Here is a 56,260-nt window from a genome sequence, read left to right on the forward strand (position 1 = left end):
GGTCACGGGTTGATTCGCGACACGCTGGATCCGAGTCGCCAACGCGGCGCGCAACGTGACCGGCGGCACGCCTTCGTGAGCCTCGGGGCCGGGCGCCACGACCGTCGGCCCGGCGACGCCCGCACAGAACGCCGGCGGAGCCCCCGTGGTGACGGAGAGGTCGGGCATCACGACGTGGGATCTCGGCACGCTCCCCGAGGTCGTGGACACGAAGGTGGCCGGTGGAGTGGTCCGCGGGTATCCCGCCCTGGTCGATGACAAGGACTCGGTGTCGCTGCGGATCGAGGCGACTGCAGAGCGGGCGGCAAGGCTCACGCACGGCGGCGTCCGGCGCCTCCTGCTCCTTGCCGTGCCGTCCCCGACGGCCTACGTCCTGGACCATCTCACGTCGGCGGAGAAGCTCGCCCTGGCGACCTCGCCCTACCCGTCGGCGAAAGCCCTGATCGAGGATGCCCGGGTCGCGGTCGCGGATGCCGTGATGGCCCGCACGGCGCCGGTCGTGCGCAGCGGGGCGCAGTTCGACCGGGTCCGCGACGCGCTGTCCCAGGCGATCGTCGACGAGCTCTTCCAGGCGGTGTCGCTGGCCGCGCGGATCCTCACCCTCGCGCGTGAGGTCGAACGAGGGATCAAGGCTCAGAACTCCCTCACGCTCCTCACTGCGCTCGGCGACATCAAGGCGCAGCTCGCGGGGCTCGTGTATCCCGGTTTCGTCGCGCGCACCGGCCTGTCGCGCCTTGCACACCTCCCCCGTTACCTCCAGGGCGCACAGGACCGCCTGGCGACGCTGGCGGACAATCCGGGGCGCGACCGCCAGCGGATGACGGAGTACGAACGCGCCGCCGCGGGGTACCTCGACGCCGGGGGCACCTTCCCCCTCGCGCCCGACGCGCCCGCCGCCCTGGCACGTACCCGCTGGCTCCTCGAGGAGTTCCGCGTGAGCCTCTACGCGCAGCAGCGCGGCACGGCCGAGCCCGTCTCGGCCCAGCGCATCGCGAAGGCCCTGTCGGGGCGCGACTGACCCGCCGCGGCGAAGCGCACCGCGCCGTCAGCTGGCGGCGAGGAGCGCCCGGTAGAAGTCGATGCCCGTCAGCCACGATGCGATGCGGATGCGCTCGTCGTGGGAATGGAGGGCATCGCGTTCGGAGCGCGTCAGGTGGAACGGCGTGAAGCGGTAGACGTGCTCACTGAGGGCGGTGAACCAGCGGCTGTCGCTCGCGCCCAGCTGGATGTACGGCGTCGTGACGACCTCCGCCCCCACCGCGACGGAGACAGCGGTCGCGATCCGTCGCCACGGCTCCCCGCGCCACGGGGAGACCGGGGAGGGGTCGGAGGCGTGCCGCACCTCGATCTCGACCGCGTCGTCGGCGATCACCCGCCGCACGCGTTCGGTGACACCGGCGACCGTGTCGCCCGTCAGGAGGCGGATGTTGACGGCCGCACGCGCCGTCGCCGCCAGCACGTTCTCCCCCGGGGCACCGGAGAGCTCGGTGACGACGGCCGTCGTGCGCACCATCGCGTTCAGCTCCGGCCCGAGCCGGGGGAAGATCCGCGCCATCACCGGGCCGAGCACGCCCATGCGGGCGAACACCGTGCGCAGGGGTGGCCGGGTGTGAGGCGCGAGGGTTGCGAACATGGCGCGGATGGGCGCGGTGATGCGCGGGGGGAACGGCCGGCGGTGGAGGCGGTGGATCGCCCGGGCGAGTCGAGCCGTCGCCGGCAGAGCGGGCGGGGTCGAGGCGTGTCCCCCGGCCTCGTACACCGTGAGGAGCAGCGTCATCACTCCCCGCTCCGCGACGCCCACCATCGCCGTGGGCACCGTGACGCCGGGGACGGCGCCCTCGACGACGGCTCCGCCCTCGTCCAGCACCAGGCCCGGGCGGACGCCCCGGGAGCCGAGCAGCGCGACAATCGCCTGCGCGCCGCCTCCCGCCGTCTCCTCGTTGTGCCCGAACGCCAGGTACACGTCATGCGCGGGGGTGAAGCCGGACGCGACGAGGCCCTCGACCGCCTCGAGGATGGCCACGAGCGACCCCTTGTCGTCGATCGCCCCTCGGGCATGGATCTCCGCCGCATCCCCCTCTCCGACGATGACGGCCTCGAACGGTGCGTGCTGCCAGTCCTTCTCGACCACGGGCACGACGTCGATGTGAGCCATCAGCACCAACGGGTCGGCCTCGCTCCGGCCGCCCCAGCGGTACAAGAGCGAGTGCCCCGCGACCACCTCGCGTTCCAGGTGCGCGTGGAGGAGGGGATAGAGGCGTTCCACGGTCGTCGAGAACACGTCGAAGGCCGCCCAATCGATCACGTCCTCGTCGGCATGGGAGATCGTCGGGATCCGCAGCAGCTCGCGGAAGCGGTCGACGGCGGCATCGGGACGGGGGGCTTCCATTCCTCGAGCCTACGTCGCCCTCGCGTCTCCGAGCGGCGGAGCCGAGCGGGTCACTAGGCTCGGATCATGACCGGACTTCGATGGGGCATCCTCGCCACGGGCGGCATCGCCCACGCCTTCACCTCCGACCTTCGCACCGCGGGCCTGACGGTCACGGCGGTGGGCTCGCGTCGCCCGGAGGCGGCGAGCGCGTTCGCGGAGGAGTTCGCGATCCCGCACGCTCACGGTTCGTACGAAGACCTGGTGGCAGACCCCGACGTGGACATCGTCTACGTCGCGACGCCGCACGGCCGTCATCTCGAAGACGCGGCCCTGGCTCTTCAGGCGGGCAAGCACGTGCTGATCGAGAAGGCCGTCACCCTCGATGCCGACGAGGCCACCGCGCTCCGTGACATCGCCGCCGGTGCCGGGCTCCTCGCGATGGAGGCGATGTGGACCCGCTACCTCCCGCACATGGTGCGACTGCGGAAGATCCTTGCCGAAGGCACGCTGGGCGAGGTGCGCACCGTTTTCGCTGATCACACCCAGCGCATCAGCTCCGACCCGTCCCACCGTCTGAACGCACTCGAGCTGGGCGGCGGCGCGCTCCTGGACCTCGGGATCTACCCGATGTCGTTCATCTGGGACGTGCTGGGGGCTCCCACCTCTCTCCGCGCGAGCGGACGACTGGGCGAGACCGGCGCGGACACCGAGGTCGCCGTCTCCCTCACCCACGCGTCGGGCGCCGTCTCGTCGTTCGTCACCTCCTCCCGCGCGGCGGGACCCAACACCGCACACATCGTGGGCACCGAGGCGCGGATCGAGATCGACCGGGTCTGGTACACCCCGACCTCGTTCCGGGTCATCGGCCATGACGGCACCGTCCGCGAGGAGTACCGGTCCGAGGTCGAGGGCCGCGGCATGCAGTTCCAGGCTCTCTACGCCGAGAAGCTGCTCGCCGAGGGACGCACCGACAGCGACGTCCTCCCCTTCTCCGAGAGCGTCGCGATCATGGCGAGCCTCGACGAGGTCCGCTCGCAGATCGGCGTCGTCTACCCAGAGAAGCGGTGACCCGCGGGCGGACGGGACGTCGGCCGGCGCGGGTCGAGAAGAGCCGATCAGGGGCGGATCCGGCCGCCGGGCCGGTACAGTGTCGTTCGTGGTAGGCCGGAACCCTCCGCCCGGTTCGCAGTCGTCGCTCCGGGAAGCGAACAGGACTCGTGTCGTCGAGTCCCTCAAGAGGCATGGCCGCCTGACGCAGATCGAGCTGGCCGGGAGCACGGGACTGTCGCCCGCGACCGTCTCCAACATCGTCAAGGAGCTGACCTCCGCCGGGGTCCTCCACACCTCTTTCACCTCGCGCAGCGGACGACGGGCCACCCTCGTCTCGCTCGCCCGGCGTGTGGGCCTCGTGGCCGGGGCGCACTTCAGCACGCGGCAACTGCACCTCGCGATCGCCGACGCCACGCGGGCCACCGTCGCCGAGACCGTGGTGCCCCTCGCCCCCGGTCACCGCCACGACGCGGAGCTGGACCGGCTGACGCTCCTTCTCGGCGACATGATCGAGTCTCTCGGGGGCCAGCTCACCGATCTGCTGGCCATCGGGGTCGCCCTCCCCGCCCCCATCGACCCGCGCACCGGCATGGTCTCCACTCCGGGCCTCCTGCCCGGATGGGAGGGCGTCGATGTCGCGGCGAGCCTGTCCGCCCGCGTCGGTCGTCCCGTCTTCGTCGACAGCGAAGCCAACCTCGGCGGTCTCGCCGAAGCCCGCGAGACCGCCAACCGCGGCGTCAGCTCATCGGTGTTCGTCCGCGTCGGCCACACGATCAGCGCCGGCCTCATCGTCGATGGCGACTTGTTCCGCGGCGTGAGCGGCAAAACGGGGCAGATCGGCCACGTCACGATCGACGAGAACGGCCCGGTCTGCCGATGCAGCAACCGGGGCTGCCTCGAGATGTACGCTGCCGCCCCGGCCCTGCTCGCTTTGTTCCCCGAGAGCGAGGGAATGCAGCGTCTCACCGACCTCCTCGCCGCTTCCGACGCCGGCGTCAGCAGTGCGCAACGCGTCATCGCCGACGCCGGCCGCCACATCGGCATCGCGGTGGCGAGCCTGTGCAACCTGTTCGATCCCGAGCGGATCATCGTCGGCGGCGAGCTGGCCCAGGCCGGCGAGATCCTCATGGCCCCGATGCGGCACGCGCTGGAACGGTCGGCTCTCGTGGCGGCGGGGGGCCTGCCCGAGATCGTCGCCGCGTCCTTCGGCGAATGGGGAGAGACGCGAGGAGCCATCGCGTTGGCCCTGGACCACGTGAGTGTCGACGCCGATGTCGTCACCCGCCTCGCGTGAGCCCCACCGACACCCGAGGAGATCACGCCACGTGCACCGTCGCACCCTCGCCGTCCTCCTGATCGCGGCGCTGACCTCGACATCCCTCGTCGCCTGCGGCGCACCCGGAGGCGGTCCGGAGATCGCGCTGCTGCTGCCCGACAAGAAGACCGCGCGGTACGAGACCTTCGACCGTCCGGTGTTCGAGGAGCGGGTCGCCGAGCGGGGCGACTACGACGTGCTCTATGCCAACGCCGACCAGGACGCGGCCAAGCAACAGCAGCAAGCGGAGTCGGCACTCGCTGCGGGGGTCAAGGTGCTCGTGCTCGACCCGGTCGACGCGAAAGCGGCCACCACGATCGTCAACGCCGCCCGGGCACAGGGTGTGCCGGTGGTCTCGTACGACCGACTCGTGGACGGTGGCGGCTTGGCCTACTACGTCTCCTTCGACAACGTCCGCGTCGGCGAGCTACAGGCCCAGGCCCTGACGCAGGCGCTGGAAGACCAAGGAGATCCCGACGGCGGCGTGCTGATGGTCAACGGATCGCCCACCGACAGCAATGCCGCTCTCTTCCGCGAGGGTGCGCTCCGAGTGCTCGCCGAGAACGATGTGCGCGTGCTCGCCGAGTACGCGACACCGGACTGGAGCCCCGACAAGGCGCAGGACTGGGTGGCCGGTCAGATCAGCCAGTACGGCGACCGGATCGCCGCGGTCTACGCCGCCAACGACGGCACCGCCAGCGGAGCGATCGCTGCTCTGCGCGCCGCGGACGTGACGCCGCTGCCGATCGTCACCGGCCAGGATGCCGAGCTCACCGCGGTGCAGCGCATCCTCACGGGAGATCAGTACATGACGGTGTACAAGGCCCTGCGTCCGCAGGCCCAGCGCGCCGCCGATGTCGCGGTCGACCTCGTCGAGGGACGCGAGGTCGTCGGCGACACCGAGGTCGACGGCATCCCGGCGACGCTGCTGGTTCCGGTCGCGGTGACCGCGGACGACATCATGTCGACTATCGTGGCGGACGGCTTCTGGTCCGTCGCAGACATCTGCACCCGCGAGTACGAGGCCGCGTGCACCGCCGCCGGCATCCGTGAGGACGACACCCCGTGACCACCCCCTCCCCGACCCGCACCGGTCGACACCGAGAGCGTGTGCTGACGATGCGCGGCATCGGCAAGCACTTCGGGGCGGTCAAGGCGCTCACCGACGTCGACTTCTGGGTCAACGAGGGTGAAGTGGTAGCCCTCATCGGCGACAACGGGGCCGGCAAGTCCACCCTCGTCAAGGTGCTCGCCGGCGTCCACCCACCCGACAGCGGCACGATCGAGTTCGACGGGGAGCCCGTGCACATCGGAAGCCCCGCCGATGCGCAGGACCTCGGAATCGCGACGGTGTTCCAGGATCTCGCGCTCTGCGACAACCTCGATGTCGTGGCGAACCTGTGGCTCGGCCGGGAACTGGTCACCGACGGCTCCCTCGACGAAGTGGACATGGAGCAGCGCACCTGGACGCTGCTCCGCGAGATCGCCGCGAAGATCCCCTCCGTCCGCACGCCCGTCGCGGCGCTGTCGGGCGGGCAGCGACAGACGGTGGCGATCGCCCGATCGCTGATCGGCGAGCCGCGCGTCGTGATCCTCGACGAGCCGACCGCGGCGCTGGGGGTCGCCCAGACGGCCGAAGTGCTCAACCTCATCGAGCGATTGCGCGAACGCGGTCACGGCGTCGTGCTGATCAGCCACAACATGGCCGACGTGCTCGCTGTCGCCGACCGGATCGTGGTGCTGCGCCTCGGGCGCAACAACGGCGAGTTCACCGCCGCCGACGTCACGAGCGAGACCCTGATCGCTGCGATCACCGGCGCTCTCGATCTCACCCGGCGGGCTCCCCCGCCCTCGCGTCCCCCGGCGGGTGAGGGCGAGATCATCCCGCTGTCCGCCCGTCGCCGGCCGGGAGCCGCGCCGTGAGCGTCGACGCCCTCGAGCGGCCGAGCTTCCGAAGCCGGATGCAGGCACTCGGCGCCCGTATCCGCGGCGGCGACCTCGGCGCGCTCCCCGTGATCTCGGGCCTCATCGTCATCTGGGGCGTCTTCCAGGCACTGAACCCCGTCTTCCTCTCCTCGACGAACCTCGTCAACCTCACGATGCAGTGCGCGTCGATCGGCACGATCGCCCTCGGCATCGTGCTCGTCCTCCTCCTCGGCGAGATCGACCTCTCGGTCGGTTCCGTCTCGGGACTGGCCGGAGCGGTCCTCGCGGTCACCTTCGTGCAGGCGGGGTGGCCGCTCGTGTTCGCGCTGCTGGCAGCCCTCGCCGCGGGAGCCGCCGTCGGCGCCCTCTACGGCCTGCTCTTCACCCGCTTCGGCCTGCCGAGCTTCGTGATCACCCTCGCGGGTCTGCTGGGGGTGCTGGGCGCACAGTTGTGGGTGCTGGGCGAGACCGGATCCATCAACCTCCCCTTCGACTCGTGGATCGTGCAGTTCGCGCAGCAGATGTTCCTGCCAACGTGGCTGTCGTACCTCCTGGTCGCTCTCACGGTGGCCGCCTACGCGCTCTCGCTCCGACGTCGCGCGCGTCGCCGCGCCGCCGCCGACCTCGTCAGTCAGAGCGGCGTGGAGATCTCGATCCGCACGGGTCTCCTCCTCGTCGTGCTCTCGGGCGCCACCTGGTACCTCAACCTGTCGCGCGGGGTGGGCGTGATGTTCGTGTTCTTTCTGGCGCTGGTCGTGGCGACCCACCTCGTGCTCTCGCGCACCCGGTGGGGACGTGCCGTGTACGCCGTCGGCGGCTCGGTCGAGGCCGCGCGACGCGCGGGCATCCGCGTCGAGCGGATCTATCTCTCCGTCTTCACCCTCTGCACGACCCTCGCCGCCGTCGGTGGCATCCTCGCCGCCGCACGCCTGGCCGCGGCCAATCAGAGCTCGGGCACGGGCGACATCAACCTCAACGCGATCGCCGCCGCCGTCATCGGCGGGGTCTCCCTCTTCGGCGGGCGCGGCACCGCCTTCGCCGCGCTCCTGGGGGTGATCGTCATCCAATCGATCAGCTCCGGCCTGACGCTGCTGAATCTGGACTCCTCGGTGCGTTTCGTGGTGACCGGCGTGGTCCTCGTGCTCGCCGTGATCGTGGACTCGCTCTCCCGCCGCACGCGCGCCGCCGTCGGCCGCGCCTGACCGCACGGAGCATCGCCGCTGCGTTCATCTGGCGAACGCGCTGAGACCGATACCAGTTCTTTATGTTCACATCTTGACTCCAAGACTTGAACACATAAAGATCGGTCCAGATGCGAAGACGCATCCTCGACTCGCAATTCGATGTGGAAGGCGAATGATGAAGAAGTCTCTCCTGGCGGCTGCCGCTCTCGGCACCGCTGCACTCCTGCTGGCCGGCTGTTCCAGCACCACCCCGTCCCCGGGATCCAGCGGCAACGGCAGCGAACCGCCGGCCGCCGCCGGCCGCGCCTGCGTGATCCTGCCCGACGCCGCCTCCTCCCCCCGCTGGGAGAACTTCGACCGGAAGTACCTGCAGGAGGGTCTCGAGGGCGCCGGCTTCGAGGTCGACATCCAGAACGCGCAGGGCGACGTCTCGAAGTACACGACCATCGCCGACCAGCAGCTCACGCAGGGCTGCGGCGTCATGCTGCTCGTCGACTACAACGGCGCGGCCGAAGGCGTGGCCACCAAGGCCAAGGGCCAGGGCATCCCGGTCGTCGCCTATGACCGTCCGTTCAAGGGCGCCGACTACTACGTGTCGTTCGACAACGTGGAGGTCGGCCGTCTGGAGGGCCAGACGGTGCTCGACGGACTCAAGAAGGCCGGCAAGGACCCCAAGACGGCCCAGGTGTTCTACATGGGCGGTGACCCGACCGACGGCAACGCTGCCATGTTCCGCAGCGGCGCGGTCGAGGTCATGGAGGCGGCCGGCATCAAGCCCGTCGCCGAGCCGACCGGCGTCTGGGACGGCGCGAAGTCGCAGACCAACTTCGAGCAGGCCCTGACGGCCAACGACGGCAAGGTCGACGGCGTCTGGGCGGCCAACGACACGAACGCCGACGGCGTCATCAAGGTCCTCCAGGACAAGGGCCTCACCGGTGTCGCGGTCTCCGGTCAGGACGCGAACCTCGAGGGCCTGCGCAACATCCTCACCGGATGGCAGACGGCGACGGTCTACAAGCCGGTCAAGCTCGAGGCCGACAAGGCCGTCGAGGTGGCCACCGCGCTGCTGAAGGGCGAGAGCGTCAGCGCCGACCAGAAGCTCGAGGACGGCACGCCGTACATCGCCGTCACCCCGCAGCTGGTCGGTCCCGAGCAGGTCAAGGACGTCGTCGCCGCCGGTGACGCCTCCGCCTCCGAGATCTGCACCGGTGACATCGAAGGCGTGAGCCTGGCCGACAAGTGCGAGGAGTTCGGCGTCAAGTAAACGCCCTCCTCCGGGAGGCGTCGCATCGTCCCGCGGTGCGACGCCTCCCCTCATGCACACCGACCACATCGCAAGGAAGCGAGACATGACAGAACCGATCATCAGACTGCGCGGGGTGAAGAAGTCCTTCGGCCCCGTGAGCGTCTTGAAGGGCGTCGACCTCGTCGTCATGCCCGGCAAGGTGACCGCCCTCGTGGGAGACAACGGCGCCGGGAAGTCCACCCTCATCAAGGGCCTGGCGGGTGTCCAGCCCTACGATGACGGCGAGGTGCTCTTCGACGGCTCCCCCGCCACGCTCCACACCCCCCGCGACGCGGCGGCGCTCGGCATCGAGGTCGTGTATCAGGACCTCGCCCTGTGCGACAACCTCGACATCGTCCAGAACATGTTCCTCGGCCGCGAGGAGCTCTCCGCGGGCACCTTCGACGAGGGCCGGATGGAGCGTGAGGCCTCCGACACGCTCCGCTCGCTCTCGGTCCGCACCGTCAAGTCGGTACGGCAGAAGGTGTCCTCGCTCTCGGGTGGGCAGCGACAGACGGTCGCCATCGCCCGCGCCGTACTCAAGAAGGCACGCGTGGTGATCCTCGACGAGCCCACCGCGGCGCTCGGCGTGGCCCAGACCGAGCAGGTCCTGAACCTCGTCAGCCGCCTCAGCGAGCAGGGCGTCGCCGTCGTGCTCATCAGCCACAACCTCGCCGACGTCTTCGCCGTCGCCGACGACATCGCGGTGCTCTACCTCGGCCAGATGGTCGCGCAGGTGCCGACCGCCGAGACCACACGCGACGACATCGTCGGCTACATCACCGGCACGAAGGTGCCCGCGGGGGTCGAGCTGATCGGCACCAGCACCATCAAGATCGGAGGAGACGCATGACCACCAGCCAGCGCACCGCAGCGGCGCCCGACCCCGTGGCCAGCGACCTCATCGGGAGCGGGGTCGAAGGCGGCCTCGGCGACCAGGTCAGCGCATGGTGGCAGCGCGTCCGCGGAGGCGAGATGGGCGCCCTTCCGGCGATCGCGGGGCTCCTGTTCCTCACCGTCCTGTTCGGGATCCTCAACCCGTACTTCCTCACCCCGGTCAACTTCGCGAACTTGATGAACCAGTCGGCCGCCCTCGTGGTGCTCGGCATGGCGCTCGTGTTCGTGCTGCTCCTCGGGGAGATCGATCTGTCCGCCGGCGTCACCGGCGGTGTCGCGATGGCCACCTTCGTCGTCCTCAACGTCAAGGGCGGCGTCCCGTGGCCGCTCGCGCTCGCGACGGGCTTCGCCGTGGGCCTGGCCACCGGGGCGCTCATCGGGTTCCTCGTCGCACGGGTGGGGATCCCGTCGTTCGTGGTGACCCTGGGCCTGTTCCTCGGCTACCAGGGACTGGCGCTGCTCATCATCGGCGCCGGCGGACTCTATCCCATCAACGCGCCCGAGGTGATCGCGCTCCAGAACGGACGGCTTCCGGTGTGGGGAGGCTGGGTGATGCTCGCCATCATGCTCCTCGTCTCGGGGGCGACCTCCGTGTGGGATCGCCGTCGCCGCGCGCGTGCCGGCGTTCCGAACCGGCCGGTGTCGCTCGTGTGGATCAAGCTCTTCGTGATCGCGCTCGTCGGAGGCGCCGCCGTGGCGGTCCTGAACCTCAACCGTTCGCAGTCGGTGATTCCGATCGAGGGGGTGCCGATCATCGTCCCGGTGGTCCTGGTGATCCTGTGGGCGGGCACGTTCCTGCTCGACCGCACCCGGTTCGGACGCTACGTCTACGCGATCGGCGGCAACGCCGAGGCCGCTCGCCGCGCCGGCATCAAGGTGCGCCTCATCAAGTGGTGGTGCTTCGTGATCTGCTCGGGCCTTGCCGTCATGGCCGGCCTGTTCGCGCAGGCCCGGATCGGATCGGTCGACGGTGCCGCCGGACGTGACATCGTCCTGTCGGGCGTCGCGGCTGCCGTCGTCGGTGGGGTCAGCCTCTTCGGCGGACGGGGACGTCTCGTGCATGCGGCCATCGGCGCCCTCGTGATCGCGATGATCATCAACGGACTGGGGCTCTTGCGACTGGACGCCGGGATCAACCTGCTGGTCACCGGCGGCGTGCTGATCCTCGCCGCCACGGTGGACGCGATCTCGCGCCTGCGGGGAGGAAACGTCCGGAGTTAGTCGTCCGCGGTTCCCTGCTGCTGCGCCCTGCGACGCGCGATCTCGGCACGCAGCCGATCCTCTTCGATCTCCCGTTCGAGATCGGCGAGCTGCTGCTCGGTCGTTCGCGTGTCGCGGGGCGCTGCCGCGGGGGGCGCCGGTTCGCTCGCCCAGGGCGCGAACTGCGGGGGCCGCGGCGCCTGCCGCTCGGGATACTCCCGCCCGATCGCGAACCACAGGATCGTTCCGAGCAGCGGCAGGAGGATCACGAGGAAGAGCCACACCATCTTGGGAAGGTGACGCACCTGGCTCTCGTCGCGCAGGATGATGTCGACCACGGCGAAGACCATTCCCACCAGCACGAGCAGGGAGAAGACGTAGGGCATGGGCGCGAGTCTATGAGAGTGCGGTGACGGCGCGCATCTCCCCGACCACCCTGACACACTGGTGACATGCCTGATCCGCAGAACCCGCGTGTGGCCGTGTACCTGGACTTCGACAACATCGTGATGAGCTGGTACGACCGTCTGCACGGCCGGAACGCCTACGCCCGCGACCGGCAGCGGATCGCCGACGATCCCTCGGAGCCTGAGGTCGCCGCCCGGCTCAAGGACGCGACGATCGACGTGGGAGCCATCATCGACTACGCCGCCTCGTTCGGCACGCTCGTGCTCACCCGCGCGTACGCCGACTGGTCCTCTCCCGTCAACGCCGTCTACCGGTCGCAGCTCGTGGCCCGCGCCGTCGACCTCGTCCAGTTGTTCCCGGCGGCCGCCTATGCCAAGAACGGCGCCGACATCCGCCTCGCCGTCGACACCGTGGAGGACATGTTCCGGCTCCCCGATCTGACGCACGTCGTGATCGTCGCGGGCGACAGCGACTACGTCCCGCTCGCCCAGCGCTGCAAGCGGCTCGGGCGGATCGTCGTGGGCGTCGGCGTGGCGGGCTCGACGGCCAAGTCGCTCGCGGCCGCGTGCGACCAGTTCGACGCGTATGACACCCTTCCCGGCGTCCAGCTCCCGGAGGAGCCCGAGAAGAAGGCCGACGCCGCTCCCGTGCGCCGCAAGCGCGCGACCGTCGACGCGGCCGGCGACCTGCTGGCCCGCGCCCTGCGACTGGAGCAGGAGCGCACGGACGACGAGTGGGTGCACCTGTCTGCCGTGAAGAACCTCATCAAGCGCATGGACCCCTCCTTCAGCGAGAAGGCCCTCGGGCACCGGTCGTTCTCCGACTTCGTCGGGGCGCACCCGAAGGTGGCCGAGCTCGACGAGTCGACCAACATCGTGCGCGTCCGGCTCGTCGCCGACCGCTGACCCGCTGACACCACGACCCACGACCCACGACAGGCCGCCGGAGCGGATGACCGCCCCGGCTCCCTCCTGAGTCTCCTCAGGCCGCGAAGGGGATGACTCCCACCAGCACACCGACCGCGAGCATCGCGATGGAGACGACCGTCGCGCGCCACAGCACCTTCTTGTGATGGTCGCCCAGGTTGACGTTGGCGAGCGACACCAGTAGCAGGATGGCCGGCACGAGCGGGCTCTGCAGGTGCACCGGCTGTCCGGTGATCGAGGCGCGGGCCATCTCCACCGGTTCGATGCCGAAGTGAGAGGCGCTCTCGGCGAGCACCGGCAGGATCCCGAAGTAGAACGCGTCGTTGGACATGAAGAACGTGAACGGGATCGAGAGCACCCCGGTGATCACCGCGAGGAACGGTCCGAGAGAGGCCGGGATCACCGAGGTGATCCACGAGGCCATCGCCGTGACCATGCCGGTGCCGTTCAGGACCCCCACCAGGACCCCGGCCGCGAGCACCATCGAGACGACGCCGACGATGGAGGGTGCATGGGCCACGATCTCGTCGGCTTGCCCTTTGAGCTTCGGGAAGTTCACGATCAGCGCGATGGCGGCACCCACCATGAAGACGATGGCGAGCGGGAAGAGGTCGAGCACGAGCAGCACCATCACGGCGACGGTGAGGACCAGGTTGAACCAGATCAGCTTCGGCCGCAGGGTGGGACGGTGCGGGTCGAGCATCGTGTCGGCCATCGCGGTGTCGGTCGCCGAGACCAGATCCGCCGCCGCGACGGCGGAGCGAGCTCCCCGCACCGTGACGACGTTGCCGGTCCGCAGCGTCGCGGCGGCGCCGGGCTTGGGCTCCGCGCCGCGGACGATGCGCGGTGCGGCGAACAGTCCTTCGCGCCGCTGCCCGTCCAGCCGGCTGCTGTCGATCGAGCCTCCCAGGCGACGGCGCTCCCCGAGCCCCAGGAACCAGGCGAACGCCAGCGCGATCACGAGGCCCGTGGCCAGCGACGGGAGCATCGGCACGAAGATGTCGGTCGGCTGCAGCCCCAGGGCAGAAGCGGCGCGCACCGTCGGGCCGCCCCACGGGACGATGTTGAGGGTGCCGTTCATGAGTCCCGCGACGCAAGTGAGCACGACGGGGCTCATCCCCAGGCGCAGGTAGATCGGCAGCATCGCGGAGGTGGTGATGATGAACGTCGTCGATCCGTCGCCATCGAGCGAGACGGCTCCGGCGAGGATCGCCGTGCCGAGGACGACCTTCGCCGGGTCGTCGCCCAGGACCCGGGTGATGACGCGGATGAGCGGATCGAACAGGCCGACGTCGATCATGATGCCGAAGTACATGATCGCGAACATGAGCAGGGCCGCCGTCGGCGCCATCGACTTGATGGCGTCGATCACCATGTCGCCGATTCCGAGACCCGCCCCCGCGAAGAGGCCGAAGATCGTCGGAACGATGATGAGGGCGACCATGGGCGTCAGCCGCCTCGTCATGATGAGCGCCATGAAGGTGAGGACCATCGTGAACCCGAGCAGCACCAGGACGCCGTCGGACGGCGTGAACGCGAGGTCGTAGCCGTCTTCGGCGGCTGCCGTCACTACGGCGGGGATGAGGGACATCTCGACTCCTTCGTCTGCGACCCACCGGCGTCGTGGATCGGGTCCCGTGAAATCTAGGGACTTCCCCGCCCCGCCGCGCGCTAACTCTCATTGCGAGACTTCTGCGCGATCCGCGGGTTACGCGCATAATGCTCACCAGGGAGGTGGCCATGAGGTTCGCGACGCGTGCAGTGCTGCTCCTAGGGGTGACCGTCGTCGCCGTGGTCGCCGTGTGCACGGCGGTGTTCGCCCTCCTCGGCATCCAGCAGTTGCGCGAGGAGGCCGAGAAGTCTGCGCTGAACATCGCTCGGACCGTCGCCGTCGACCCTCAGGTGCGCGCGGAGGTGGCGCGGATCAGCGCCCAGGCCGAGACCCCGTCCCCCGAGCGACTGCGCAGCGGTGAGTTGCAACGTCTCGCTCAGGCGGTGACGGACCGCACCGGGACGCTGTTCGTCGTCATCGCCGACGACGCCGGGATCCGCCTCGCCCATCCCGACCCGTCGCTGCTCGGCCAGCGCGTGAGCACCGACTTCCGCGATGTCCTGGCCGGCAACGAGGTGGTCACCTGGGAGCAGGGCACGCTCGGCGTCTCGGCGCGGGCCAAGGTGCCGCTCCTGCCGCCGGGCGGCGGTCGTCCGGTGGGCGAGGTGAGCGTCGGCTTCGAGCCCGCCAGCGTCTTCGACGACCTCCCGGCCCTCATCGGCGGTATCGCCGCAGCCGCGGCCGCCGCCCTCGTCCTGGGAGTCCTCGCCGCGGTGGTCCTGCGCCGCCGGTGGGAGCGGCTGACCCTGGGCCTCCAACCGGAGGAGCTCGTGGCCCTCGTCCAGAATCAGGCCGCCGTGCTGGACGGCGTCGGAGACGGTGTCATCGCGCTCGACGAGTCGGGCACCGTGCGCGTGTCGAACGAGACCGCCCGCCGACTCCTCGAGCTGCCCGTGCCCGAGGGCCGGTCCCTCTCCGAGCTCGGCGTGGGTCCCGTCGTGCTGGCGGCCGTCCGCGAAGGCACCGCGGGAGACGGCGTCGTCGCCGGGGACAGGGTGCTCTACGTGGATGCGCAGCCCGTGCGCCACGCCGGCCGGGACCTCGGAACCGTGTTGATCGTGCGCGACCGCACCGATCTCGTGGCGCTGACGGAGCGGCTGGAGACGGTGCGCGCGATGACCGGGGCGCTCCGCGTGCAACGGCACGAGTTCGCCAACCGGATGCACGTGGCGGCCGGACTGCTCGACGCGGGCCGCGTGGAGGAGGCGCGCGACTTCCTCTCCGAGCAGGTGCAGCGCGGGCCCGTGGACTACGCCGTGGAGAACCTCGACGAGATCGGAGACGCTCTCCTGCACGCCCTCATCGGTGCCCATGCGCTCGAGGCCGGCGAACGCGGAGTGCGCATCGCCGTCACCGCCGACTCTCTGCTGCTGTCGCCGGTGCGAGACCCCGAGGATGTCGCCGCCGTCCTCGGGAACCTGCTGCACAACGCGGTGCGCGCCGCCGTCGAGGGTCCGGAGCCGCGCCGAGTGGAGATCGGTTGCTACGGCGACGGCGCCGATCTCGTCCTGACGGTCGCCGACTCCGGAAGCGGGGTCCCGCACGACGTCGACCCGTTTGCGCGGCGTCCCCGGCTGGACGCGGCAGAGACCGACCGCGTCCACGGCCTCGGCGTCGGGCTTCCCCTCTCCCGCGAGCTCGCCCGCCGCGGCGGCGGTGACGTGTGGCTGATCGAGGCCGGGGGCGACGGATCCGGCGCGGTGTTCGGCGCCCGGCTCGTGGACGTGCTCGACACCGCCTTCACCTCGGCCTCTGGTCCGGGAGACGACTCGGGACTCCCCGCCGCGCCATCAGGAAAGGACGACCACGAATGACCTCCCCCGTTCGCGTGCTCATCGTCGACGACGACTTCCGCGTCGCGGGGCTCCATCGCGACCTCGTCGCCGCACGACCCGGCTTCGTCGTCGCCGAGCCCGCACACACCCTGGCCGACGCGGCGGATGCCCTCCGGGCCGAGCGATTCGACCTGCTCCTGGTCGACGTCTTCCTTCCCGACGGCGATGGCATCACGTTCGCCCGCGGCGTCGACATCGACACGATCGTGCTGTCGGCGGCGACCGATGCCCCGACCGTGCGGCGAGCATTGCGCGCCGGTGCGCTCACCTTCCTCCCGAAGCCCTTCGAGGCCCGCGCCCTGAGCGACCTGCTGGAGCGCTACCTCCGTTTCCGCAACGTCCTGAACGCGGAGCGGGCCCTGACGCAGGACGACATCCAGCGCGCGCTCGGGATCCTCCACGGCGGTGCGGAATCCGCCACGGTGTCGCGGTCGGCCACGGAGAACGTCGTATTGGAAGCGCTCGGCGACGGGGAGTCCTCGGCGTCGGAGATCGCGGAACGCGCCGGGGTGTCCCGGGCCACGGCCCAGCGTCATCTGTCGGCGCTGGCGATGCGCGGTGTGGTCGACGTGCGGCTGCGCTATGGGGCGACCGGCCGCCCTGAGCACCGATATTCCGTCGCCGAACCCGGCGTCACTCGCGGCGGTGCGCGGCGCTGACCGGCAGCACGCGACGTCAGTCGCGCGTGGACCAGAGCGCCCAGGCCACGAGCACCGGCTGGAAGAGGAGGCGCACGAGGCGAGCGCGGTCGCTGTCCAGACCGAAGCCACGTCGCTTTCCGAGCGCCTGCGCGATGTTGCCGGGAAAGATCGCCACGAAGAACGCCGCCAGCACAGCGCCCACGCGGCGTCGCTCGCGCGGGAGCGCGACGAGGGCTGCTCCGAGCATGATCTCCACCGCCCCCGAGGCCACGACCACACCGTCCTTGTCGATGGGAAGGACCTCGGTGACGAGATCGGGAACCTGAGCCTGGAACTCGCGCCGCGCCCAGAACAGATGACTGAGCCCCGCGAACACCATGCCTCCGGCAAGAACCGTGCGGGCGAGTGTCTTCATCTCCCGAGTATGCCTCGCGGCACGAGCCACGGGAACGGGCCATCCCGAGCGGGAGCGCTCCCGTCGCCGCGGTCGCTGGGTAGGCTGAAGGGGTGAGCGATGGGGCGCGGACAGCGATCGTGCGGATGCCGGACGGCACCGTCAAACAGGTCGGTCCCCTCACCGGAACCCGGGTGTGGACCGTGCCCGGACGTGCTCACCGGCCCCTTTCGCCGCCACGCGACGATCCGCGACGCCTCGCCCCGGGCGAGGAGCGACGCCTGTGCGCGTTCTGCGTCGACCGCTACCTCGAGACCACGCCCGAGAAGGCCCGCCTGGTCGGATCCGACTTCGTCGAGCACCGTCACGTGCCGGCGGATGAGGTGGACGACTCGGTGGCGGAGTTCCGCCGGTTCGGGAACCTCTTCGAGATCGTCTCGGCGGAGTACTGGCGCGAGAATCACGGCTTCCGGCAGCCGGCGGCGGTCATCGAGTGGGCGCAGGAGTATCTGTCGAGCCCGATCGGGCGCGCCCACCTCGAGAAGCTCGCCGCCATCCGCGCGGCGGCCTCGGGCATCCCCCAGTCGCTGGAAGAGGCGACCCTCGATCTGCTCGGCGGCTCGCACGACGTGATCGTCGCCCGGCGCCACGTCGCCGACGGCGCCGAGACCGACGACGACCTCGTCTCGTCGGGGCGGCTGACTCCGGAAGAGCACGCGGCCTACTTCGCCTTCACCGTCCGCTCCCTCGCCGAGATCCAGGCGTCACAACCTCACGCCGCCTACGTCGCCGTCTTCCAGAACTGGCTCCGCCCGGCCGGCGCCTCCTTCGACCACCTGCACAAGCAACTGGTCGCCATCGACGAGCACGGACCGCAGGTCGATCGCGAGCTCAGCATGCTCGCGGCCGATCGAGACCTCTACCAGCACCGGATCGCAGATCTCGCCGTCGAGGAGGGACTCATCGTGGCCGCCAACGACCACGCGGTCGCCTTCGCGGGCGTCGGGCACCGTTACCCCGCGTTCGAGGTGTACTCGCGCTCCTCGGCCAATCTGCCGCAGGAGCACTCCGCGGCGGAGGTCCGCGGGATGTCCGACCTCGTCCACGCCCTCCACGCCGCGACCGGCGTGCACGTGCCGACGAACGAGGAGTGGCACTACCGCCCGCCCGAGGCCCCCTGGCCGATGCCGTGGCGGGTCGTGCTGAAGTGGCGCATCTCCAACCCCGCCGGCTTCGAGGGCGGCACCAAGGTGTACGTCAACACCATCGACCCGTGGGAGCTGCGCCGACGGGCGGTGGAGGCTCTGATCCCGCTGCGTCTCGACGGCTCGATCGCCCCCGACCTCCGGATCGGCGAGGAATGCACGGCCGACGACGCACGGCTGCGCTACAGCGAGCCGGCCGCCCCCGCGTCGCCGGCGGCTCCGGGCGCGGAAGAGGCGGAGTGAGCTTCCCCTTCCCCTCTCTCCGCCGGTGGCCCGACGTCGAGGCCCCCGATCTCCTGGCTGCCGACGCCGCCGACCGGCTCCTGATCGATGAGTCGCGCGACGCCCGCGCCGCTCTCGGTCGCGGTGAGCTCACCGTGATCGGGGACGCGTACGGCGCGCTCACCCTCGCCGCCGTGCACGAAGGAGCGACGGAGGTCCGCACCCACCAGGACCCGCTGACGGGCGAGCGGGCGCTGGAGGCGAACGCGTCCCGGCTCGGCGGTTCCGGCGGCTTCACCTTCCACGCGCTGGCCGCCGATCTCGTGCGCGACGCGCGCGTCGTGCTGGTGCGCCTTCCCCGCACCCTCGACGCCCTTCGCGACATCGCCGGCCTCGTTGCCGCGCACGCCTCGCCAGAGGTCACGGTGTTCGCCGGGGGCCGAGTGAAGCACATGTCCCCCGCGATGAACGACGTGCTGCGCGAGTCGTTCGGCCGGGTCGATGTGACCCACGCGCGGCAGAAGGCGCGCGTGCTGGTCGCACGAACACCGATCGGCGGCCGGGATCCCCTTCCCGCGACGGCGCAGGCCGACGGACTGACGCTGTGCGCCTTCGGCGGTGTCTTCGCCGGCGCCCGGATCGACATCGGGACGCGGCTGCTGCTGGATCACCTTCCCGGCGCGGTCGACGGCGGATCGGACGACGACCCGCTCATCGACTTGGCCTGCGGGAACGGCGTGGTGGCCACGGCGCTGGCACTGCGTCACCCGTCCGCCCGCGTCTACGCCTGCGATCAGTCCGCGGCCGCGGTCGCCTCGGCACGTGCGACGGCGGCGGCCAACGGCGTCGACGACCGCGTCCGTGTGGAGCGCGCCGACGGCCTGGACGCCCGTCCCGACGCCTCGGCGTCGTTCATCGCCCTCAACCCGCCGTTCCATTCCGGTGCCGCCGTGACCGATCGTCTGGCCCCGCGGCTGTTCGCCGACGCCGCGCGCGTCCTCCGGACCGGCGGCCAGCTGTGGTGCGTGTGGAACTCGCCGCTGCGCTACCGGAGCGCGCTGGAGCGGCTGGTGGGCCCCACCCGGCAGGTCGCCCGCAACGCGAAGTTCACCGTCACGGTCTCCACGCGCCGCTGACGTTCACCCGTCTGCCGAGCGCGGCGGAAGGCGGGGGACGGAGGAGCGCAGCCGTCGCGTATAGGGATGTGTGGGAGCGGTGAGGACACGTTCCGTGGGACCTTGCTCGACGATGCGTCCCGACTCCAGCACGGCCATGCGGTCGCAGAGGGCGGCGACGATCGTGAGGTCGTGTGAGACGAGCAGGAACCCGATTCCCTGGTCGTGCGCGAGACGCTGCAGGAGCTCGATCACCTGCATCCGCACCGACGTGTCGAGGGCGCTCACCGGCTCGTCGGCCAGCAGGATCTGCGGCCGCGGCGCCAGCGCCCTCGCGATCGCGATGCGCTGGCGCTGACCACCGGAGAAGGCGTCCGGGTATCGGTCGGCGGCGTCGGTGGGAAGCTCGACCGCCGCGAGCAGCTCGGCCACGCGAGCGCGATGGTCGCCGCCGATGCCCAGCGAGCGGAGCGGCTCGGCGATCGAGCGTCCGACCGGCATCCGCGGGTCCAGCGAGGAGTACGGGTCTTGGAAGACGGGCTGCACGGCACGACGGAACGCGCGTCGGGTATGGCGGGGTGCGACACGGCGTCCGTCGGCGCTGAGCGTCTCCCCCGCGAACCTCACCGTCCCCGTCGTGGGAGCGAGAAGGCCGAGGAGGGCACGGAGCACTGTCGTCTTTCCCGCGCCGGACTCCCCCACGAGCCCCAGGCTGTCTCCCGGAGAGACCGAGACCGACACGTCGGAGAGCACGGTCCGGGCGCCGTAGGCGACGGAGATCCCCTCGGCGCTCAGGAGCGGGGGTGGTGCGACGCCGGTCATGAGGCAGGCTCCTCTGCACCGAGGTCTGTATCGAGGGCCGGAAGGAGGTCGTCGAGGCGGCGGGAGGCCTCGACGAGTCGTGCCGTGTACGGATCGCCCGGCGCGTGCAGGATGCGCGCCGTCGTGTCGAGCTCGACCTGCCGCCCGTGCCGGAGCACCAGCACGCGATCGGCGATCCCCGCGATGACGGGAAGGTCGTGGCTGATGAACAGGAGCGTCATCCCGCGCTCACGCACTTCGCGCTCGAGCAGTTCGAGGATCCCCGCCTGCACCGTGACGTCGAGGGCGGTGGTGGGCTCGTCGGCGATGAGGATCTGCGGCCCCGCCGCCAGCGCCAAGGCGATGGCCGCGCGCTGGCGCTGGCCACCCGAGATCTCGTGGATGAGCGAGCGCGCGATCCGCTCCGGATCGGTCAGCTGCACATCGGCGAGCGCGTCGAGCACGGCGCGCCGAAGGGCCTCGCCGCGCAGCCCGCGGTGGCGGCGCAGCGGCCAGGCGAGCTGGGCTCCGACTCGCATGAGCGGATCCAGCGAGGCCAGGGGCTCTTGGAAGACCGCGCCGACGACCGCGCCGCGCACGCGATCGAGCCGCCGGGAGCGGGCACCGATCACCTCGACGACCTCGTCGTCCGGCGCCAGTCGCACCGATCCTTCCGCCGTGAGCGGATAGGGCAGGAGACCCAACACCGCGAGCGCGGTGAGGGACTTGCCCGATCCCGACTCGCCGACGATGCCGATCCGCTCCCCGGGTGCGACGGCGAGATCGATACGGTGCACGAGCGGAGTGTCGGTGTCGAGAGTCGATCGCACCGACAGCCCGGTGATCTCCAGCGCCGCGGTCATCCGATGCTCCTCGTCGTGGGGTCGGCGATGTCCCGGATGCCGTCGGCAAGCAGGTTCATGCCGACGATGAGGGCGACCAGGAGCACGCCGGGGACGATCGCGGCGGTCGGGGCGATGAGGACGGTACTCTGCGCCTCCTGCAGCATGCGCCCCCAGGAGGCGTTGGGAGGCGGCGAGCCGAGCCCCAAGTAGGAGAGCGATGCCTCGGCACCCACGGCTCCGCCGAACTGCAGCGCCAAGGGCACGATGAGCGTCGGCCAGACGTTGCGGAGCACGTGGTCGCGAAGGATCCCGAGCGTCCCCGTGCCGGAAGTGCGCGCGGCGGTCACATAGTCCTGCGCAAGGACGCGGGTGGCCGTCACGCGGGTGAGGCGCGCGATCACTGCGGCCCCCGCGAGTCCGATCGCGAGGATCGCCGACTCCAGCGAGGCTCCGCGCCACGCGACGATCAGCATCGCCAGCAACAGCGTCGGGAAGGCGATCGCGATGTCCAGCAGGCTGGACAGGGCGTCGTCGACCCAACGGCGAGCGACAGCGGCGAGCAGTCCCAGCGCGATGCCGACGACGGCCGCGATGACGACCGAACCGAAGCCCACGGCCAGGGCGAGACGGGCGCCGATCATGAGCTGAGTGAACAGGTCCCGACCGAGGCGATCGGTTCCGATCCAGTGCTCGGCCGAGGGCGGCTGCAACCGCCCGCCCGCGGTGTCGTCGGGAGCGTAGGGCGTCCAGAAGAAAGACAGCAGACCGACGACGGCGATGACGCCGAACAGCGCGCCGCCGACGATCAGGTTGACCGAGCGCCGACGCCGCGGACGGGAGCGTACGGCGGCGGGAGCGGGGAGCAGGGCGGTGGTCATGCGCGGGCCCGCGTTCGCCGGTTGCCGGAGAGGGAGTCGCGCAGCCGCGGATCGATGAGGCGCTGCGTGATGTCGGCCGCGAACCCGAGGAGGAGGACGAGCGCGGTCGAGAACAGGAGGACCCCCTGGATGCTGGGGAAGTCCTGCTCTTTGATCCCGACCAGGAGCATGTCGCCGAGCCCCGGGAGCGCGAAGACGCGCTCGATGATGACGGCGCCCACGAACGTGGTCGACAGCTGGATCGCGAGGATCGAGATGAGCGGGACGACACCGTTACGCACCCCGTGACGCCACATCGCGGTGCCGAAGCTCTGACCGGTGGCCCGCGCCGCCCGGAGGTACTGCTGCCCCAACACGTCGAGCGTCGCGCTGCGGACGTAGCGGGCCAGGTCGCTGCCGGCCACCAGGGCGATCGTGAGCACGGGCAGAGCGAGGGCATACAGCGCCGCTCCCGGATCCTCCCAATCGGTGCGCGGGAACCCTCCCGCGGGGAACAGCCGCCAGCCGAGAGAGAGCACCGAGACGAGCAGGATCCCGACCCAGAAGACCGGAATCGCTCCCCCGAGCTGCGTCATCGCCGAGAAGGCGGTGCCGTACCAGGTGCGGGACTTCCACGCGGCGAAGAACCCCACCGGGATCGCGATCAGCGCCGACAGTGCGAAGGAGAGGAGCGTGAGCGGGAGGGTGACGTTGAGGCGGCGGACGATCTCGTCCCCCACCGACAGATGGTTGGTGAAGGACTGGCCGAGGTCGAACGAGGCGAGCTGGGCGAGGTAGGAGACGAACTGCTCCGGGAGGGGGCGGTCGACCCCCAGGCGCGCGGCCGCCGCGGCGACCTCCGCGTCGGTGGCTCCCACCGAGATGAGGGCGAACACGGGATTGCCCAGCACGCGGAGGACGACGAACAGGATCGTCACCGCCAGCGCGAAGGCCAGCAGCAACAATCCTGTTCGTCGAAGGAGGTACCGAGTGATTGCTACGCCTTGGTGATGTCGTACACGTAGAACAGCGAGTTCAGTCCATTCTGCGGCACACCCGAGATGCCCTCGGCGGCGATGCGCAGCTGCGGGTTGAGGTAGAGCCACACGCTCGCCGCATCGTCGGAGATCTGCTGGTTGGCCTTCTTGATGAGCTCCGTCTGCTCCTCGACGCTGCCGGCGGCCTCCGACTCGCTCAACCACTTCTGCACATCGGCGTTGTCGTAGCCCCAGTAGAAATCGGGGTTGCCGTAGAAGTTGATGTCGCGGTCGTTGACGTGGCCCTGCAGGGTCGCCTCGAAGTCGGTGTCGGTGTACACCTTCTGGTACCACTCGTCGTCGGTGATGATGTTGATCTCCACCGTGATGCCGACCTTCGCGAGCTCCGACTTCACGAACTCGGCGACGGTGGAGTGGACACCGGAGTCGGGGGTGTCGATCGTGAACGTGAACCCGTCGGCGTACCCGGCCTCGGCGAGGAGCTTCTTCGACAGCGCGGGATCGTAGGGGTTGTTGTCGGCGAGGTCGAGGTACCACGGCTCGGACGGCGGGACCATCGACCCGATGAGCTCCCCGCGGCCGTCCCAGATCGCATCCAGGAGCTTCGCGCGATCGATCGCGGAGTAGACCGCCTTGCGCACGGCGACCTCGTCGAACGGCGCGTTGCGGTCGTTGAAGGCGAGCAGCTCCTTCGTCGTCGAGGTTCCCTCGATGATCTGGAAGCCGGAGGCCTCGAACTCCGCGAGGCTGTCGGGGTTCGACTGGCTCGTGACGAGGTCGACGGCGCCGGTGCGCAGCGCGTTGTCGAGCGCGGTGGGGTCGGCGTAGTACTGGTAGACGACACCCCCGTTGGCCGGCGCCCCTCCCCAGTAGTCGGCGTTCACGTCGAGGGTGATCGAGTCGCCCTTGCGGTAGTCCGCGAGCGCGTACGGGCCGGTGCCGTCGGCCGAGGTGGTCAGATCGCCCGCCTCGGAGTTGACGATCCACACGTAGCCGAGGTTGTAGGTGAAGCTGATCGACGGCTGCGACAGGGTGACCGCGACGGTCTTCGGGTCGACGACGTCCACGTGATCGATGACGCTGAGCTGGCGCTTGCGCGCGGCGATCGAGTCGTCGCCGACGAATCGGTCGAGGCTGTACTTGACGTCGTCGGCTGTCAGCGTTTTTCCGGAATGGAAGGTCGCGTCCTGCAGCGTGAAGGTGTACACCAGGCCGTCATCCGACACGGTCGTCTCGGCGGCCAGGAGCGGTTCGACCGTCGCGTCGTCGGTGATGCGGAAGAGCCCCTCGTAGACGTTTCCGGTGAAGACCTCCGTCACCCCCGAGGATCCGCCGAAGATCTGGTCGAGGTTCGTGGGCTCGTTCTGCGATCCGACGACGATCTCGGCCGTCGGGTCGGCCGCGGCACTAGAGCTCGGGCTCGGCGTGCCCGCGGCGCAGCCGGCGAGCACGAGCAGCCCGGCGGTGGCCGCGGCGGCGGCCGTGAGGAATCGGGCGAGGCGGCGTGAGGTCACGTCAGGTCCTTTGCTGTGGGTGAGGGTCGACCAGGCGGGGTGCGGTCCGCCGGACGCGGAGGGGTCAGAGGGAGAAGCCGTCGGCGAATCGGACGCGCTTCTCGCCCGCACGCACCGGGAACGGCAGCCGGTTCTGCGCGGGCGGGAGCGGGCAGTTCATCTGCGACGAGAAGCCGCAGGGCGGCACCGTCGCACGGTTGAAGTCGACCGTGACCGGTGTGGTCCGCTCTCCCGCCTCGCGGCCGACCGCCGGGCGGTCGAGGAACAGGAAGCGGCCGGCGCCGTATGTCTCCGAGCCGTTGGTCCGGTCGCCGAAGACGAGCTGTAGCTTCGCGGTGCCGCCCGAGACCGTATCGAAGGCGGCGAGACGGTACTCCGTGCCCTCCAGCTCGAACACGAGGTCTCCCGACACCGGAAGGCTACGGGTGGCTCCGGCGTCGCGGATGTGCTCGAAGGGGACGACGCGGTCTTCGTCGACCAGCTCGAACCGCCCGTCGATGACCCAGGCGGGATCGTAGGCGTATCGCTCGATGTCCTCGAACGCGGTCGCGGCGGGCGAGTCCTGTCGCCAGATGCGATAACCCTGCTGCGGCAGACCGGTGTCGATGTCGGCGCGCTCGAGTCGCGAGAAGAGGGCGGTGTCGGGGTGGCCCTCGCGGGCGACGTCCTCCGGCACCGGCGCGGCACCGGGCTCCGACCAGTGCGTGAGCACGAGGGCGAGCGCCCCGTGGGGTCCGGTCACCGCCGCGCGACGCGCCTCCGACCACGCACGGTACTCGGCTTCGGCCGTTCGGAGATCATCGGACCCGGTTGCATTCACACTCACCATGACAGGCAATCAAACGCGCGCACGCGTGAGAAATTCCGTTGCTGTCTGTTTCACCTGAATGGATCTGTCGGGCGGCGACGTGCGCGGGCCCATGGTCGAGCGGGATCAGCGCGCGGACCGCGTGGACCACAGGGCCCACGCCACCAGCACCGGCTGCAGGAAGAGCCGGGCCAGTCGCCGGGCGTCGGTGTCGAGTCCGGGGGCGGAGGTCCCGCGCCGCCACTGATGGAGGTTCCCGGGGAAGACGGCGACGAGGAAGGCCGCCACCGCCGCGCCCACGCGGCGACGCTCACGGGGCAGCAGCACGAGGCCGGCCCCGAGCATGATCTCGACCACGCCCGAGACCACGACGATCGTGTCCTTATCGGTGTGCAGGAGGCGAGCGGCCCAGTCGGGGACCACGATCCGGAATCCTCTCCGAAGGGCCGAGAGATGAGCCGCGCCCGCGACCAGCAGCACGATGGCGAGGAGGATGCGGGCACCGGAGCGGATCATCCCGACACGCTACCGCGCGGGATCACGTCTTCCCCCGATCGCGTGGCTTTGCGCTCGTTTGCCCGGGCTCATTTGCCCGGGCTCATTTACCCGGGCTCATTTACCTCCGGGCGGACCCACCACCAGCAGCACGACGAACAGCGCCGTGACCGCGGCGACGATCAGCAGCACCAGGACCCAGGGCCGTCGGAGGAACCAGCGCAGCGGCCCGTCGTACCAGCGGCCGTCACCGTCCCCCTTCCCCGTGCGCCAGCGACCATCGAGCCGGCCGCGTCGCACGAGCCACCGCTCGACCGGGATCGTCGCATACGGAATCACCGCCGAGACGACCGCGAGCGCGGCGCTGCCGACGGGCCAGCGGTTGTTGAGCGCCACGAGGATCGCGGTCGCCCCATAGGAGAGGAAGACGAACCCGTGGATCCCGCCTGCGATCGTGACGGCCGGCGCCCAGCCCGCGGCGGCGCGCAGGATGAGCGCCGCGATGAGGAGGGTCCACGTGACCGCTTCGGCGAACGCGAGCAGGCGAAAGGCGGAGAGAGGCGTTCGGAACACGCCTTCAGCTTACCTGAAGGCTAGACGATTCCGGCGCGGATTCCGTCGAGCGACTCGGCCACCTTCGGCAGGCGCTGCGACAGGGCGCCGTCGAGCTCGGCCAACCGCTCGCGCGCCTCTCGCAGCACACGAGCACCCTTGGGGGTGACGTTCAGGTCGCTGGCTGCTCCCGCGTGGGCGGTGGCGTCCTGCACCAGGCCCTCGTCGACGAGAGAGCGAACGGCCGTGTGAGCCGACTGCACCGTGATGTGCGAGCGGCGCGCGAGCTCCGAGAACGAGATCCCGGGCTCGGCGTAGATGTGCCCCAGCAGGCCGAACTTGCGCGTGGTGATCCCGAGGTCCTTCAGCACGGCGGACAGCTGCCCTTCCCACATCGCCGACACCGCGAGAAGCGCGATGACGGGACTGAAGCGCGGGGAGTCGTCGGTCATAGGCACCATGCTAACGATCCGGCTCGGATGTCCGAGGCCCGGCGTACCGTGACATTGTCAGAGAGGAAGACCCCATGGACTGGAAGATCGAGCTCATTTTCGTTCCGGTGACCGACGTGGACCGCGCGAAGGACTTCTACGTGCGCATCGGCTTCCACGCCGACCACGACCATCGCCCCTCGCCTGACCTGCGGTTCGTGCAGCTCACGCCGCCCGGATCGGCCTGCTCGATCGCGATCGGCGAAGGGCTCGGTCTGTCGATGGCTCCTGGCACGCAAGACAGCATCCAGGTGGTTGTTCCCGATGCCGACGCGGCGCTCGCACAGTTGCGCGATGCCGGCGTCGATGCCGACGGGGTAGACGAGCAGGAGTGGGGCCGCTTCGTCCGCTTCTCCGATCCCGACGGCAACACGTGGACGCTGCAGCAACTCCCCTCCTGGAACTGACGCCGCACACGAAGCGAGCGCCTCCCCGCCCGTGCGGGCGTGACTGCATAGGCTCGGAGGCATGCTCGAGCAGAACCAGGGACACATCAGCCCCGACAGCCAGTGGTCGACCTACGAGGCCAACGTACAGTCGTATCGCGGGCTGTCGATGTCCGCGCAGTCGCTCTATCTGGCGGTCGGCGCGATCCTGCTCGGCGCGGGCGACAAACTGCCCTTCTTCACCGTCCTCGTCCTCGCGATGGTCACCACCTGGTACGTCTTCTTCCCCGTGATCTTCGCGCGGTGCGCGATCGTCGACTTCCACAAGTTCGATCTCGGATCGCGCTTCACCGGAGCGGGTGATCTCCGTGGCGCGTCCGACGACAGCCGCCTGTCAGAGCGTGCCTACGCCAATCTCTGGCGGGGCCGGCCGCTGCGCGCTCGAGTGGCGTCGCAGATCCCGATGCCGGCGGGTCAGCGTTTTCGGACGATGAGGCAGACCCGGCTCAAGCTCGATCTGTTCATCCCCGTCAGCATCACGGTCGTGTGGGCGGTGTTCGCGCTGTACATCGTGTTCGCCCACTGACCACGCTCGCCGCACGCTGCGACCCACGCGAGGATCCTGCGAACCGGTGACCACCGCGGCGCCACCCGATTGACACGGCGGAGCCCCACTCTCACCGCTCCGTCGACGCCGTACAGTGTGCGACGTGACAGCCATCCATCGATCGGACATCGACGAGCACTGGGCACACGCCGGGGCCGTGGAAGCGGGCGGCATGGTCTTCGTGTCGTACTGCGTCGGCGACACCGACGGGTCGACGAGTCAACAGGTCCACGGCGCACTCGACGCGCTCGAAGCGCGCCTGCTCGCCATCGGCCTTACTCTCTCCGACGTCGTGAAGGTCGACGCGCTCTTCGCAGACATCTGGGACATCCCGGTCATGGAGGCGGCGTTCCGCGAGCGGTTCCACGGCGGCTACCCCGCCCGCAAGTCGATCCAGACCGCGTTCGCGCACCGCGGCCTGAGGTTCCAACTGGACGCGGTCGCGTACCGTCCGGCGACTCCCTGACACCCGCGGAGACGCTCTCGAGGAGCTTCACCGCGTCGCCACCTCCGCCGCCGGGCGAGTTCAGCGGAAGCGCCGGCCCTCATCGCGGCGCGACAGCCATACGGCTATGACACCCAGCGCCGCCGTCCACGCGATGATCCCGAGCGCGGCCCACACCGGCACGGCCTCGCCCAGTGCCGCGGCCAGCACGATCTCACGTGCCTGCCGCACCGGCAGCACGCGGGATGCCGCATCGAGCCACTCCGGGAAGAGCATCGGCGGCAGGAAGAGGCCACCACCGAAGGCCAGCAGGAACATGGCGACCTGCGTCACCGCGATGGCTGCCTTCGGTCCGCAGGCAGTGCCGATCACGACGCCGATGAGCATGGACGGCACGGCGGTCAGCACGACGAGGCCGATCGCGGCGAGCATCGGCATCAGTCCCGGACGGGCCGCTGTGAACAGACCCCCCACCACGAGGAGCGGGATCATGGCGGCGAGCGAGATGACGAGGGTCGCCGCAATCAGCCCGATCGGTCGCGCGACCGCGGAGCCGGGCAACGTGCGCAGGTAGGGTGCCCAGGGCTTTGAGCGCTGCTCGGAGAGCTCCAGACCGATCGAGAAAAGGCCCGACGCCATGAAGGCGAACACCACCATCGAGGCGACCGCGGCCGTCGCGAACGTCGGATCGGCCGTCACGACGCCCTGGGGCAGCACGAACATGCAGAAGGCGAGCGTGGGGAAGACCACCGAGCCGATCACGGCGATCGGCACGCGGGCGGTCTCGATGAGGTTGTACTTCGTGTACACGGCCGAAAGGGCGAGCGTGGACATCAGCGGGTTCCTTTCGGGGTCGCGGTGAGCGCGAGGAACGCCTCTTCGAGGCTGGCCCCTCGGACGGCGAGGTCGCGGAACGGCACGCCCGTCTGGACCAGCGCGCGCACGAACGCATCCGCGTCGGCGACGAGCGCCATCACCTTCTCACCCTCCTGGGTGATGACGGCCTCGGGATCCAGCGACTGGGCCGTGGCGGAGTCGACGTTCGACACCGTGACGCGCCGCCGGGAGACCCCCGCGACGATCGCGGACAACGTGTCGTCGGCACGCACGACCCCCTGGTCGACCACGACCACGCGCTGAGCGAGCTGCTCGATCTCCTCGAGGTGGTGACTGGTCACGACGATCGTGCACCCGGCGGCGTGGCGCGCCCGCACCGCCTCCCAGAGGGCGCGGCGGCCATCGACATCGAGCCCGGTGGTCGGCTCATCCAGCAGCACCAGCGCGGGGTCGCCGACGAAGGCGAGGGCAACGGCCACCCGCCGCTGCTGGCCGCCCGACAGCGCGCCACAGGGGCGGCGGACGAGATCCTCGAGCCCGAACTCCGCCACGATCCGATCCCGCGACGACGGCGACGGATAGTGCGCGGCCACGAGGTCGATTACTTCGCCCACGCGAAGAGCGTCGGGCAGCGCGGTCGCCTGCGGAGTGGACCCGAGGCGAGTGCGCGAGGCCGGATCGCGTGGATCTCCGCCGAACAGGCGCACCTCGCCGGACGTCGGCAGGCGTAAGCCCTCGATCAGGCTGAGCAGCGTGGTCTTCCCGGCGCCGTTCGGCCCGAGCAGTCCCACGCTCTCCCCCGCGCCGACCTCCAGCGTTACTCCGTCGAGGGCGACTCTGTCGCCGTACCGTTTGGTGACCGATGCGGTGTAGATGAGGGGGCTCATCGGGATCCTCCGAGGATGTCGAGTAACGCGGTGCGGTAGGCGCGGAACGCGCCCCGGCCGGCGGGGGTCATTGCGACGCGGGTCACCGGCTTTCGCCCCGCGAAGGTCTTGGCGACCGTGATGTAGCCGGCGTCTTCGAGCTTCGCGAGATGGCTGGTGAGGTTTCCCGCGGTCATGTCCAGCAGCTTCTGCAGGGCGGGGAACGCGATCTCGTCGCCGTCTTCGAGCGCTTCGTTGAGGGCCGTCATGATCCGCAGGCGCGCCGGGGTGTGGATGACGGGATCGAGCTCGGTCACGCCGCGCCTCCACCCGACCGCGGCTCCGCGGGGATGATGCCACCCAGGAGCATCACGGCCACGACGGCCATCGCAAGGGGCCCGGCCGTCGCGTAGATCAGGTAGTGCCAGGGACTGCCGACGAAGGTGGCGACGACCACGATGGCGATCAGGGCGATCCCCAGCACGTATTGCGCCGGCGAGCGCCAGAGCGCGCCGCCCGCCAGGTAGAGCACGCCGACCAGGAGCACGAACAGCGCCGGGTACAGCAGGTTGGTGGTCTCGGGCGACAGCCCCGACTTCTGCAGGCCCATGAGGATCAACCATCCACCGATCATCGCGATCATCCAGGAGTAGCCGTACAGGGCGCCTTGCAGTTGAGACCTGCCCGAGATGCCCGAGGCGGCGCTGCGGGCTCCCGCGACGATGGACCACACGATCGCCGCAGCGATGAGTGTGCCGAACACGGCCCAGGCGACGGGGGCGGGAAGCACCGGCGCCCCGCCGATGCCGTCCCCCAGCATGAGGGCGCCGAACCCGAACAACCATGCCGCCGCCCAGACGAACAGGAGCGTCGAGTACATGCGGGTCAGGCGGCTGTGCGTCCGCCGACGCGTCGACTGCATGACGTCGAACATCTGTGCCGGATCGAGGGGTCGTTCGTCATCGCTCATGCAAACCACTTTGCATTGCAAACTAGTTTGCGTCAAGCCGGGCCTGGGCGACTCAGCGCGGGCGGGGGCGATGCAGGGCGTGAGTCAACACGTCTCTCGCGAAGGCCTCGACCTCCTCGCGCGGCCACCCCCGCTCGATCCCCCAGAGCCGCCAGAGCTCGGGGCTGAGGATCCCGTGCACGATGTCGGCCGCTCGATCGAGCGGCAGCACCACCCCGCGCAGCAGACCCACCAGCGCGCGCTGATCACGATGACGACCGTCATCGAGTTCCTTCAGGTCGGGCAGGAGCGCGGCGTCGAGAGTCGCCGCCTCCGCCATCACGCGCCAGATCGGATAGGCACGCGCGGCGAGTGACACCGATTCACGGACGAGGATCTCGATCTGCGCCGCCGGATCCGTCTCGACCGCCAGCTCCGCGACCCACGACGCCTCGCTGACTGCCGCGACGGCTTCGCCGGCGAGGACCGTGTCACGCACGACGTGGCGAAGGAGCTCGGCCTTGGATCCCACGGCCAGATAGATCGTCTGCACCGATACCCCCGCGCCGGCCGCGACGGCGCTGAGCGAGGTCGCCCCGTACCCGTCGGCGAGAAACGCCTCGCGCGCCACCTCGATGACGCGAGCCCGCGTGCGGGCGCGGTCGTCGCGGGCACGTTCCCGTCGTGCCCGCGCGTCGTAGGGACGACGGGGTTCCGAATCTGCGGTCGGCATGGTCTAATTCTAACTTGAACCCGATTCCAACCTGAATTGAGACACTCCGATGTCCACTGTTCTGCTCGCCTGCGCTCCCCTGCGCGGCCACGTGGACCCCGTGCTCGCCGTGGCGCGCGGGCTCGTCGACGACGGTCATCGCGTCGTGGTCGCCACCGGGTCGCGATTTGCATCGCGGATCGATGCCGCCGGCTGCGAGTTCGCTCCCCTGCACGGGCGCGCGGACTACGACGAACGCGACCTGGACACCTATCTCCCCGACCGGCACCGGTATCGCGGCCTCGCCCTGTCGCAGTACCAGCTGCAGCACACCTTCATCCACCCGCTCCCCGACCAGTGGGCGACGCTGGAAGCGCTGCTGACCACGCTGCAGCCCGATCTCGTGATGACCGATCACCTCTTTGCCGGCGTGACCCCGCTCCTCGCGCTGCCCCGCACGGAGCGCGTGCCCGTGGTGGGCCTGGGAATCGGGCCGCTGGCCCAGTTGAGCGTCGACACCGCTCCACCGGGAATGGCCGTCCAGCCGTCGTGGACGCCACTGGGCCGCATCCGCAATCGCCTCCTCAACACGGTGGCGACGAAGATCGCGTTCCGCGACACGCAGCGCCTGGCTCGCCGGCTCTTCGAGGGGGCCACCGGCCGTCCGCTCCCGCGGGATTTCCCCTTCATCCTCGACCTGACCTCGAGATTCGACCGGCTGCTCCAGCTGGGCCCCCGCGAGTTCGAGTACCCCCTGACCGATCTGTCCCCGGCGGTGCGCTTCGTGGGGCGTCCGACCCACGCCCTCCCCTCGATCCCGGTGCCCGACTGGTGGGATGACCTGTCCGACGGCAAACCGATCGTGCATGTGACCCAGGGAACGCTCGCGAACGCCGACACCTCGACGCTCCTCCGCCCCGCACTCGACGCTCTCGCGGGCCTCGACATCCACGTCGTCCTCAGCACCGGCGGCACGCCGATCGCCGAGCTCGGACCTCTTCCCGCGAATGCGAGAGCGGCGGAGTTCCTCCCCTACGACCTCCTCCTTCCCCGCACCGCGGCCGTCGTCAGCAACGGCGGATACGGCACGGTCCTCGCCGCCCTCTCGGAGGGCGTTCCCCTCGTGATCGCCCCGGGCGCGGAAGACAAGCCGGAGGTGGCGGCGCGCGTACGGTTCTTCGGCGTCGGCGTCGACCTGCGGACCGATCGGCCTTCCGCCGGCGATCTCCGTCAGGCCGTCGTCGCGGTGCTCGGCGAGCCCCGCTATCGCACAGCCGCATCGATCATCGCCGCCGCCATGTCCAGTTCTCGGCCGCACGACGCCGTGCGCGATGAAGTGGACCACCTGCTCGCACTCGAGCACCCCTGAGCCGGGTGCTGGCGCCCCCTGGGGGAGATTCGGGCGCCGGCACCCATGGGCGGTTCGGCGGTGGGTCCGTCTCACCGCCGGGCCTTTCGCCACCGGGCCTTCCGGCCACCGCCACATCCGGTCCCTCCCTCACCGGAACCACAAGAGGAAGAGAGTCACCGACGATGAAGTCATTGATCGCCTACAACGGGGCCGACGCTAGCGACAGCAGTGGTTCTCCGGTGGGTGAGTTCGGCGATGATTGGTTTGCGAAGCGTCATATGGATGACGTTAAGAGCGATCACAGGTGATCGCTCTCACCCTCCTATGACATCTCTATGTCGAGAGATCAGCGCGCCACGTCGTGTCTCTGCCGTGGCGATGGTCGGCCGACTCCGACAAGGCGGCGTCCTCACCTCGCGTACCGCGAGACCACTCCGTCGACCACCGTCGCGCGTACGTGAACAGCAGCAAGGGTTTCAGGGTCTGCTTTCGACAGATCCGCGTCGAATACCGAAATGTCGGCCAGGAACCCCGGGGCGAGCGCGCCTTCCTCCGCCTCGACGCCAGCCGCGTACGCCGCGCCACGGGTGTATCCGGCGATACCGTCGGCGATACCGACGCCCTCCTCGGGGCGGATCGGCTCCGCCCCCGTTCCGGACCTCCGGCGCAGCACCGCATCGGCGAGGATCGGCAACGGCTCGAACGGCGCGATCGGAAAGTCCGACCCGAAGGCGAGCGGCACCCCGGCGTCGCGGAACGACCGCAGCGGCCACCCGTGGCGCCGTCGGTCACCGAGCCGGCGCGACCAGGTGTCGGTGCCGTCGGCCCGCACGAAGTGTGTGCAGTGGGTGGGCTGCATCGAGGCGACCGCGCCGCTGCGGCGCACCTCCGCGATCACCTCGGCATCCGACACCTCCAGGTGCTCGATGCGATGGCGGATGCCGGCGAACCGCTCGTGCGCGTCGCCGGCGGTGCGGGCGGCCCACCGGATCGCGGCGTCGCCGATGGCGTGGGTCGCGGTGGGGATGCCCGCCGACGCGAGCGCCAACACCACCCGCCGGTACTCCTCTGGGTCGGTCCAGATGCTCGCCCGCGACCCGCCGTGCACGTCGGGGTCGCTGAGCCACGCGGTGCCGTTGTCGACGGTGCCGTCGAGGAACAGCTTCACCCCGTGGTGATGCCACCGCCGTCCCCGTCCGGCCGGCGCCACGCTCGGGTCGATGCCCGCCTCGGCCATCGCCGGGGTGAACCATCGGTGCAGCTTCACGCGCAGGGGAAGCTCGCTCCGCGCCTCCAGGTCGGCGTAGGAGACGACCCCGTCACCCAGGGCATCCATCACGTGCAGGCCGGTCAGTCCGGATGCCGCCATGTCGCGCAGGATCGCCGACAGCCGCGCCCGCCGCGTACCTTCGGGCTCGGTCGGGATCGCCCGGCGCACGTAGTCCATGGCTTCTTCTTCGAGCACGAGGCCGGTCGCCCGGCCGTCGTCATCGGTGACCGCCCGCGAGCCGCTGTCGAACACCGGCATGCGTTCGGCATCGGCGAGCCCGAGCGCGACGCGGTCCAGCAGCAGCGCATGACAGTCGAAGAACTGGAGCGACACCGGCCTCCCCCCGGTCACGCCGTCGATCGAGGCGGCGTCGGGTGAAGCGTCACCCCAAAGGCTGTAGGCGAGCCCCCACCCGAGCACCCACGCGCGAGGCGGCAGGTCGCGCGCCGCGCCGGCGAGCGTGTCACGCAACTCGGCGATGCTCGCCACTGCCGAGAGGTCGACGCCGCGCAGCAGGCCCGAGGCGAGCACCGGATGGCTGTGGCTGTCGACGAATCCCGGGTACGCCCAGCCGCCGATGTCGTGCACGGATGCCGTCCGCCGATCGACCTGCGCCGCCTCGGCGGTCGTCAGCATTGCGGTGATCCGCCCTCCGCTCGTGAGGATCGCCGTCGCATCGGGGTGCCCGTCGACCCGCTCGAACAGGAAGAGCTGGCTCTCGCTCACGCGTCGGCACCGCCGGCCGCAGCAGGGGCAAGAGCGGCCTGGGCGACGCGCCGCAGGTCGCCACCGACCATCGTGGCGAGCACGATCAGGTCGTGCAGATCCTCGGCGTCCGCGGTCATCGGATCGCCGTGCACGATGGTGAGGTCGGCGTCATACCCCGGCGCGATCCGCCCGGCCCGGTCGGCGTCGCCGCGGGCGAGGGCGGCAGTCGAGGTGTACCCCCGCAGGGCGGTGAGCCGATCGAGAGATTGATCGGGCACCGGCGTGGTGGCTCCCGCGAGACGGCGCTCGCCCCGCGAGACCGCCGCGGCGAACCCGCGGAAGGGATCGAAGTCGGCGACCGGCCAGTCCGACCCGAGCACGATGGGCACGCCCGCCTCTGCGAGGGCCCGAGTGGGGATCGCCCGCGCCGCCCGCTCCGCGCCCAAGCGCCGCGTCCAGTTGTCGCCGCCGTCGGGGTGAAGGTGCAGCGCGTGGATCGGCTGCACGCTCGCAATGACCCCGAGGGATGCCATCCGCGCGATCGTGTCGTCTTCGAGCGTCTCGATGTGCTCGATGCGGTGCGTGACCCGCGCCCGGATCTCGGGCGGCACGGAGGCGAGCGTGTCGAGCGCGTACTCCACCGCGCGATCGCCGATGGCGTGCGTGGCGGTCGGGATGCCGCGCGTCACGTAGTGCAGGACCACCTCGCGATAGGTCTCCGGCGGCAGCCACAGCGGCTCGGTGCCTTCGCCCAGCGTGTCGGGGTGATGGAGCCACGCGGTGCCGCCCTCGACCGTCCCGTCGAGCATGAGCTTCACGCCGCCGACGTTCCAGCGCCGACCGCCGCTGCCCTGCAGCTGTTCCCAGCGCGCGATCTCCTCGGGGGTGATCCCGGGCTGCAGCAGCGGAGAGATGCGCAGGCGCAGGGGCAGCTCACCGGTGCGTTCGATTTCGGCGCACAGCTCCCGCGGGTCGCCCATCGCATCGAGGGCGTGCACCGACGTGATCCCCCTCGCGGCCATCGCCTCGAGAAGTCCCCGGAGCCGCTTCGCCCGGTCGGCGATCGACGGCTGCGCGACGAAGGCGCTGACCCGCGCCATGGCGTGCATCTCGAGCAGGTGCCCGGTGGGCACGCCGTCCGGGTCGACGACGATGCGCGAGGCGCCCGGGAACTGCTCCTCCCCGGTCACCCCTGCGCGCTCCAGGGCGACGCTATTCGCGAGGGCGGAATGCCCGTCACGGAAGCGGAGGAAGAGCGGCCGGCCGCCCGCGATGTCGTCGAAGACCGATCCGTCGATGCGCGCCTGCCCGGCGAAGACGTTCGAGTCGAGCCCCCAGCCGATGATCCAGTCACCGCTTCGGGCGGTGTCTTGACGGAGCGCGTCGCGCACGGCATCCAGCGTCGCCGCTTCGAGGAGACGGGCGCCCGCGGTCATCTCCAGCCCCCACACCGGGTGGGAGTGGTTGTCGCTCCACCCAGGCATGATGGTGCCGCATGGGAACGACTCGTGCCGCGTGTGTTCGGTGACGTGGACGGCCATGTCGTCCGCGGTGCCCACGGCGAGAACCCGCCCGCCGGCGACCGCGATGTGCGTTGCGCCCACGTGACCATCGAGAGTGTGCACGACATCCGCCTGAAGAATCAGGTCCGCACCGCTCATGCCGCCGCCCCCGCCGTGGTCGCCTCGGGAGTGCGCGTTCGCATGCGACTCCACGACGAACGCACCACCTTCTGCACGGTCGAGTCGAGTGCGACGGCGACCACGAGCGTGGCCCCGATGAGGATCGTCTGCAGGAACGGGGGCGCCTGCAGGAAGGCGAGCCCGTTGCGCAGCACCCGGAGGAAGAGCACGCCTCCGATCACCGCGCCGATCTTTCCGATGCCGCCGGTGATCGCGACGCCTCCCAGGAGCACGACGGTGAGGGCATCCAGTTCGAGCCCGGCGCCGACCGTGGGGCTCGCGCTCTGCACCTTCGCCGCCAGCAGCATGCCGGCAAGAGCCGCGCCCACCCCGGTCGCCACGAAGAGAAGGAACTGCACCCGGCGCACCGGCACGCCCATGAGCACCGCCGCGCGGCGACTTCCGCCCGTGGCGAAGATCTGCTTGCCGAACGCGGTGTGACCCAGCACCCACCAGGCCACGACGATCGCCACGGCCAGGATGGCGAGGGTGATCGGGAACGGCCCGATCTTGAGCGAGGCCAGCGCCGCGAACTCCCCCGGGAGGTCTCGGCCGCTGATGCCGCGGCCGTTGGTCAGCAGCAGTGCCAGACCGCCCCAGACACTCAGGAACCCGAGGGTGACGACGAAGGAGTTCAGACCCCAGTACGCGACGAGGATGCCGTTGACGACCCCGGCGGCGGCCCCGACGAGGAGCCCGACCGCCACGCCGAGCCAGAACGAGCCGGTCTCGCGCATGGCGATGGCGGCGGAGACGGTCGCCAGCGACGCGATGGAGCCCACGGAGAAGTCGATCGAACCGGAGATCACCAGGAGCGCCAGCGGCAGGGCGACCAGCGCCAGCTCGACGGATTGGCCGAGGATGTTCGAGACGTTCGGGAGTCCGGCGAAGTTCGGATTGGTCAGCGCGAACGCGGCGAACAGGGCGAGCAGGGCGAGGAAGATGCCGTTCTGCGCGAGCAGGAGTTTCAGGCGAGGAAGGTTCACAGCGGGTGGATCTCCGAGTCAGAGGGAACAAGGGTGGCCGGGTCGGGCGCGGAAGGCGCGTCGGCCATGTCGAGGAGGGTCTCGAGCAGGTCGGCCCCGAACGAGGCCGAGCGCGCGACGGCGACGGAACGCCCGTCGTGCAGCACATAGGCGCGATCGCAGGTCAGGGCGATCTCATCGCCCTCGGCGGATGCCACGACCACCGCGGTACCGTCGGCGGCGAGCTGGCGGACCACCCGGGTGATGTCACGTTTGGCCCCGACGTCGACGCCCTGCGTGGGTTGCTGTAGGAGGAGCACCCGCGGGGTCTCGACCGACAGCCAGCGCGCGAGCAGGTGCTTCTGGCGGTTGCCGCCGCTGAAGCTCGAGATCGGCGTGACGCCATCGGGTCCGTGCACGGCGAACTGCTCGCGCGCATGCGCGTACTCCCGCGCGCCGGTCGACCGTGAGGTCCACCAGCCGCGCGCTCCCAGCTTGGACAGCCAGGGCACGATGACGTTGTCCTTCGCGGACATGTCGGCGAGCAGTCCGTCGACCTCCCGATCGGCCGGCACGGCGTACACGCGGTGGCCGATCGCGTCGGCGGGTCCTTTCAACCGCACCGGCTTTCCGTCCAGCTCGACGGTCGCCGCCGACGGGCCGCCGGCGGTGATGGCATCCAACGCCGCGAACTGCTCTCCGGCGGCCATCCCGTACAGGCCGACGACTTCGCCGCGTCGCACGGTGAACCGCTCGGTGGCCAGGGCGACCTCGCCGGGTGTGGCCGGGGTGTGGTCGACGTCGTCGCTGTCGGGCGCGAGAGCCCGGGCGATCGCCTCGGCAGTGAGACCGGCCAGCGGCTCGTCCATGACGAGGGCGCCCCCTCGGAGCACGAGGATGCGGCTGCAGATCTCGACGACGTCAGGCAGCCGGTGCGAGACGTAGACCACCGTGGCGCCCTGCGCGGCCAGATCGCGCACGAGCGCGTGCAGAGCGACGGTCTCGGCATGGCCGAGGGCTGCGGTGGGCTCGTCGAGCAGCAGCAGCCGGGTGCGGGAGTTCATGAGACCTCGCGCGAGCTCGAGCATCTGGCGCTCGCCGATCGCCAGCGCGCCGACGGTCAGATCCAGCGGAACGTCGAGTCCGACCCGTGCCAACGCGGCCGATGCCCGCTCCCGCAGCTCCTTTCCGGCGGCGCGGCCCGGAAGACCGAGGGTGAGGTTGTCGAGCACGCTGAGTCCGGGGATCAGAGCAGGGTCCTGGTGGATCACGGTGATCCCGGCGAGGAGGGCGGCGGCGGGAGTGAGACCACGCCCGATCTCCTCCCCGCCGAAGCGCACCGACCCTTCGGTGGCCTGGGCGATGCCGCTGATGAGATTCAGCAGGGTGCTCTTGCCGGCGCCGTTGTGGCCGAGAAGGCCCACGATCTCGCCCGGCGCGAAGTCGGCGTGGATGTCATCGAGCGCGCGGGTCGCGCCGAACGACATCCCCACTCCCCGGAGGGAGAGGAGTGGGGATGCGGGGGTGTCCGTCGTCATGGAGTCGGATCTCAGCCGGCGAACTCGACCGCGTTGTCGGCGGTGACGCGACGCTGGACGAGCTCGCCGTCCTGCGGGTCGCCTTCGGCGGCGGCGATCAGCAGCTCGGCGCAGACGGCGGCGATGTCGGCGGCGGTGGCTCCGTACGCGACGCGCCAGAAGGTGCTCTCATCCATCAGCACCTGGGCGACCTGCGTGTCGACGTCGAGGCTGCCGAGGAGGGTGTCGGCGGCATCCTCGGCCACGCCGGAGTCCAAAAGCGCCTGGTAGGCGCCGAGGCCGCTGGCCGCGTCGAAGGCGAGCCAGACCTTCGTGTCGGGCGCGGCGGCGAGCGCGTTCTGCACGCCGGAGTAGCCCTCGTCGAGGTTGGTGGCGACGACCTCGTTGATCACGGCGTTCGGGACCACCGAAGAGAAGCCCTCTTCGAGTCCGGTCGAACGCTCGCGACCGAAGTCGTTGTCCCAGTAGCCGAGCACGGTGACGGCGATGTCGGTGTCGGCGCCGAACTGCTCGGCCGCCCACTCCCCGGCATCCGCGCCGACCTGGAAGCCGTCGGCATATCCGTCGGAGATGAGCACGCCTTCGGTGCCCTCCCACGGCAGGGTGTAGCCGAGCACCGGGATGCCGGCGGCGGCGGCTTCGGCGGTGACCGGCACGAGCGCGTCGGCCGAGGCGGGGTAGCCCATGATCGCCTTGACGTCGCCGCGCTGGATCCACGCCTGCCAGTCGCTGACCTGCACCTGGGTGTCGAGGTTCGGGTCGTCGGAGAGGAACTCGTACCCCGCCTCGCCGACGAGGTCGGGCATCAGCTCGAGCACCTCGCTCCAGATCGGCACCTGCGAGGGCGCCGGGAAGCTGAGGGCGACGGCGCCGAGGGATGCCGTGGGCGATGTGCCGTCATCGTCGGCGGCGGGTGTGGTCTGCGCGGTGCAGGCGGTGAGTGCGAGGGACGTGACGGCTGCCGCCGCGATGATGAGCCCCAGTTTCTGACGTGCCAATGTGGTGCCTCTCTGTGATCGACCGGTGCTTCGGGTCCGGTAGACCAGTAGTAATCGAAAACGAATCCGATTCGCAATCGTTTTAACGTAGACTTAACAAACCGCGACACCGCGGAAACCGATGCACGTTGAAGGAGCAGATGTGGCATCCAAGCTCGGCCGTCCCAGCAAGCCCCGTCTGACCCTGGATCAGATCGAGCGCACCGCCCTGGAGCTCATCGACGAGACCGGCGACCTGCAGATGGTCGCCCTGGCGGAGCGGCTGAAAGTCGCCCCGTCGTCGCTGTACAACCACGTCGCGGGATTGAACGGCGTCATCGAACTGATCCGTCGGGGCATGTCGCACAAGGTGCCCTCCCCCGTCGCGCGCGATGACTGGCGCGAGTCGGTCCGATCGCTCCTCACCGCGCTGACGGGCCTGTACTCCGCGCACCCGAACGCCCTGCCGCTGCTGTTTCGCAACCGCATCGAGAGTGTCGAGGTGCTCCGCATCTACGACGACTTCATCGCCGGCCTGATCCGCGCCGGCTTCTCCGACGATTCGCTCATGTCGATCGTCATGCTCGTCGACGGACTCGCCCTGGGCTTGGCGACCGGCCTCCAGCAGCCGGTGCTGAGCGAAGAGGAGACGGAAGCGCTTCCCTCACTGGCACACACCCTGGACCGCGCCGGCTACGACCGCACTCGCGCGCTCGCACTCAGCTTGGAAGTCGTCATCGCCGGCCTCGAGGCCAAACTCGCACGAACGAGCTGAATTCCTCGTAGGCGACCCGCGGCGTCCTACCCCCGAGCATCCGTCGCGCCCCTCAACGCATGACGCTCGTAGAGGGCGACCGCGTCACCTCCTCCACCGCACCCTGCCACGCCCAACATCGGTACTCCCGTTCCGCGACCGTGAACCGGATGGCCACCGCCTTCGTCGTCCATATACATGCCTCGGCCGAGACCTGAAACGCGTTGTCCCCGAACCGCACCCACGCCTTGACTGGCTTCGGCCGCGGATCAGTCGTGCAAGGGTGAACATCGAGTTGCAACTCCTCGCGTCCGAGGGTCTGGAGTCGGCCCGCCGCTGCGGCACGTTCGAGGCTCCCTCGGGTACTCGGCGAGTGAGGCGATACTCGCCGTCGACGGAGTGGATGATCACGGCCGACGCATTCGCATCGAGACGGCATTGCAATTGCCGGATCTCCCCGGGAGGTTCATGGAACGGAAGCGTTGGTTCAGACGTACTCACGACTAGGTCGACGAGTCGCATGAGCATTGTGTCGCCATGCTCATCCTCGACAGCTCCAATGATGTGCTCAGCGAGCGCAGGTCCCGGAAGGACGTTCAGTTCGAGCCGCAGCGCTGACTGAATCCAGTTGACTCGCCACGCGGTGACGTAACCGCCGCGCAAGTCACTCAGCCGTTCTTCGAGCCATAGGCGGATCGCGGGGCGCAACACGTCAGGGAGCACCTCACGCACGGTCCTTAGGTCCGCTAGCTCACCCTCGGTCGCATCCCAGGGTTCCCAGATCATCAAAACGAAGCCTATCTGGACACCCGCGCGCTCGATGCGGGCTTGCAACCATCGGAGCACTCATTGACACGTCACGACCTCGGATAGAGCCTTTCCGCTAGAGCTACCTCTAGCTTCGCGATCGTGCGCAGATCAGGCCATCCGGAACCGGACAGCAGTTTTCGCACCGTTCCCTCGTCGAGCCCAGCTGAAGCAGCCACGTTTCGGACGCTCGAAGTGCCGATGGCGCGACGAACGTTCACCGCAAGCTGGCGTGCGACTTCGGCCGCAGGGTCCGCCGAGGCTCAGCTGGCCAGGACTCGGTAAGCTCCGCTGGAGTGGAACGGCCGTGCTTAGTCACAGCAATCCCCCACTCCGACGAGACTCACAACTTCTTGGTGCAGCGAGACAGCTTTCACTGATCCCTTGTGCCAACTGCGCAATCTGCGCCACACCGTCTGGTGCGCGCCAACTTCAGGGTGGTGGATTGCCATGATCTGTGATGCCGCACAGGTCACCTAGAAGTCCCAGTCCTCGTCTTCCGTGGCGACGGCCTTGCCGATGACGTACGACGACCCCGAGCCGCTGAAGAAGTCGTGGTTCTCGTCGGCGTTCGGCGAGAGCGCCGACAAGATCGCCGGGTTCACGTTGGTGACCGTCGACGGGAACATCGCCTCGTAGCCGAGGTTCATGAGGGCCTTGTTCGCGTTGTAGTGGAGGAACTTCTTGACCTCCTCGGTCAAGCCCACCCCATCGTACAGATCCTGCGTGTACTGCACCTCGTTGTCGTAGAGCTCGTAGAGGAGTGAGAAGGTGTAGTCCTTGATCTCGTCGCGCTCGGCCTGGCTGAGCTTCTCGAGTCCCTTCTGGAACTTATAACCGATGTAGTAGCCGTGCACGGCCTCGTCGCGGATGATGAGGCGGATGATGTCGGCCGTGTTGGTCAGCTTCGCCTTGCTCGACCAGTACAGCGGCAGGTAGAAGCCCGAGTAGAAGAGGAACGACTCCAGAAGAGTCGAGGCCACCTTGCGCTTGAGGGGCTCGTCGCCGCGGTAGTAGTCCATGACGATCTGCGCCTTGCGCTGCAAGTTCGGGTTCTCCACCGACCAGCGGAACGCGTCGTCGATCTCCGGCGTCGAGCACAGCGTCGAGAAGATCGACGAGTAGCTCTTGGCGTGCACCGACTCCATGAACGCGATGTTCGTGTAGACGGCCTCTTCGTGCGGAGTGATCGCGTCGGGGATGAGCGACACCGCGCCCACGGTCCCCTGGATCGTGTCGAGGAGCGTAAGCCCCGTGAACACCCGCATCGTGAGGGTCTGCTCCTCGGGCGTCAGCGTGTTCCACGACTGGATGTCGTTGGACAGCGGCACCTTCTCGGGTAGCCAGAAGTTGTTCACGAGGCGGTTCCACACCTCGAGATCCTTGTCGTCCTGGATGCGGTTCCAGTTGATCGCCTGCACGTGGTCGACAAGCTTGAGCGGTTCGGGGGTCATGATCGTGGTCCTCGTTTTCCGGTCGTGGAGTGAGCGAAGCGCGGGGCTCAGAGCATGCAGGAGACGCACTCGGACATGTCCGTGCCCTCCAGCGCCAGCTGCCGCAGACGGATGTAGTAGATCGTCTTGATGCCCTTGCGCCACGCGTAGATCTGCGCCCGGTTGATGTCGCGAGTGGTGGCGGTGTCCTTGAAGAACAGCGTCAGCGACAGCCCCTGGTCGACGTGCTGCGTGGCCGCGGCGTACGTGTCGATGACCTTCTCGTAGCCGATCTCGTAGGCGTCTTCGTAGTACTCGAGGTTGTCGTTCGTCATGAACGGCGCCGGGTAGTAGACGCGGCCGATCTTGCCTTCCTTGCGGATCTCGATCTTCGACGCGATCGGGTGGATCGAGCTCGTCGAGTTGTTGATGTACGAGATGGACCCGGTGGGAGGCACCGCCTGCAGGTTCTGGTTGTAGATGCCGTGCTCCTGGATGGAGGCCTTGAGGGCACGCCAGTCGTCCTGCGTGGGGATGTGGATGCCGGCGAACAGCTCGGTGACCTTCTCGGTCTGGGGAGCCCACTCCTGCTCGATGTACTTGTCGAAGAACTCCCCCGACGCGTAGGTCGAGTCGGCGAAGCCGTCGAAGGTCGTCTTCCGCTCGATCGCGATGTTGTTCGAGGCGCGCAGCGCGTGGAAGAGTACCGTGTAGAAGTAGATGTTCGTGAAGTCCAGGCCCTCTTCCGACCCGTAACGCACGTGCTCGCGAGCGAGATAGCCGTGCAGGTTCATCTGTCCGAGGCCGATCGCGTGCGAACGGTCGTTGCCGTCCTCGATCGAGCGGACCGAGCGGATGTGGCTCTGGTCGCTGACGGCGGTGAGCGCCCGGATGCTGGTCTCGACCGTGCCCGCGAGGTCCTTCCCGTCCATCGCCAGGGCGATGTTCATGGAGCCGAGGTTGCAGGAGATGTCCTTGCCGATCTGGGCGTAGGAGAGGTCTTCGTTGTAGGTCGTCGGGGTGTTGACCTGCAGGATCTCCGAGCACAGGTTGGACATGTTGATGCGCCCCTTGATGGGGTTGGCGCGGTTCACCGTGTCCTCGAACATGATGTACGGGTAGCCCGACTCGAACTGGATCTCGGCGATCGTCTGGAAGAAGTCGCGCGCCTTGATCTTGGTCTTCTTGATGCGGGCGTCGTCGACCATCTCGCGGTACTTCTCGGAGACCGAGATGTCCCCGAAGGGCACGCCGTAGACCTTCTCCACGTCGTACGGCGAGAAGAGGTACATGTCTTCGTCGTTCTTGGCGAGCTCGAACGTGATGTCAGGCACCACGACACCGAGCGACAGCGTCTTGATGCGGATCTTCTCGTCGGCGTTCTCGCGCTTGGTGTCGAGGAACTTCATGATGTCCGGGTGGTGCGCGTTCAGGTACACCGCGCCGGCGCCCTGACGAGCACCGAGCTGGTTGGCGTAGCTGAAGCTGTCTTCGAGAAGCTTCATGACGGGGATGATGCCGCTGGACTGGTTCTCGATCTGCTTGATCGGCGCGCCGGACTCGCGGATGTTGGAGAGCAGGAGCGCCACGCCGCCGCCGCGCTTGGAGAGCTGGAGAGCGGAGTTGATGCCGCGGGCGATCGACTCCATGTTGTCCTCGATGCGCAGCAGGAAGCACGAGACGAGCTCGCCGCGCTGGGCCTTGCCGGTGTTGAGGAACGTCGGGGTGGCCGGCTGGAAGCGGCCGGAGATGATCTCGTCGACGAGCTTCTCGGCGAGCTTCTCGTCACCGTCGGCGAGGCCGAGGGCCGTCATGACGACGCGGTCTTCGAAGCGCTCCAGGTAGCGCTTGCCGTCGAACGTCTTCAGCGTGTAGCTCGTGTAGTACTTGAAGGCTCCGAGGAACGTCTCGAAGCGGAACTTGGCCGCATAGGCGCGGTCGTTGAGGCGCTGGATGAAGTCGAACGAGTACTTCTCGAGCACGGCGCCCTCGTAGTACTCCTTCTCGACGAGGTAGTCGAGGCGCTCCTTGAGGGAGTGGAAGAACACGGTGTTCTGGTTCACGTGCTGCAGGAAGTACTCCCGCGCAGCGCGCTTGTCGGCGTCGAACTGGATCTTGCCGTCGGCGCCATAGAGGTTGAGCATCGCGTTGAGCGCGTGGTAGTCCAGCCCTTCGAACCGCTCGTCGGTCTTGAAGGTCGTCTCGGTCACTGCAGCTTCCACCATCGTTCCAATCCGTCGGTCACCCGATCGACGTCGTCCTGCGTGCCGAACAGTTCCAGCTTGTACAGGTGCGGCACGCGGCACTTGCGGCTGATGATGTCTCCGGCGCGACAGAAGTCGTCGCCGAAGTTGGTGTTGCCTGCGGAGATCACTCCTCGGAGCAGGTTCCTGTTGTCCTCGTCGTTGAGGAAACGGATCACCTGTTTGGGGACGGCGCCCTTCTCCTCGCCCCTTCCCTGTCCTCCGCCATAGGTGGGGGTGACCAGCACGAACGGCTGGTCGACCACGAGGGCCGGGTCGGAAGGGTAGAGGGGGATGCGCAGCGCCGGCATCCCGAGCTTCTCGATGAAACGCGCCGTGTTGCCCGACACACTCGAGAAGTAGACGAGCAGCGGCGCGTGGGTTGCTGTCAGCATCTCAGCGCCGCCCCCGCCTCATGCCAGCCGCGAAGCCAGCTCGTCGATCTTGTCGGGACGGAAGCCCGACCAGTGGTCTTCGTCGGTCACGACGACCGGCGCCTGGAGGTAGCCGAGCGACTTGACGTGCTCGAGTGCCGCCGGGTCCTCGGACAGGTCGAGGATCTCGTAATCGATGCCCTTGGAGTCGAGCGCGCGGTAGGTCGCGTTGCACTGCACGCAGGACGGCTTGGTGTAGACCGTGATCGCCATGGTGACCCGTTCTTCCTCTCAAAAATCATGGTTTCGTCGGCGGGAGCCCGCCGGGAGTCCAATACTACATATGGGGACGGACATCGGAGGCAACCACAAGGGATAGTAGTTACATCCGTGTAGTTTTCCACCGCTCTCCCCTGGTTCAACACAGGTTGTCCACCGATTCATCCACAGGCTGCGGCGTGTCGTCGAACCTGGAAAACGCCTGAATCACCGGCCTTTTCACCGACTCCGTCGGATCTGTCCACAGCCCGGACGCTACGACGGGCCGCCGACATCGGATCCGCCTGTGGAATGCACGCCCCGGCGTGTCGCGGCGTGTCCCCGCGGGTCGCTAGCGTGGAGGGGTGGCCGCCTACCGGGATCTCCTTCGCACTCCGGGGGTCGCGCGCATCATCGCGGCGCAGCTGACCGCCCGCTTCCCCAACGGCATGACGAGCCTGGCGATCCTCCTGCACGTGGAGCAGACCACCGGATCGTACGGAGCGGCGGGGCTCGTGCTGGCCGCAGCCTCCATCGGCCAGGCGGTGGCGGGGCCGGTGACCAGCCGGTGGATGGGCGTGTGGGGCATGCGGCGCGTGCTCACCCTGACGACGGCCGTCTGCGCCACCGCGATCCTCGTGCTGGCGCTCGCGCCGATGCCGCTGTTCGGCTACATGTTCTTCGGCCTGGTCGCGGGCCTGTCGACACCGCCGGTGCAGTCGGCCGTCCGCACGATCTACCCGAAGATCGTCAACTCTCGACAGCTGACGCCGCTGTTCTCCCTCGACGCGAGCCTGCAGGAGATCATCTGGATCCTCGCGCCCGTGCTGATCACGATCGTCGCGACGCAGGCCGGCACCGTCGTGGGGCTGCTCCTGATCGTGGCGTTCCTCGTCGGCGGCGGCGCGTGGTTCATCCTCTCCCCCGAGGTCGGCCGCGTGCGCATCCCGCGCAGCCGCCGCGCGTTCGGCAAGGTGCTCGCCAAGCCCGTCGTGCTCCTGGCCACGGTCACCGGCTTCCTCCTGATCGGCGCGTGCTCGGCCGTGGAGGCCGGTGTCGTGGCCACCTTCGGGCACGGCGGACTCGATGCGGGCATCGTCCTCGCGATCTTCTCGCTCGGTAGCCTCGCCGGAGGCCTGTCGTTCGGGCACATCCCGATCGGGCGGTGGGCGATGGCGCGGCGGCTGACCGTCGTGGCGGTGGGCCTGACCGCCACGGTGTTCCTGCTCGCGTCGTTCTGGGGTGTGAGCGCGTCGCTCTTCCTCGCCGGGATCGGCATCGCCCCGGCGCTGGCCGTGATGTTCGCCATGACGAGCGCGAGCGTCAAGTTCAGCGAGACGGCCGAGGCCTACGGCTGGATCGGCACGGGCCAGCTGATCGGCGCGGCCGCAGGGTCGGCCGCCGCGGGCTTCCTCATCGACGGCGTCGGCCCGGTCGGTGCGTACTGGGCCGCCGCGGCCTTCGCGATCGCCGGCGCGGTCGTCGCGATCGCGTGCGTCCGCGGATTCCCCGACCTCCGCGGCCGGGACGCCAGCCCCATCCCCGACACCGAGCCGGTGCCCACGATCACCTGATCCGCGGCCCGCGTGGGGGCGACGGCGGATCCACGGCGCACAACGGCGGAGCCACAGCCCGACACGCCGTACTTTCTTCCGCAACACGCCGCCTCGGGCCGCCGAACTCCGCCGTTGTGCACTCGAGCACCCGAGCGCCCACCCGCCAGCATCAGCCGCGAGGACTCACTCGATCCGGCGCAGCACCGACAGCACCGCGAGCGCGTACGCGTCTTCGGGCTGCGGATGCTCGAACGACTCGGCTCGGCCGGCGAACTCGATGTCCACGACGTGCGTGTCGCTCTCCCGCCTCAGCGAGCGGAATGCGCCGCGCAGCAGCTCGCGGAGCTGGTCCTCGCGCGGCAGCCACAGTGCATCGTCGAGGGCGACGGAGTCCAGCGCCCACTCGGTGGTGCCGTTGAAGGCGAGGATCGTGCCGGTGGGGTAAGAGCGAGGCTCGATCGTCATCTCGCTGACGGTGAAGACGTCCGCCTCGAACTCCGGCTCGTCGAGCTGGAACCGATCGCCCGACCGGGGGTGCCACACGAGGCCGGCGTCCCGGAGCGCGAGAGCGAGGTCTGTCGAGATCATGCGCCCATCCTCCCCCGAACGAGCCCACCACGGCGCGGCGGAGGGACAATGGAGCGGTGACCGCGTTCGATCCTTCCGTGCTCCTCCCCGACGATCTGCTCGACCGCATCCGCCGCCGCGCGGCCACCGTCGACGCCGAGAACGTCTTCCCCGAGGACGACCTCTCCGACCTGCGCGATGCCGGGTACCTCGCCGCGTTCGTCCCGACGGAGCTCGGCGGTGCGGGCCTCGGACTCGCGGAGGTGTCGCTGCTGCAGCAGCGTCTGGCGGGGGCGGCGCCTGCGACTGCCCTGGCAGTCAACATGCACCTGGTGTGGACGGGCGTGGCCAAGGTGCTCGCCGACCGCGGGATCGACAGTCTGCGCTTCGTCCAGGAGGGGGCGGTGGCCGGAGAGGTGTTCGCCTTCGGGATCAGCGAGGCCGGCAACGATCTCGTCCTGTTCGGCAGCGATACGGTCGCCGCCCCGCAGGGAGACGGCGGCTACACCTTCACCGGCACCAAGATCTTCACGTCGTTGGCGCCGGTGTGGACCCACCTGGGCCTCCACGGGCTCGACACGTCGAGCCCCGACGGCCCGCACCTGGTCTACGCCTTCGTGCCTCGCTCCGACCAGGTGGTGACGCGCGATGATTGGGACACGCTCGGGATGCGCGGCACGCAGTCGCGCACGACAGAGCTCCACGGCGCCTACGCGCCGGCCGACCGGGTGGTGCGCAGGCTCGCTCCCGGTCCGCAGCCGGACCCTCTCGTCTTCGGCATCTTCAGCGTGTTCGAGCTGCTCCTCGCCTCGGTGTACACCGGGATCGCACGGAGGGCCCTCGATCTCGCCGTCGAGACCGCACGGTCACGCACGTCGAAGAAGACCGGCCTCGCCTACAGCCAGGATCCCGACATCCGGTGGCGCATCGCGGAGATGGCGCTCGCCTACGACGCCCTCCTCCCCCAGCTCGACGCCCTCAGCCGCGACGTCGACACTGCGGCCGACCACGGCGCGATGTGGTTCGCCAAGCTCAGCGGGATGAAGCACCGCGCGGTCACCGCGGCCAAGCACATCGTCGACGAGGCGATGCTCGTGGCGGGCGGTTCGTCGTACTTCACGAGGAACGAGCTCAGTCGTCTGTATCGCGACGTGCTCGCCGGCCAGTTCCATCCTTCCGACCCGGAATCGGCGCACAGCACCGTGGCCGCCGCCTGGCTCGGTCCGCTCGGCTCCTAGCCGCCGCCTTCCTGTCGCGCGCGGCGGCTCAGGACGCCTGCGGCGCAGGCACAACGGCGGACCACGCACCCGACACGCCGCGGTCCGGCGCGCTCAGGCCGGCGTGTCTCCCATCGAATCCGCCGTTGTGCATCCGCCGACGAATCGTCGCGGCGGCCCCGGTCAGCGGCCTTCGAAGTCGTACGCCTTGAGCATCTCGGCGATGGCGCGCTCACGCTCCTCGCCGCCGCTGTCGAACATGTGCGCCACGTGCGTGCGGAGGTGGTTCTCGATCAGGAGCTTGTCGAGCGAGGCGAGGGCCTTCTGGATCGCTCGGGACTGACCGATGATGTCCATGCAGTAGTCCTCGTTCTCGATCATCTTGGCGAGACCCCGCAGCTGTCCCTCGAGGATGCTCGTACGGTGGCGGGCACGCTTCTTGATGTCGTCGATCACGCCCGTCAGGATACGCCGCTCCGGCATCGCCACCGCGGTACCACCGCAGGCGCCATGCGATCATTGCGGCATGCCTCGCACACCGATGTCGCTGCTGAGCCCCGCCGATCAGGCGCGCCTGCGCGGATTGAGGCTCATGAAAGCGGTCGCGCTGGGCGCGCTGCTCGTCATGGCGGTGATCTTCGTCGTGGCCTTCGCGCTCGAAGACCGCTACCCGTGGCTGGGGTACGTGCGCGCCGCCGCAGAAGGTGGAATGGTCGGCGCTCTGGCGGACTGGTTCGCTGTCACCGCACTGTTCCGCCACCCTCTCGGGATCCCGATCCCCCACACCGCGATCATCCCGCGCCGCAAGGACGAGATCGGCCGGACACTGGGCGAGTTCGTCGAGACCAACTTCCTCGACAGCGCGGTCGTGCGCGAGAAGCTCCTGTCGACGCGGATCGCGGAGAAGGCGGGCGAGTGGCTGCGCGTCTCCGAACACGCCGAGAGCGTCGCCGCCGAGGCCGCGACGATGGCCACAGGGGTCCTCCGCGCCCTGAGCGACGATGAGGTGCAAGACCTCATCAGCGACCTCGCCCGCGAGCACCTCCTCGACCCGGAATGGGGACCCACGGTGGGCGGCTGGCTCGATCGGGTCGTGACCGCCGACGCGCATCGAGATGCCGTGGATCTCGGCGTGGACAGCATCGCCACGTGGCTCCACGGCAACAGGGAGGCCTTCTCGGGACTCGTGTCGCGGCGCCTGCCCTCGTGGGTGCCCTCGGTCGCGATGCGCCTGGTCGACGACACGGTGTACCACGAGGCCATCACGTTCATCGAAGCCGTGCAGAAAGACGCCGACCACCCCGCTCGGCGGGCGGTCGACGCCTACCTCCGGCGACTGGCGGACAACCTCCAGCACGACCCGGCCACGATCGGGCGTCTCGAGGAGGCCAAGAGCGCCGTGTTCGACAGTCCGCGTGTGCGTGAGCTCGCCACCGACGCGTGGAACACGGCGAAGAGCGGACTGCTCCGCTCGCTCGACGACCCGGAGAGCGGGCTGCGCCGACGCCTCACGGAAGCACTCATCGAGATCGGCAGTCGGCTGCACGCCGACCCGGCGCTGCAACGCCGGGTGGACGATCGCATCACCGATGCCGCGGTGTTCCTCGTGGGCCGCTACCGCCATGACATCGCCTCGATCATCACCGACACGGTGGAGAAGTGGGACCCGGCCGAGACGACCGAGAAGATCGAGCTCATGGTGGGACGCGACCTCCAGTACATCCGCCTCAACGGCACGGTCGTCGGCGCGCTGGCGGGGCTGGCGATCTACGCGATCGCTCACGCGGTGCTGTGACGACACCGTGACGACCATGCGGCGCAACCCCCTTCGCGCCCGCCTGAGCGGCGGGTAGCCTGAACGACGTGGCAGATGCCGAGCACCTCCTGTTCACCTACGGGACTCTTCAGTTCGCCGAGGTGCAGCTCGATACGTTCGGCCGGCTCGTGGCCGGCGAATCGGACGTCCTTCCGGGGTACACGATCGACTACGTGGAGATCGAAGACGCCCGCGTCGTGGACCTCTCGGGGTTGTCGGTGCATCCGGTGCTGCGCGAGACCGGGAACCCGGTCGACAAGGTCGTGGGAAAGGTGCTGTACGTGACCGCTGAAGAACTGGACGCCGCCGACGAGTACGAGGTGTCGCTCTATCGCCGCACCGCCGTGACCCTGGCCAGCGGACGCACGGCCTGGGTGTACGTCGGATGAGCGCGCTGCCGATCGACCCGCTCTGGCCCCGCGCGGGCGCCTGGCCCGAATGGACCGGACGCGCCGACGCCGTGCTCCTCGGCGCTCCCGCCTGGCGCACGTCGCTGTCGCCGACGGGCGCCCATGCCACCCCCGCGGCGATCCGGGAGGCGTTGCAGCGGTTCAGTCCGACTCTTCTCGGTCCGCCCGCGCTCGATCTCACCGATGTGCTCCGGATCGCCGATGCCGGCGACGTGGACGACCCCGATGGGGACGACGGCGAAGAGCGGCTGCGCGCCCGCGTGGCCGAGCTCTCGCGCGCAGCGCTCGTGATCGCGCTCGGCGGGGACAACTCGGTGACCTACGCGACCGCGCAGGGAGCGCGAGCGACCGGGCTCATCACCCTCGACGCGCACCTCGACCTCCGCGACGGGGTCTCGAACGGCTCGCCCGTCCGCCGCCTCGTGGAGGGCGGCCTGGACCCGAGGCGGATCGTCCAGATCGGGATCGCCGACTTCGCGAACTCCGCCGCCTACGCCCGGCGCGCCGCGGACTGGGGCATCACAGTGATCACGCTCGACGAGCTCAGCCGCCGCGGAATGGACGACGTGATCGCCCAGGCGATCGAGATCGCCGGTCACGACGGGACGATCCACCTCGACATCGATGTGGACGTCTGCGACCGGACGGTGGCCCCCGGCTGCCCCGCCTCGTTGCCGGGCGGCCTGGCCGCGTGGGAGTTGCGGGCACTCGTGCGTGGCCTCGCCGTCGATCCGCGGGTGCGGTCGGCCGACATCGTCGAGGTCGATGCGACCGCCGATGCCCCCGACGGGCGTACCGTGCGTCTCGCGGCCCTCTGCGTGCTGGAGCTCCTGGCCGGTGTCGCCGGACGCGCCGCACACACGGCGCCCGTGAGCGCACCGACGCCCGTGAAGGCCGAGCAGGACGACGACGCGGAGGAGGACGCCGCGGAAGACCACGATCCCGACGCGGATGAGGAGACGACCGCGACGCAGGAGGACGATCGATGACCACGCTCGTCCTCGTCCGGCACGCGAAGAGCGATTGGGGCGAGCCCGGCCTCGACGATCACGAACGCCCCCTCAACGACCGTGGTCGCCGCGATGCACCGGTGGTCGCAGCCCGGCTGGCCAAGACCGGATTCCGCCCCGGCGTGCTCCTGTCCTCGACCGCCCTGCGGGCCCGCACCACCGCGGCGGCCTTCGCCGACGCACTCGGTGTCGCGGTGGAGGAGCGCGACGACCTCTACGGCGCCTCCGCGCGCACCCTCCTGGCGACGGCGACGACGAGCGGACACGAGAGCGTGCTCATCGTCGCTCACGACCCGGGGATGACCGTGCTGGCCGAGTCGCTCTCCCGCGGCGGCATCGGGCACATGCCGACCTGCGCGGTCGCAACGTTCCGGTGGCGCGCCGACGACTGGGACGTCGCCAGCGCCCTCGACCCCGACGACTGGGAGTTCGACAGTCCGCGATAGCCGACTCAGACCCGCCGCACACCCTCGACGTACACCGCCTGGACGAGGGGCACACCTGGCCGGTAAGCCAGGTGCACGCGGGTGGGCGCATCGAGCACCACGAGATCGGCGCGTGCTCCCGCACCGAGGTGACCCACATCGTCGCGCCGCAGTGCCCGAGCCCCACCGGCCGTCGCCGCCCACACCGCTTCGGCCGGCGTCATGCCCATCTCCCGCACGGCGAGAGCGATCATGAGGGGCAGGGAGCTCGTGAAGCTGGAGCCCGGATTGCAGTCGCTGGCCAGCGCCACCGTCGCCCCCGCGTCGATCAGGCGCCGGGCGTCGGGATACGGATGCCGCGTGGAGAACTCGACACCGGGGAGCAGGGTGGCCACCGTCGATGATCCGGCCAGGAGGGCGACGTCATCATCCGACAGGTAGGTGCAGTGGTCGACCGAGGCCGCCCCCATCCCCACCGCGAGCGCGACCCCGGGCCCCGCCGACAGCTGGTTGCCGTGAACCCGCGGGAGGAGGCCGGCGGCGATCCCCGCCCGGAGGATGCGCTCCCCTTCCTCCGCGGTGAACGCGCCCGTCTCGCAGAACACGTCGATCCACCGCGCGTGCGGGCGAACGGCGTCGAGCATCGCGGTGCAGACGATCTCGATGTAGCCCTCCCGGTCGTCGTCCCACTCGGGCGGCACGATGTGCGCACCCAGGAAGGTGACCTCTTTCGTCACTTCCCGGGCCAGTCGCGCGAGTCGCTCCTCGCCCTCGACGGTGAGGTCGTAGCCCGTCTTGATCTCGAACGTCGTCGTCCCCTGGCGATGGAGCTCGGCGACCAGAGCCTGAAGTCGCTCGCGAAGCTCCTCGTCCGTCGCGGCGCGCGTCGCCGCGACGGTGCGCCGTATGCCGCCGGCGGCATACGGCACTCCCCTCGTCCTCGCCTCGAACTCGTCGGCGCGATCGCCCGCGAACACCAGATGGGTGTGGCTGTCCACGAACCCGGGAACCACGGCCCGGCCGTCCAGGTCGTGGCGCGCACCCTGCGTCGCATCGTGGTCCGTCAGGTCGAGGCGGCGACCCGTCCACGCCACCCGCCCATCACGGATCACGATCGCGGCATCAGCGATCGTGCCGCACGGGTCGTCGCCGTGCGCGACATTGGTCGTGAGTTCGGAGATCCCCGTCAAGACGGTCGTCGTCATGGCATCGGCACTTTCAGTCCGCGCTCCCGCGCCACCTCGGCGGCGCGCTCATACCCCGCATCAACATGACGCATCACACCGGTCCCTGGATCATTCGTCAGCACCCGCGCCAGCTTCTCGGCGGCCAGGGGCGTGCCGTCGGCAACGGTCACCTGCCCGGCATGGATGGAGCGACCGATCCCCACACCGCCGCCGTGATGGATTGAGACCCAGGAGGCCCCGGACGCCGTGTTCAGGAGGGCGTTGAGGAGCGGCCAGTCCGCGATCGCGTCGGATCCGTCGGCCATCGCCTCGGTCTCGCGGTACGGCGATGCGACCGACCCGGCGTCGAGGTGATCGCGGCCGATGACGATCGGCCCGGCGAGCTCGCCCGAAGCGACCATCTCGTTGAACTTCAGGCCGGCCAGATGCCGTTCCTGATATCCGAGCCAGCAGATGCGGGCCGGGAGCCCTTCGAACTGCACCGTCTCGCCGGCCTTCTGAAGCCACCGCCGCAGGGCCACGTCGTCGGGGAACAGCTCCGCCACGGCGCGATCCGTCTTCGCGATGTCCTCGGGGTCGCCGGAGAGAGCGACCCACCGGAAGGGGCCGCGCCCCTCGGCGAACAGCGGGCGGATGTAGGCGGGGACGAACCCCGGGAAGGCGAAGGCGCGCTCGTACCCGCCGAGCTCGGCCTCACGCCGGATCGAGTTGCCATAGTCGAACACAGCAACCCCGGCATCGTGGAATCCGACCATGGCCTCGACCTGGCGCGCCATGGACTCTCGCGCGCGCCGCGTGAACGCCTCGGGGTCGCGCTGCGCCTCGGCGCGCCACCGTTCGACCGTGACGCCCGACGGCAGATAGGCGAGGGGGTCGTGCGCGCTCGTCTGATCGGTCACGATGTCGATCTCCACCTCTCCCGCGCGGTGCCGCCGCAGCACTTCGGGGAAGACGTCGGCCGCGTTGCCGACCAGTCCGATGCTCCGGGCGGTCCGGGCGCGCTTGGCCGCCATGGCCTGCGTGAGTGCGGTCTCGAGATCGTCGGTGTACTCGTCGAGATAGCGGTGCTCGACGCGCCGCGCGAGGCGCGACGCATCCACGTCGACGACGATCACGACGCCCTCGTTGAGCGTCACGGCCAGCGGCTGCGCACCGCCCATTCCCCCGGCGCCACCGGTGAGGGTGAGGGTCCCGGCGAGATCCTGGACGCCCTCGCCGAGGCTCCGCGCGACGGCGGCGAACGTCTCGTAGGTGCCCTGGAGGATGCCCTGCGTACCGATGTAGATCCACGATCCCGCGGTCATCTGCCCGTACATCGTCAGGCCCAGCTGCTCGAGACGGCGAAACTCGGGCCACGTGGCCCAGTCGCCCACGAGGTTCGAGTTGGCGATGAGGACGCGCGGGGCCCATTCATGCGTGCGGAAGACGCCCACCGGCTTGCCGGACTGCACGAGGAGCGTCTCGTCGGGTGCCAGCTCGTCGAGCGTGCGCACGATCGCGTCGAACGCCTCCCACGAGCGGGCCGCGCGGCCGGTGCCGCCGTAGACGACGAGGTCTTCCGGATGCTCGGCCACGTCGGGATCGAGGTTGTTCATCAGCATGCGCTTGGCCGCCTCGGCGCCCCAGCTCTGGGCGGTGCGCTCGGCGCCGCGCGGCGCGCGCACGATGCGGGATGTGCTCATGGGGTGCTCCTGGAGGGCTCGGTAGCGGCGGGAACGGCGGGGCGCACGGGACGATCGCCCACCGCTTCGCGACCGATACGGGCGATGGATCCGTCGGCGACGAGGGCGACCACGGCCTCGATCTCCGGCGAGAGCGACCGGTCGGGTCCGGGACCGGCGACCTCGCGGCGGACGAGGTCGCGCACGCGCGTGGTGACCGGCCCCGGCTCCAGCGGCGCGCGCAGATCCAGGGCCCGGCAGCCCGTGAGGATCTCGATCGCGAGCACTCGGCCCAGCCCGTC

At 69.6% G+C, this 56,260-nt stretch carries 56 protein-coding genes and 1 pseudogene (1 of these 57 cut by a window edge); 25 read left to right on the forward strand and 32 right to left on the reverse strand.

Features of this window, described 5'->3' with window-relative positions; translation table 11 throughout:
* Positions 1-148 precede the first annotated feature (148 nt).
* Complete coding sequence (locus QM591_RS00225; RefSeq protein WP_415128388.1) at positions 149-1,018, forward strand: DUF3418 domain-containing protein; 870 nt, start codon at positions 149-151, stop codon at positions 1,016-1,018.
* A 27-nt stretch (positions 1,019-1,045) separates the two neighbouring features.
* Here the strand turns inward: QM591_RS00225 and QM591_RS00230 are convergent, their stop codons facing one another.
* A complete protein-coding gene (locus QM591_RS00230; RefSeq protein WP_415128390.1) occupies positions 1,046-2,389 on the reverse strand; it encodes a M20/M25/M40 family metallo-hydrolase in 1,344 nt (447 codons plus the stop codon).
* Positions 2,390-2,455: 66 nt separating this feature from the next.
* Here QM591_RS00230 and QM591_RS00235 point away from each other — a divergent pair, with 66 nt between their 5' ends.
* The 8 genes from QM591_RS00235 (at position 2,456) to QM591_RS00270 (ending at position 11,249) form a co-directional block, all read left to right on the forward strand.
* Positions 2,456-3,439 carry a Gfo/Idh/MocA family protein gene (locus tag QM591_RS00235; RefSeq protein WP_415128392.1) on the forward strand — a complete coding sequence of 328 codons (984 nt, stop codon included), beginning with the start codon at positions 2,456-2,458 and terminating at the stop codon, positions 3,437-3,439.
* An 88-nt stretch (positions 3,440-3,527) separates the two neighbouring features.
* A complete protein-coding gene (locus QM591_RS00240; RefSeq protein WP_415128394.1) occupies positions 3,528-4,715 on the forward strand; it encodes an ROK family transcriptional regulator in 1,188 nt (395 codons plus the stop codon).
* A 31-nt stretch (positions 4,716-4,746) separates the two neighbouring features.
* Complete coding sequence (locus tag QM591_RS00245) at positions 4,747-5,805, forward strand: sugar ABC transporter substrate-binding protein (protein WP_415128396.1); 1,059 nt, start codon at positions 4,747-4,749, stop codon at positions 5,803-5,805.
* A 50-nt stretch (positions 5,806-5,855) separates the two neighbouring features.
* A complete protein-coding gene (locus tag QM591_RS00250; RefSeq protein WP_415128510.1) occupies positions 5,856-6,659 on the forward strand; it encodes an ATP-binding cassette domain-containing protein in 804 nt (267 codons plus the stop codon).
* Positions 6,660-6,697: 38 nt separating this feature from the next.
* A complete protein-coding gene (locus QM591_RS00255; protein ID WP_415128512.1) occupies positions 6,698-7,864 on the forward strand; it encodes a sugar ABC transporter permease in 1,167 nt (388 codons plus the stop codon).
* A gap of 157 nt (positions 7,865-8,021) precedes the next feature.
* The gene (locus tag QM591_RS00260) at positions 8,022-9,110 is read left to right on the forward strand and encodes a sugar ABC transporter substrate-binding protein (RefSeq protein ID WP_415128398.1); all 1,089 of its coding nucleotides are present in this window, start codon (positions 8,022-8,024) and stop codon (positions 9,108-9,110) included.
* 85 nt (positions 9,111-9,195) lie between these two features.
* Positions 9,196-9,984: an ATP-binding cassette domain-containing protein gene (locus QM591_RS00265; protein ID WP_415128400.1), complete on the forward strand. Its 789-nt coding sequence runs from the start codon at positions 9,196-9,198 to the stop codon at positions 9,982-9,984.
* Positions 9,981-11,249 carry a sugar ABC transporter permease gene (locus tag QM591_RS00270; protein ID WP_415128402.1) on the forward strand — a complete coding sequence of 423 codons (1,269 nt, stop codon included), beginning with the start codon at positions 9,981-9,983 and terminating at the stop codon, positions 11,247-11,249. Before QM591_RS00265 ends, QM591_RS00270 begins: the two co-directional genes overlap by 4 nt.
* Here QM591_RS00270 and QM591_RS00275 read toward each other — a convergent pair.
* Positions 11,246-11,614: a PLDc N-terminal domain-containing protein gene (locus QM591_RS00275; protein WP_415128404.1), complete on the reverse strand. Its 369-nt coding sequence runs from the start codon at positions 11,612-11,614 to the stop codon at positions 11,246-11,248. The two genes, QM591_RS00270 and QM591_RS00275, sit on opposite strands and share 4 nt — an antisense overlap.
* Positions 11,615-11,680: 66 nt before the next feature.
* On the opposite strand from QM591_RS00275, the gene QM591_RS00280 reads away from it, so the two are divergent.
* The gene (locus QM591_RS00280; protein ID WP_415128406.1) at positions 11,681-12,541 is read left to right on the forward strand and encodes an NYN domain-containing protein; all 861 of its coding nucleotides are present in this window, start codon (positions 11,681-11,683) and stop codon (positions 12,539-12,541) included.
* A gap of 76 nt (positions 12,542-12,617) precedes the next feature.
* Here QM591_RS00280 and QM591_RS00285 read toward each other — a convergent pair whose 3' ends face one another.
* Positions 12,618-14,153: a CitMHS family transporter gene (locus QM591_RS00285; protein ID WP_415128408.1), complete on the reverse strand. Its 1,536-nt coding sequence runs from the start codon at positions 14,151-14,153 to the stop codon at positions 12,618-12,620.
* A gap of 149 nt (positions 14,154-14,302) precedes the next feature.
* Between QM591_RS00285 and QM591_RS00290 the strand changes: the two genes are divergently transcribed.
* Both QM591_RS00290 and QM591_RS00295 read left to right on the forward strand, forming a co-directional pair.
* Positions 14,303-15,988, forward strand: a complete 1,686-nt coding sequence (locus QM591_RS00290; protein WP_415128410.1) for an ATP-binding protein — start codon at positions 14,303-14,305, stop codon at positions 15,986-15,988.
* Positions 15,985-16,668 (forward strand): response regulator, encoded by a 684-nt coding sequence (locus tag QM591_RS00295; RefSeq protein ID WP_415128412.1) that lies wholly within the window; start codon positions 15,985-15,987, stop codon positions 16,666-16,668. Before QM591_RS00290 ends, QM591_RS00295 begins: the two co-directional genes overlap by 4 nt.
* Before the next feature lie 16 nt (positions 16,669-16,684).
* Here the strand turns inward: QM591_RS00295 and QM591_RS00300 are convergent, their stop codons facing one another.
* Positions 16,685-17,065, reverse strand: coding sequence for a hypothetical protein (locus tag QM591_RS00300; protein ID WP_415128414.1), 381 nt, complete (start codon positions 17,063-17,065; stop codon positions 16,685-16,687).
* Positions 17,066-17,157: 92 nt separating this feature from the next.
* Here QM591_RS00300 and QM591_RS00305 point away from each other — a divergent pair, with 92 nt between their 5' ends.
* Positions 17,158-18,492 carry a DUF4921 family protein gene (locus QM591_RS00305; RefSeq protein WP_415128416.1) on the forward strand — a complete coding sequence of 445 codons (1,335 nt, stop codon included), beginning with the start codon at positions 17,158-17,160 and terminating at the stop codon, positions 18,490-18,492.
* A complete protein-coding gene (locus QM591_RS00310; RefSeq protein WP_415128418.1) occupies positions 18,489-19,607 on the forward strand; it encodes a class I SAM-dependent methyltransferase in 1,119 nt (372 codons plus the stop codon). Before QM591_RS00305 ends, QM591_RS00310 begins: the two co-directional genes overlap by 4 nt.
* 3 nt (positions 19,608-19,610) lie before the next feature.
* Here QM591_RS00310 and QM591_RS00315 read toward each other — a convergent pair whose 3' ends face one another.
* From QM591_RS00315 to QM591_RS00355, 9 genes are all read right to left on the reverse strand, one after another.
* A complete protein-coding gene (locus QM591_RS00315; protein WP_415128420.1) occupies positions 19,611-20,408 on the reverse strand; it encodes an ABC transporter ATP-binding protein in 798 nt (265 codons plus the stop codon).
* The gene (locus tag QM591_RS00320) at positions 20,405-21,250 is read right to left on the reverse strand and encodes an ATP-binding cassette domain-containing protein (RefSeq protein WP_415128422.1); all 846 of its coding nucleotides are present in this window, start codon (positions 21,248-21,250) and stop codon (positions 20,405-20,407) included. Before QM591_RS00320 ends, QM591_RS00315 begins: the two co-directional genes overlap by 4 nt.
* Positions 21,247-22,110 carry an ABC transporter permease gene (locus QM591_RS00325; RefSeq protein ID WP_415128424.1) on the reverse strand — a complete coding sequence of 288 codons (864 nt, stop codon included), beginning with the start codon at positions 22,108-22,110 and terminating at the stop codon, positions 21,247-21,249. The genes QM591_RS00320 and QM591_RS00325 overlap by 4 nt, the downstream gene beginning before the upstream one ends.
* Positions 22,107-23,051 (reverse strand): ABC transporter permease, encoded by a 945-nt coding sequence (locus tag QM591_RS00330; protein WP_415128426.1) that lies wholly within the window; start codon positions 23,049-23,051, stop codon positions 22,107-22,109. Before QM591_RS00330 ends, QM591_RS00325 begins: the two co-directional genes overlap by 4 nt.
* 35 nt (positions 23,052-23,086) lie before the next feature.
* A complete protein-coding gene (locus QM591_RS00335; protein WP_415128428.1) occupies positions 23,087-24,601 on the reverse strand; it encodes an ABC transporter substrate-binding protein in 1,515 nt (504 codons plus the stop codon).
* Between the two features lie 64 nt (positions 24,602-24,665).
* The gene (locus QM591_RS00340; RefSeq protein WP_415128430.1) at positions 24,666-25,430 is read right to left on the reverse strand and encodes a DUF1684 domain-containing protein; all 765 of its coding nucleotides are present in this window, start codon (positions 25,428-25,430) and stop codon (positions 24,666-24,668) included.
* A gap of 105 nt (positions 25,431-25,535) precedes the next feature.
* Positions 25,536-25,925 (reverse strand): hypothetical protein, encoded by a 390-nt coding sequence (locus QM591_RS00345; protein WP_415128432.1) that lies wholly within the window; start codon positions 25,923-25,925, stop codon positions 25,536-25,538.
* 96 nt (positions 25,926-26,021) lie between these two features.
* Positions 26,022-26,477 carry a DUF3817 domain-containing protein gene (locus QM591_RS00350; protein ID WP_415128434.1) on the reverse strand — a complete coding sequence of 152 codons (456 nt, stop codon included), beginning with the start codon at positions 26,475-26,477 and terminating at the stop codon, positions 26,022-26,024.
* 20 nt (positions 26,478-26,497) lie between these two features.
* Positions 26,498-26,908: a MarR family winged helix-turn-helix transcriptional regulator gene (locus QM591_RS00355; RefSeq protein ID WP_415128436.1), complete on the reverse strand. Its 411-nt coding sequence runs from the start codon at positions 26,906-26,908 to the stop codon at positions 26,498-26,500.
* Positions 26,909-26,982: 74 nt separating this feature from the next.
* On the opposite strand from QM591_RS00355, the gene QM591_RS00360 reads away from it, so the two are divergent.
* From QM591_RS00360 to QM591_RS00370, 3 genes are all read left to right on the forward strand, one after another.
* Complete coding sequence (locus QM591_RS00360; protein ID WP_415128438.1) at positions 26,983-27,354, forward strand: VOC family protein; 372 nt, start codon at positions 26,983-26,985, stop codon at positions 27,352-27,354.
* Positions 27,355-27,415: 61 nt separating this feature from the next.
* Positions 27,416-27,919, forward strand: a complete 504-nt coding sequence (locus QM591_RS00365) for a hypothetical protein (protein ID WP_415128440.1) — start codon at positions 27,416-27,418, stop codon at positions 27,917-27,919.
* Between the two features lie 124 nt (positions 27,920-28,043).
* Positions 28,044-28,406, forward strand: a complete 363-nt coding sequence (locus QM591_RS00370; protein WP_415128442.1) for a RidA family protein — start codon at positions 28,044-28,046, stop codon at positions 28,404-28,406.
* A 60-nt stretch (positions 28,407-28,466) separates the two neighbouring features.
* On the opposite strand, the gene QM591_RS00375 is transcribed toward QM591_RS00370, so the two are convergent.
* From QM591_RS00375 to QM591_RS00395, 5 genes are read right to left on the reverse strand one after another with little or no spacing between them, the layout of a single operon-like run.
* Positions 28,467-29,219, reverse strand: a complete 753-nt coding sequence (locus QM591_RS00375) for an ABC transporter permease (protein ID WP_415128444.1) — start codon at positions 29,217-29,219, stop codon at positions 28,467-28,469.
* Positions 29,219-30,109, reverse strand: coding sequence for an ABC transporter ATP-binding protein (locus QM591_RS00380; RefSeq protein ID WP_415128446.1), 891 nt, complete (start codon positions 30,107-30,109; stop codon positions 29,219-29,221). Before QM591_RS00380 ends, QM591_RS00375 begins: the two co-directional genes overlap by 1 nt.
* A complete protein-coding gene (locus QM591_RS00385; protein ID WP_415128448.1) occupies positions 30,106-30,405 on the reverse strand; it encodes a transcriptional regulator in 300 nt (99 codons plus the stop codon). The genes QM591_RS00380 and QM591_RS00385 overlap by 4 nt, the downstream gene beginning before the upstream one ends.
* Positions 30,402-31,058: a hypothetical protein gene (locus tag QM591_RS00390; protein WP_415128450.1), complete on the reverse strand. Its 657-nt coding sequence runs from the start codon at positions 31,056-31,058 to the stop codon at positions 30,402-30,404. The genes QM591_RS00385 and QM591_RS00390 overlap by 4 nt, the downstream gene beginning before the upstream one ends.
* Before the next feature lie 52 nt (positions 31,059-31,110).
* On the reverse strand, positions 31,111-31,770 hold the full coding sequence (locus tag QM591_RS00395) for a TetR/AcrR family transcriptional regulator (protein WP_415128452.1): 660 nt from the start codon (positions 31,768-31,770) through the stop codon (positions 31,111-31,113).
* Between the two features lie 49 nt (positions 31,771-31,819).
* Here QM591_RS00395 and QM591_RS00400 point away from each other — a divergent pair, with 49 nt between their 5' ends.
* Positions 31,820-33,118 carry a glycosyltransferase gene (locus tag QM591_RS00400; protein WP_415128454.1) on the forward strand — a complete coding sequence of 433 codons (1,299 nt, stop codon included), beginning with the start codon at positions 31,820-31,822 and terminating at the stop codon, positions 33,116-33,118.
* Between the two features lie 391 nt (positions 33,119-33,509).
* On the opposite strand, the gene QM591_RS00405 is transcribed toward QM591_RS00400, so the two are convergent.
* Genes QM591_RS00405 through QM591_RS00425 form a run of 5 tightly spaced genes read right to left on the reverse strand, consistent with a single transcriptional unit; the run spans position 33,510 to position 40,261 of the window.
* Entirely contained in the window at positions 33,510-35,096 is a 1,587-nt protein-coding gene (locus QM591_RS00405; RefSeq protein WP_415128456.1) for an amidohydrolase, read from the reverse strand.
* Positions 35,093-36,703, reverse strand: coding sequence for an amidohydrolase (locus tag QM591_RS00410; protein WP_415128458.1), 1,611 nt, complete (start codon positions 36,701-36,703; stop codon positions 35,093-35,095). Before QM591_RS00410 ends, QM591_RS00405 begins: the two co-directional genes overlap by 4 nt.
* A 32-nt stretch (positions 36,704-36,735) precedes the next feature.
* On the reverse strand, positions 36,736-37,746 hold the full coding sequence (locus QM591_RS00415; protein ID WP_415128460.1) for an ABC transporter permease: 1,011 nt from the start codon (positions 37,744-37,746) through the stop codon (positions 36,736-36,738).
* Positions 37,743-39,263, reverse strand: a complete 1,521-nt coding sequence (locus tag QM591_RS00420; RefSeq protein ID WP_415128462.1) for a sugar ABC transporter ATP-binding protein — start codon at positions 39,261-39,263, stop codon at positions 37,743-37,745. The genes QM591_RS00415 and QM591_RS00420 overlap by 4 nt, the downstream gene beginning before the upstream one ends.
* 11 nt (positions 39,264-39,274) lie before the next feature.
* Positions 39,275-40,261, reverse strand: a complete 987-nt coding sequence (locus QM591_RS00425; protein ID WP_415128464.1) for a sugar ABC transporter substrate-binding protein — start codon at positions 40,259-40,261, stop codon at positions 39,275-39,277.
* Between the two features lie 142 nt (positions 40,262-40,403).
* Between QM591_RS00425 and QM591_RS00430 the strand changes: the two genes are divergently transcribed.
* Positions 40,404-41,015: a TetR/AcrR family transcriptional regulator gene (locus QM591_RS00430; protein ID WP_415128466.1), complete on the forward strand. Its 612-nt coding sequence runs from the start codon at positions 40,404-40,406 to the stop codon at positions 41,013-41,015.
* A gap of 1,262 nt (positions 41,016-42,277) precedes the next feature.
* Here QM591_RS00430 and nrdF read toward each other — a convergent pair.
* The 4 genes from nrdF to QM591_RS00450 are packed head-to-tail and all read right to left on the reverse strand — an operon-like array spanning position 42,278 to position 46,124.
* Positions 42,278-43,255, reverse strand: coding sequence for a class 1b ribonucleoside-diphosphate reductase subunit beta (nrdF, locus tag QM591_RS00435; protein WP_067161667.1), 978 nt, complete (start codon positions 43,253-43,255; stop codon positions 42,278-42,280).
* Positions 43,256-43,302: 47 nt separating this feature from the next.
* On the reverse strand, positions 43,303-45,459 hold the full coding sequence (gene nrdE, locus QM591_RS00440) for a class 1b ribonucleoside-diphosphate reductase subunit alpha (RefSeq protein WP_415128468.1): 2,157 nt from the start codon (positions 45,457-45,459) through the stop codon (positions 43,303-43,305).
* Positions 45,441-45,872 carry a class Ib ribonucleoside-diphosphate reductase assembly flavoprotein NrdI gene (gene nrdI / locus QM591_RS00445; RefSeq protein WP_415128470.1) on the reverse strand — a complete coding sequence of 144 codons (432 nt, stop codon included), beginning with the start codon at positions 45,870-45,872 and terminating at the stop codon, positions 45,441-45,443. The genes nrdE and nrdI overlap by 19 nt, the downstream gene beginning before the upstream one ends.
* 18 nt (positions 45,873-45,890) lie before the next feature.
* Positions 45,891-46,124 carry a redoxin NrdH gene (locus QM591_RS00450; protein WP_067161678.1) on the reverse strand — a complete coding sequence of 78 codons (234 nt, stop codon included), beginning with the start codon at positions 46,122-46,124 and terminating at the stop codon, positions 45,891-45,893.
* Positions 46,125-46,474: 350 nt separating this feature from the next.
* On the opposite strand from QM591_RS00450, the gene QM591_RS00455 reads away from it, so the two are divergent.
* Entirely contained in the window at positions 46,475-47,683 is a 1,209-nt protein-coding gene (locus QM591_RS00455) for an MFS transporter (RefSeq protein ID WP_415128473.1), read from the forward strand.
* A gap of 165 nt (positions 47,684-47,848) precedes the next feature.
* On the opposite strand, the gene QM591_RS00460 is transcribed toward QM591_RS00455, so the two are convergent.
* Positions 47,849-48,253, reverse strand: a complete 405-nt coding sequence (locus tag QM591_RS00460; protein ID WP_415128475.1) for a pilus assembly protein CpaE — start codon at positions 48,251-48,253, stop codon at positions 47,849-47,851.
* Positions 48,254-48,309: 56 nt separating this feature from the next.
* Here QM591_RS00460 and QM591_RS00465 point away from each other — a divergent pair, with 56 nt between their 5' ends.
* Positions 48,310-49,470 (forward strand): acyl-CoA dehydrogenase family protein, encoded by a 1,161-nt coding sequence (locus QM591_RS00465; protein ID WP_415128477.1) that lies wholly within the window; start codon positions 48,310-48,312, stop codon positions 49,468-49,470.
* 162 nt (positions 49,471-49,632) lie between these two features.
* On the opposite strand, the gene QM591_RS00470 is transcribed toward QM591_RS00465, so the two are convergent.
* Entirely contained in the window at positions 49,633-49,905 is a 273-nt protein-coding gene (locus QM591_RS00470) for a metal-sensitive transcriptional regulator (protein ID WP_067162818.1), read from the reverse strand.
* A gap of 70 nt (positions 49,906-49,975) precedes the next feature.
* Between QM591_RS00470 and QM591_RS00475 the strand changes: the two genes are divergently transcribed.
* The 4 genes and pseudogenes from QM591_RS00475 to QM591_RS00490 all read left to right on the forward strand — a co-directional run bounded on the left by QM591_RS00475 (position 49,976) and on the right by QM591_RS00490 (position 53,131).
* The gene (locus tag QM591_RS00475) at positions 49,976-51,244 is read left to right on the forward strand and encodes a DUF445 domain-containing protein (protein WP_415128479.1); all 1,269 of its coding nucleotides are present in this window, start codon (positions 49,976-49,978) and stop codon (positions 51,242-51,244) included.
* Between the two features lie 68 nt (positions 51,245-51,312).
* Positions 51,313-51,654: a gamma-glutamylcyclotransferase family protein gene (locus QM591_RS00480; protein ID WP_157532385.1), complete on the forward strand. Its 342-nt coding sequence runs from the start codon at positions 51,313-51,315 to the stop codon at positions 51,652-51,654.
* Positions 51,651-52,526 (forward strand): annotated as a pseudogene (locus QM591_RS00485) (arginase family protein); the annotation flags it as partial. The gene QM591_RS00480 and the pseudogene QM591_RS00485, both read left to right, overlap by 4 nt.
* Before the next feature lie 134 nt (positions 52,527-52,660).
* Complete coding sequence (locus QM591_RS00490) at positions 52,661-53,131, forward strand: SixA phosphatase family protein (protein WP_415128482.1); 471 nt, start codon at positions 52,661-52,663, stop codon at positions 53,129-53,131.
* Positions 53,132-53,136: 5 nt separating this feature from the next.
* Here the strand turns inward: QM591_RS00490 and hutI are convergent, their stop codons facing one another.
* The 3 genes in view from hutI to hutH are tightly spaced (each overlapping or abutting the next) and all read right to left on the reverse strand, a layout consistent with a single transcriptional unit that may run on beyond the window.
* The gene (gene hutI / locus QM591_RS00495) at positions 53,137-54,315 is read right to left on the reverse strand and encodes an imidazolonepropionase (protein WP_415128484.1); all 1,179 of its coding nucleotides are present in this window, start codon (positions 54,313-54,315) and stop codon (positions 53,137-53,139) included.
* Complete coding sequence (gene hutU / locus QM591_RS00500; RefSeq protein ID WP_415128486.1) at positions 54,312-55,979, reverse strand: urocanate hydratase; 1,668 nt, start codon at positions 55,977-55,979, stop codon at positions 54,312-54,314. Before hutU ends, hutI begins: the two co-directional genes overlap by 4 nt.
* Positions 55,976-56,260: the end of a histidine ammonia-lyase gene (hutH, locus tag QM591_RS00505; protein WP_415128488.1), read on the reverse strand. 1,335 nt of this gene lie beyond the right edge of the window; only the last 285 of its 1,620 coding nucleotides appear in the window; the start codon falls outside the window, past its right edge — the gene reads right to left on this strand; the stop codon is at positions 55,976-55,978. Before hutH ends, hutU begins: the two co-directional genes overlap by 4 nt.

This window comes from Microbacterium sp., from assembly GCF_047607225.1.
In the GTDB taxonomy this organism is placed as follows: Bacteria; Actinomycetota; Actinomycetes; order Actinomycetales; family Microbacteriaceae; genus Microbacterium.

Bases quoted from the DNA above. Each gene is read 5' to 3' on its own strand.
- QM591_RS00230 (WP_415128390.1), bottom strand. From the start codon at position 2,389: ATGGAAGCCCCCCGTCCCGATGCCGCCGTCGACCGCTTCCGCGAGCTG.
- QM591_RS00235 (WP_415128392.1), top strand. From the start codon at position 2,456: ATGACCGGACTTCGATGGGGCATCCTCGCCACGGGCGGCATCGCCCAC.
- QM591_RS00250 (WP_415128510.1), top strand. From the start codon at position 5,856: ATGCGCGGCATCGGCAAGCACTTCGGGGCGGTCAAGGCGCTCACCGAC.
- QM591_RS00255 (WP_415128512.1), top strand. From the start codon at position 6,698: ATGCAGGCACTCGGCGCCCGTATCCGCGGCGGCGACCTCGGCGCGCTC.
- QM591_RS00260 (WP_415128398.1), top strand. From the start codon at position 8,022: ATGAAGAAGTCTCTCCTGGCGGCTGCCGCTCTCGGCACCGCTGCACTC.
- QM591_RS00265 (WP_415128400.1), top strand. From the start codon at position 9,196: ATGACAGAACCGATCATCAGACTGCGCGGGGTGAAGAAGTCCTTCGGC.
- QM591_RS00270 (WP_415128402.1), top strand. From the start codon at position 9,981: ATGACCACCAGCCAGCGCACCGCAGCGGCGCCCGACCCCGTGGCCAGC.
- QM591_RS00275 (WP_415128404.1), bottom strand. From the start codon at position 11,614: ATGCCCTACGTCTTCTCCCTGCTCGTGCTGGTGGGAATGGTCTTCGCC.
- QM591_RS00280 (WP_415128406.1), top strand. From the start codon at position 11,681: ATGCCTGATCCGCAGAACCCGCGTGTGGCCGTGTACCTGGACTTCGAC.
- QM591_RS00285 (WP_415128408.1), bottom strand. From the start codon at position 14,153: ATGTCCCTCATCCCCGCCGTAGTGACGGCAGCCGCCGAAGACGGCTAC.
- QM591_RS00290 (WP_415128410.1), top strand. From the start codon at position 14,303: ATGAGGTTCGCGACGCGTGCAGTGCTGCTCCTAGGGGTGACCGTCGTC.
- QM591_RS00295 (WP_415128412.1), top strand. From the start codon at position 15,985: ATGACCTCCCCCGTTCGCGTGCTCATCGTCGACGACGACTTCCGCGTC.
- QM591_RS00300 (WP_415128414.1), bottom strand. From the start codon at position 17,065: ATGAAGACACTCGCCCGCACGGTTCTTGCCGGAGGCATGGTGTTCGCG.
- QM591_RS00315 (WP_415128420.1), bottom strand. From the start codon at position 20,408: ATGACCGGCGTCGCACCACCCCCGCTCCTGAGCGCCGAGGGGATCTCC.
- QM591_RS00320 (WP_415128422.1), bottom strand. From the start codon at position 21,250: ATGACCGCGGCGCTGGAGATCACCGGGCTGTCGGTGCGATCGACTCTC.
- QM591_RS00325 (WP_415128424.1), bottom strand. From the start codon at position 22,110: ATGACCACCGCCCTGCTCCCCGCTCCCGCCGCCGTACGCTCCCGTCCG.
- QM591_RS00340 (WP_415128430.1), bottom strand. From the start codon at position 25,430: ATGGTGAGTGTGAATGCAACCGGGTCCGATGATCTCCGAACGGCCGAA.
- QM591_RS00345 (WP_415128432.1), bottom strand. From the start codon at position 25,925: ATGATCCGCTCCGGTGCCCGCATCCTCCTCGCCATCGTGCTGCTGGTC.
- QM591_RS00355 (WP_415128436.1), bottom strand. From the start codon at position 26,908: ATGACCGACGACTCCCCGCGCTTCAGTCCCGTCATCGCGCTTCTCGCG.
- QM591_RS00360 (WP_415128438.1), top strand. From the start codon at position 26,983: ATGGACTGGAAGATCGAGCTCATTTTCGTTCCGGTGACCGACGTGGAC.
- QM591_RS00365 (WP_415128440.1), top strand. From the start codon at position 27,416: ATGCTCGAGCAGAACCAGGGACACATCAGCCCCGACAGCCAGTGGTCG.
- QM591_RS00375 (WP_415128444.1), bottom strand. From the start codon at position 29,219: ATGTCCACGCTCGCCCTTTCGGCCGTGTACACGAAGTACAACCTCATC.
- QM591_RS00380 (WP_415128446.1), bottom strand. From the start codon at position 30,109: ATGAGCCCCCTCATCTACACCGCATCGGTCACCAAACGGTACGGCGAC.
- QM591_RS00390 (WP_415128450.1), bottom strand. From the start codon at position 31,058: ATGAGCGATGACGAACGACCCCTCGATCCGGCACAGATGTTCGACGTC.
- QM591_RS00395 (WP_415128452.1), bottom strand. From the start codon at position 31,770: ATGCCGACCGCAGATTCGGAACCCCGTCGTCCCTACGACGCGCGGGCA.
- QM591_RS00400 (WP_415128454.1), top strand. From the start codon at position 31,820: ATGTCCACTGTTCTGCTCGCCTGCGCTCCCCTGCGCGGCCACGTGGAC.
- QM591_RS00420 (WP_415128462.1), bottom strand. From the start codon at position 39,263: ATGACGACGGACACCCCCGCATCCCCACTCCTCTCCCTCCGGGGAGTG.
- nrdF (WP_067161667.1), bottom strand. From the start codon at position 43,255: ATGACCCCCGAACCGCTCAAGCTTGTCGACCACGTGCAGGCGATCAAC.
- nrdE (WP_415128468.1), bottom strand. From the start codon at position 45,459: ATGGTGGAAGCTGCAGTGACCGAGACGACCTTCAAGACCGACGAGCGG.
- nrdI (WP_415128470.1), bottom strand. From the start codon at position 45,872: ATGCTGACAGCAACCCACGCGCCGCTGCTCGTCTACTTCTCGAGTGTG.
- QM591_RS00450 (WP_067161678.1), bottom strand. From the start codon at position 46,124: ATGGCGATCACGGTCTACACCAAGCCGTCCTGCGTGCAGTGCAACGCG.
- QM591_RS00460 (WP_415128475.1), bottom strand. From the start codon at position 48,253: ATGATCTCGACAGACCTCGCTCTCGCGCTCCGGGACGCCGGCCTCGTG.
- QM591_RS00475 (WP_415128479.1), top strand. From the start codon at position 49,976: ATGCCTCGCACACCGATGTCGCTGCTGAGCCCCGCCGATCAGGCGCGC.
- QM591_RS00490 (WP_415128482.1), top strand. From the start codon at position 52,661: ATGACCACGCTCGTCCTCGTCCGGCACGCGAAGAGCGATTGGGGCGAG.
- hutI (WP_415128484.1), bottom strand. From the start codon at position 54,315: ATGACGACGACCGTCTTGACGGGGATCTCCGAACTCACGACCAATGTC.
- hutU (WP_415128486.1), bottom strand. From the start codon at position 55,979: ATGAGCACATCCCGCATCGTGCGCGCGCCGCGCGGCGCCGAGCGCACC.